Source organism: Lentzea sp. NPDC004789 (assembly GCF_053601075.1).
Map to the genome: position 1 here is coordinate 442,182 of NZ_JBSGBE010000005.1, position 49,150 is coordinate 491,331.

The following is a 49,150-nucleotide window of genomic DNA, read 5'->3' on the forward strand; positions in this document are numbered from 1 at the left end:
ACCGAGGTCACCGTGGTGCGCGACGGTGTGGCGGCACGGGTGCCGTCGGCAGGGCTCGTGCCGGGCGACGTCGTGCTGCTGGAGGCGGGCGACCAGGTCGGCGCCGATCTGCGGCTCGTCGCCGCCGGCGAGCTGCGCGTCGACGAGTCCGCGCTGACCGGCGAGTCCGTGCCGGTGGCCAAGGACCCGGTGTCGCTGCCGTCCGACACGTCGCTCGCCGACCGCGCGAACATGGCCTACTCCGGGACGTTGGTGACCGCGGGAGGCGGCCGCGGCGTCGTGGTCGCCACCGGCTCGGACACCGAGATCGGGCGCGTGCACCGGCTGGTGAGCACCACCGAGGCGGTGCAGACCCCGTTGACCCGCAAGCTCGCCCGCTTCAGCCAGGTGCTGACGGTGGTGATCCTCGGGCTCGCGGTGTTCAGCGTGGTCGTGGGCGTGCTGCGCGGCGAACCGCTGGTCGAGATGGTCACCGCGGCGGTCGCGCTGGCGGTCGGCGCGATCCCCGAGGGCCTTCCGGCGGCGGTCACGGTGACGCTCGCGATCGGCGTCGCGCGCATGGCGCGCCGCAACGCGATCATCCGCCGCCTGCCCGCCGTGGAGACGCTGGGCAGCACCACGGTGATCTGCACCGACAAGACCGGCACGCTCACCGCGAACGCCATGACCGTCACCGCGGTCGTGGCCGGCGGCGTGCGCCATGAGGTGTCCGGAATCGGTTACGCGCCAACCGGAACCTTCACGCCTTCGATCGGTCCGGCGGCGCGTGAATGTCTGCTCGCGGGACTGGCGTGCAACGACGCGCGGATCGTCCGGCACGGCGAACGCTGGCTGCCGGTCGGTGACCCCACCGAGGCCGCGCTGGTCGTGGCCGCCCGCAAGGCCGGGCTGGACGAGGTGCCGGAACGGGTGGACGTGCTGCCGTTCAGCTCGGAACGCCGGTTCATGGCCACCCTGCACGCCGACGGCGTCGTTTACGTGAAGGGCGCGGTCGAACGGGTTCTGGGCCTGTGCGGGCTCGGCCACAGCCAGGAAGCCGAGGATCTCGCGGCCACCGGCCTGCGCGTGCTGGCGCTCGGCCGGGCCTCCGGCGTCGAGCTGACCGAGGAGGCGTTGCGCGGCGAGGTGGAACTGCTGGGCTTCGTCGGGATGCACGACCCGGCGCGCCCGGAGGCGGTCGAGGCCGTGCGGGCGTGCCAGGCCGCGGGCATCGAGGTCAAGATGATCACCGGCGACCACCCGGCCACCGCGCGCACGATCGCCGCGGAGTTCGGCATCGCCGACGTGCACGCCCGCGTCGCGCCCGAGGAGAAACTCCGGCTCGTCAAAGCGATTCAGGCCGACGGCCAGGTCGTCGCCATGACCGGTGACGGCGTGAACGACGCTCCGGCGTTGCGGCGCGCGGACATCGGTGTGGCGATGGGCCGCGGCGGCACCGAGGTCGCCAAGCAGGCGGCGGACATGGTGCTGACCGACGACAACTTCGCCTCGATCCGCGCCGCCGTGGAGGAAGGCCGCGCGGTCTTCGACAACCTGCGCAAGTTCATCATCTGGACGCTGCCCACCAACATGGCCGAGGGCCTGGTGATCCTCACCGCGATCCTGCTCGGCGCGGCGCTGCCGATCCTGCCGGTGCAGATCCTGTGGATCAACATGACCACCGCGGTCGCCCTGGGCCTCACGCTGGCGTTCGAGCCGCGCGAGCCGGACGTGATGAAGCGCCCGCCGCTGCCGCCGTCCCTGCCGCTGCTGACCCGGCGGCTGGTGGGGCGGATCGTGTTCGTGTCGGCGATCCTGCTGGCCTGCTCGTTCGGCGCGTTCCGCTGGCAGCTCGCGGCAGGCGCGTCGCTGGAGGTCGCGCGCACGGTCGCGGTCAACGTGTTCGTCGGCGCGCAGATCGCCTACCTGGTCAACTGCCGGTCGCTGGAGAACCTGAGGCCGCACGTCGGACTCGGCCGCAACCGGTGGCTGCTGGCCGGCGTCGCGCTCACCGCGGGCCTGCAGCTCCTGCTGACGTACGCGCCGTTCATGAACGCGCTGTTCCACACCGCGCCGCTGCCGTGGCAACCGTGGGTGGTCGTCCTGGTGCTGAGCGCGTTGGCGTACGTCCTGGTGGAGCTGGAGAAGTGGCGGCAACGCCACACGAACTGACCACCGGCTCATGCGGTAGGCGACGAAGGTCCCTGGAGGTTCCGCACACCCGCGGGTAACTCTGGACGGCATGAGCGCGAAGCCGATGTCCCGACTTCTCCGGCGGGTGTTCCCGTGTCGCAACAAGCTGGCCGACGTCGGCGACCGGGTGGAGGGAGCGGTGCTGGCGGTGGCGGTCGCGGTGGCGCTGCTCGCCGTGCCCGTCACGGCCACGATCGGCTCGGAGCTCTACACCGCGAAACGCGACCAGGTCGCGGGCCAGCAGGCGAGCCGGCACGAGGTGGACGCCGTGCTCGCCGAGAACGCGCCCACCGGTGAGCAGAACGAGGTGCTGGAGACCGTGCCGGTCAAGGCGAGGTGGAAGCTGCCGGACGGCACCCCGCGGCAGGGCGAGGTGCCGTCGCACCACGACCTGAAGGCGGGCACGACCGTGCGGATCTGGGTCGACGCGACCGGCGCGCCCACCGACCCACCGCTCACCATGGCCGGTGTCGCCGTGCACGCGGTGGTGATCGCGTTCCTGGTGTGGACCGCGATCGTCGAGGCCATGGCGTTGCTGTACCTCGCGGTGAAGTTCACGCACACGCGAATCCGGGCGCGACGCTGGGCAGCCGAGTGGGCCCGCGTCGCGCCCGAGTGGACCGGACGCTGAAACCGGTCACCGCAGCCAGGAGTTGGCCTGCACCACCGGCAGGCTCGCCCACCACCGCGCAACGCCCCACGTGGCACCGGACGCCGTGGCGGCCAGCGCGATCAGCACCAGCGCGTAGACCACGTGGTAGTCGATGACCGGGTTGGTCGACATCGTGGCCGCACCGGCGGAAGTCCGTTGCGCGGGCGGCCATTCCGCGGCCCACATCAGCAGCATCATCAGCGTGCCGGCCACCGCCGAGACGCGCAGGCCGATGCCGAGCGTCACCGCCACGCCGATCGCGAGCAACCCGGCCATGAACAGCACGTCGGCCCACCACGCCCCGGCCCACGCGTGGAACGTCGACTCGAACGGCCCCACGTCGACCCGGCTCAGGAAGCCCTTGGTCGGCGAGCCCCCGGAGAACCACGCGTTCTTGGCCGGTGTGGCGTAACCGAGGCCGAAGGCCTTGTCCAGGAACGCCCACAGGAACAGCAGTCCGGTCGCGATGCGCAGGACCGCCAGGGACGTCGCGGCCGTGCCGGTGCGGGCGCGGATCGGAGTTTCTACAGCGGACATCGTTACCTCCCAATGGTTTCCTGGCTTCGAGTCTGCTCAGGGAAAGGAGGCGTGGCTGCGGTCCGAGGTCCCTTCGGCAGGAGGGCCGGAACGCCCGGTCCGGCTATGTCCCAGGGCGGTGGTCCTGGAGTTCCGCGATGGTCCGGGTGAGCCACTCGGTCAGCAGGGTGCGTTCGGCGCCGGTGAGCGCCGGAAGCCGGGGCAGCGCCGCGCGGAACGCCACCGCGACGCCGATGGGCGTGGGGTCGAGCTCTTCCGGCGCGGAGATGAGGATCTGGCCGAGCACCGCTTCGAACAGCGCGTCGGAGAGTCCAGGATCGCGATGGTCCTCAGGCCGGCCGAGCGACGCGAGCACCGCGCCGCTGCCCGCGGCGTGGATCAGGTCGACCGCCCGCTCCTCCGAGACCTTCAGCAGTCCGGCGGCCGCCACCCGTGCGACACGGGCGCGCAGCACCTCGGCTCCGGCGCTGGTGGCGGGGGAGGGCCGGCGGCGGCCCGGATCGGCGAGGAGCAGGAACACGTCGGGGTGGGCGAGGTTGAAGGCGAGGTGCTCGGACCAGGCGGCGCGCAGGTCCTCGACCGGGTCGCCGTGCTCGTCGGCGGCCTTGGCCGCCTTGGTGGCGACGTAGTCGGCCATCACTTGTTCCGCGACCGCCTCCAGCAGGCCGTCCTTGTCGCCGAACAGCCGGAAGATCGTCGGCGGCGGCACGGCGGCCTCCTGGGCGACCGCGCGGGTCGTCACCGCTCGGGCGCCGCCGGTGCGGAGCAGATGGGTCGCGGCGGCGACGATCGCGGACCGGGTGTCCGTGGGCGAGTCCGGCATGGATCAATGGTATCAGGATCTTGATATCAGTGGTTCGAATCGGTGGTAGCGTTGTGGCGAATCACTGGTTCACGCTGGAGGAAGTCATGATCATCGTTACCGGGGCCACCGGACGGCTGGGCCGCATGATCGTCTCGAAGCTGCTGGAACGCGTGCCTGCCTCGGCGGTCGGCGTGAGCGTGCGCGATCCGGGCAAGGCCGCGGGGCTCGGGGTCCGGGCGCGGGCGGGCGACTTCACCGACCCGGCGAGCCTGGAGCACGCGTTCGAGGGGGCGGACCAGGTGCTCGTCGTCTCGGCGGCGATCCGGGGCCCGCAGGCCGCCGGGGCCAACGCGGCCGCGATCGACGCCGCGGTGCGCGCGGGTGCTGGACGGGTGTTGTACACGAGCCACCAGGCGGCCTCGCCCGGCTCGTTGTTCGATCCGGGACGGCAGCACGCGGCGACCGAGAAGCACCTGGCCGACCAGGGCGTGGCGCACACGGCGCTGCGGCACGGGTTCTACGCGAGCACGTTCGAGCTGTACGTGCCCGACGCGCTGCGGACCGGTGAGTTCCGGCTGCCGGAGGACGGCCCGGTCTCGTGGACCGCGCACGACGACCTCGCCGAGGCGGACGTGCTGGCGTTGACGCGACCCGGCGCGCTCGACGGGGTGACGCCACCGCTGACCGCGCCCGAGATGCTCGACTTCGCCGACGTGGCAAGGGTTCTCGGGGAGATCACGGGGCGTGCGGTCAGGCGGGTGGTGGTGGACGACGAGGAGTGGAAGGCGGCGGCGGTCGCGCGGGGTGTGCCGGAGGCGGCGGCCGAGTTCACGCTCGGGATGTTCCGGGCGGCGCGGGCCGGTGAGTTCGCGGTGACCGATCCGGCGCTGGAGGAGTTGCTCGGGAGGCCGGCGATCTCGGCACGCTCGGTGTTGGAGCGCCTGGTGGGCTGACGTGTGGCGCGCGGCGGCTGGGCGCTCAGCGCGCGGCACGGGCGGCGCGTTCGGACAGTGCGGCGAACGCCTCGCGCAGGGCCGGCGGTCCGACCACCTCGACCTCGGCGTCGAAGCGCGTCAGGTTCGCGGCGAGCGCCGCCCACGACCACGACCCGGTCAGCAACCGGGTCCTGCCGGGGCCGGCCTCCTCGGCCGTGCCGTCGCCGGCGAACGGGGCCACGTCGGCCAGCGGCAGATCGAGGACCACCTCGCCGCGGCAGGGCCAGGCGTCGACGTTGCCGGAGCCCTTGAACCGCGCGGACAGGAAGGCCACGACGTCACCGCCGGGCACCTCGCGGGGCGTGAAACGCGGTCCGCTGGGCACGCGGGGCGTCATCCGGTCGACCCGGTACGTCCGCCAGTCCTCGCGGTCCGGGTTCCAGCCCACGAGGTACCAGCGGCCGGCGCGGACGACCAGGTGGTGCGGCTCGACGCGCAGCCTGGTCTCCGGCCGGCCGGGCGTCCGGTAGTCGAACCGGAGCTCCTCGCACGCGCGAACGGTGCTGCTCAACGAAAGCAGGAGATCGGTGTCCACCTGGGTGCCGGACGGCGCGGCCGGTTCGATCTGCAGGGCGTCGATGCGCTGCCGCAACCGGGACGGCATGACCTGTCGCACGGTGGTCAGCGCGCGTGCGGCGGCCTCCTCGATGCCCGCCCCGGTGCCGACGGCGATCCGCAACGCCACCGCGAGCGCGACCGCCTGCTCCTCGTCGAACAGCAGCGGCGGCAGCTGACTGCCGGCTTCGAGCCGGTAGCCGCCGTCGGGGCCCTTGACCGCGTGGACGAGGTAGCCGAGCTCGCGCAGGCGGTCGACGTCACGGCGCACGGTGCGTTCGCTGACGCCCAGCCGTTCGGCGAGCAGCACGCCCGGCCAGTCGCGGTGGACCTGCAGCAACGACAGCAGCGACAGCAGACGGCCCGAGGTCGTGGTGGAGGCGGCGATCGGCATGTTCTCAGCTTGGCACGAGTAGCGGACGTTCCCTGTCCGCTACCGCTGACAAGGTCCCTCTCATGTCACTCAACGCAGTCACCCACCTGAACTTCCGCGGCCAGGCCAGGGAGGCCCTGGAGTTCTACCGCTCGGTGTTCGGCGGTCAGATCACCGTCATCACCTACGCCGACTTCGGCATGCCCGCCGAGGTGCCGGGCGCGAAGAACGTCGTGTTCGGCGAGGTCGTCGCCGAGAACGGCTTCCGCGTCATGGCCTACGACGTGCCGGGAGCCGGCGAGCCGCTTCCGACGGGTGCGCCCAGCACGCGCCGGGAGAACGGCACCACCATCACCGAGGAGCGGTTCTTCCTGTCCGTGCGCGGTGAGAGCGTCGACGAGGTCACGCCGATCTGGGAGGGCCTCGCCGACGGCGCCGCGGTGATCGAGGCGTTCGGCCCGGCGCAGTGGGCGCCCGCCTTCGGGATGCTGACCGACCGGTTCGGCGTCACCTGGATCGTCGACGTCGCGGCCCAGTACCAGGCCTGAGCACCGCGGGGCGGGGTGCGCCCGCACCCCGCCCTGAAGCACCGAGAGGAACCACCCGTGCACACCTGCCGTCCGCCGGCGGGATGCACCGGGTGCCGCGGCACCTGACCGACGAACGCGAGCACGACGCCGGGCTGTCGTTTGCCCCACCTGGCGTTGGGTTTCGCACCCCATCGGCCCGCGCACACCGAACACCATTGCCTCGTCGGCGCCGCGGTCAGTAGCTTCGTCCTCGTGATTTCGGGGGCGGTTTGAGCGGCAGCTTCGCACCATCACCTCGATCGCGGTCAGGTTCACTCCAGGGGGAGGTGTCCGCTGATTTGGCTCTCGATGACCGGGCGTTCAGGACAACTTCGGAAAACCCGCCCGACGCTCAGATCGTGCGGGTTCCGGTGTTCGTTCTTCATTCGGCCGATTCGCCGCGGCTCAACGGCATCGATCACAACCACGTTCGTACGCTCGCCGAGGGCTTCCGCCGATCTCCGCAAATCGCCGGACAACGGGCGTCATCGATGGAATGCACCGGCTCACCGCCGCCCGTTCGGCCGGCCGCCAAAGCATGGACGTTCAGTTCTTCGACGGCAGTGATGCCGACGCATTCCTGCTCGCTGTCCACGCCAACGTGACGCATGGGCTTCCGCTCACCCTGGCCGAGCGGCGCTCGGCGGGGTCGCCGCCACTGCCGGCCTGGCCGCCAAGACCGTCGCGGCGATCAGGAGCAGGTCGGCCCTGCCGGCGTCTCCGGTGCGGGTTGGGCTGGACGGCAGGGCCAGGCCGATCAACGCCGCTCAGGGGCGGCGGATGGCGAGCAGGGTGATCGCCGACCGGCCGGACTCGTTGTTGCGCCAGATCGCCAGGGAGGCCGGCATCTCCCTCGGTACCGCACGGGCCTGAAGCGCGGGCCGGCTGGGCAGTTCCGGCTCAGGACAGTGCGGCCAGCGGCCCCGCGGTCGCGGCTTGCGTGCGCAGCGGATCGAACCGCAGCAGAGACTCCCGTGTCCGGCCGGTGGTCATCGCTGCCGCGATGGCCTCGGTGAGAGCCGGCGCCCACTTGAAGCCCCGTCCGCCGAGGCCATATGCGACGAACAAGCCGTGGTCAACCTGTCCGATGAACGGCTGTCCATCGGCGGTGATGTCGAACTCGGATTCGGTGACCAGCCGCGGTCGTGTCGTGGCGAGCCGGCTCAGGCGGGTGCCGGCGGCGACTTGCAGCGCGTCCAGAAAGCGCTGCCCGCGGTGGTCCGTGCGCAGCGTGCCCAGGATGCCGCCGGGGAACGGGCGCAGCAGCAGGCCGTTGGCCAGGTCGACGAACGCGGGCATGGCGGCTGTGTGCCCGTCGAACGCCCCCATGCTCACCGGCTGGCGGTGGACCTGGCGGCGGGTCGCCGGGTCGGGCAGCAGCGTCGGTGTGTCCGCACCCGCGGCCAGCAGGACGACCGCGGCCCGCGCTGCCGGCCCGTCGGTGAGCAGCGTCCAGGAGCCGCGGGTGCGGTTCACCGACCGTACCCTGGCCTGGCGGAGCGATCCGCCCGCACGAAGAAATGCCCGGATGATCGAAAGCACCATGACGCGCGGGTCGGCGCATCCGGAAATGGGCTCGTACCAGGCGACGCCCGCACCTGGGCGGTACCCGGCCGGTACCGCGCTGGGATCACACCGGCGGGGTGTCGCCGCCGAGTCGCGACCGGCGACCAGCCGGCTCGCCCGGTTCGCCGAGTCCACGGCCTCCGGCGGGGTGACCACCACGACGCCGCAGCGCACCAGGGCGGTCAGCGCAGGCGTTGCCCGGTCGCTCCACCGGCCGTACCAGGCGAGGCTGTCGGCGGCCAGTTCCGGCTCGTCGCAAACAGTCCGGATGACCGCGGCCGACGCCGCGGTCGTGCCGCCCAGCCACCGAGGGCTGAGCAGGACCACCCGATGTCCCGCCGCCTGGAGCCGCCACGCGGTGAGGGCTCCGACGATGCCCGCACCGACGACCGCTACGTCGCTGCTCAGGACGGACTGACCTGCGGGCGGGCGGACTCGGCGTACGCGACGATCCCCGACCGCGTGCCCCACCAGTCCGCGTTCAGGGCCTCGTCCTCGAACGGAATGGCGAGGTGCTCCTCCAGCAGCACGAGCAGCTCCAGCTTCTGCATGGAATCGATTGCGCCGGTCAGGTCCTCATCGGCGGAGGGCTCGTACCCGAGGACCTCGCGCAGCGATTTGCCGACCTGCTCCGCTACGCCAACTTCCTCTCCTGCCACGGCCGTGTCCTTTCCCCGCGAACGCATTGTTTTGAATGGCACGCTGAGCCAACACCCGCGAGGGCGGCGAAAGCAAGCGCACGGTTTTCCGGCCTGGTGGCAAAAAACGCAGGCGCGCGAATCAGTCGCGAGTCGATACCATCGGCCTCGCTCGCGGAGAGAGGCGACTCTTACGTCATGCTGCCCGTCTGTGTAACCGAAGTGCGCCCGTTCACGACCGATGACGGCTTGCGGGTCCTGGCCGTCCGGATAGCGCCAGACCGATTGTCACCGGAGGCGGCGAACCTCGTAGGTCTCATCAGTGACCGGACCGCGGACAATTCGCTGGCGCTGATCGGAGAACAGCCGGTGTTCGCCACCACGCCGTACGAGGCGGAGATCGTGCTCGCCGAGCTGGCCTCGGGCAGCGGGTACCTGCACGGGATGGGCCGGTTGCCGGAACGTCCCGTGGTGATCGACGTCGGTGCGCACATCGGTCTCTTCTCCCTTGATGTGCTGCGCCGCCACCCGGACGCGAAAGTCATCGCGGTCGAGCCGTTCGCACCCTCCTACGCGGCGCTGGCCAGGAACCTCGCGTTGTATCAGAACCGGGCCGAGCCGTTGGCCGTCCACGCGGCGGTCGGTGATCGGCCCGGCCGCACCGAGATCCTGGGATGCCGGGGCGGCAGCATGCTGGCCTCCACCCGTGACGGTGACGATCTCCGGACCTTGGAGCAGACCCGCGCCACGCTGGCCCGGTCCGTGCCGCGGGTCCTGGGTCGCGGACCGTGGGGGCGGGAGGTGGCCGACGGGGCCGCGCGGGACGCCCTGGACGGGCTGTTCGCCCCGGCGCGGGCGTCGGTGCCCCAGGTCACCGTCTCGGAGCTGGTCGAGGCGCACGCACTGCGCCGGGTGTCACTGTTGAAGGTGGACGTCGAGGGTGACGAAGCGCGGGTGCTGGCCGGTGTCGACTCGGCCCACTGGCCGCTGATCGACGCGGTGGTGGTGGAGACGGACCGGTCGGCGCTCGCCCAGGTCTGTGCGATCCTCAGCCGGCACGGTCTGGTGCCCACCGTCAGCGAGCCGGCGTTCACCTCCACCGCTTTCGCCCGCGACTGCCGGATCGTACGAGCGCGGCGCGGTGCGGTGCCGGCTGCGACACCGCGTCCGGAGCCGGTGCCGGCCGCGGCGCGGTACGGCCCCGCGGTGGCGGAGATCGCGGCTCTGCTCGACCAGCTCCACCAGCTCGGCAGGCGGATCTGGCCAGAGGGCCACCTGCTCGTCGACGCGCGAGCCGACCCGCACGCGGCTCCGTTGTCCGAACCGTGGTTGGAGCGCGGTTTCCGGCTGGGCCTGTCCCACGGCCGGGCGTGGGCGCGCCACCTGTTCGCGGAATACCCGTTGCCGGTCGGCTCCGACACCGATCTGCCGTCGGCGCTGACCCGCGTGGTCGGCGGGGACTGGCGTTCGGCGGCCGGGCTGCTCGGGCGGTATCCGGTCGCCGACGTGGTGGCCGCCCGGATGGCCGCACTGCACTTGATCCACCGCGCGGTCCGGCTGACGTTCGATCCGGGCGGAGGGGTGGACGTGCGAACCCGGGCGGACGACTGATGAGTGGGAATCACTTCGGAGAGGAGCAGCAATGAGCGAGGCCGAAGCGCCGCGACAGCGGCGCTACGAGGTGGTCCGCAACGTCGAGGGGCAGTACTCGATCTTCCCGCACGGCCGGGAGGTGCCCGCCGGCTGGGAGGCGGTGGGAGTGTCCGGCTCGGAGGAGGAATGCGTGAGCCACATCGACGAGGTCTGGACGGACATGACGCCGTTGTCGGTTCGGCGCCGGCTCGAGGAACGGGCCGCCGGTCGTTGAGCAGCCGGTGTGCAACCGCGGTCGCGTCGCGGTTGCACACCGGTCAACCGGGCTCTCCGGTCATGCCCTCCGTGACCACCACCAGCGCGCTTCGGGCATTTCGCACAGCGGTCAACGCCGGATCGGCCGTCGCAGCGGCGAGATCGCGCAGGGCGAGCAGGCCGGCGAGGCCGGCGGCACCGGTCTCACCGGCCGGTATCCCGTGGGTGTGCAGAGCCTCCTGGGCGGTTCGGCACCAGCCGTCGCGGATGGTGACGAAGCCGTCGGCGGTGGCCGAGAGGTCAGGCCACGCCGCGCAGGACAGCCGGCCCGCGTTCAGGCCGACCATGATCGACTCGAAGTCGGACACGATCTGTGCTGGCGTCGTCCGGCCGACCGACGCGAAGGCGCACCCGGCGTCGCTCGGCTCCACTCCGCAGAGGAAAGGCCCGGCCGGTGCGCGGTGCCGGAAGAACCTGCCCGCGGCGGCCGCCAGCCCCCCGACGCCGATCTGGACCGTGACCAGGTCGGGCCAGTGGTCACCGGTGCCGGCGAGCGCCTCCTCGATCTCCCAGAAGATCGTTCCGTAGCCGTCGATGACTGCCCGGGGAACCGCCTCGTCGGCGGTGAACGCGGTGTCGGAGACGAGCACCGCGTCGGGCGTCGCCGAGGCGAAGCCGGCTGCCGCGCGCACCGCCTCGTCGTAGGTCGGCGCGTGTGCATCGACGTCCGCGCCCTCGGCGCGGATCGCGGCGATCCGGGCAGGCGCGGCGTCGGCGGGCAGGAACACCTTGGCGCGGCAGCCGAGCCGGCGGCCCACTCGTGCCACCGCGCGTCCGTGGTTGCCGTCGGTGGCGGCCACCAGCACGGGAACGGCCGGTCGCGCGGCGAGCCGGGAGAGCGCCACCTGAGCCGCCCACGACGCGCCGAGGATCTTGAAGGCGGGCAACCCCAGCCGATTCGTCTCGTCCTTGACCCACAACCGCTCCAAGCCCAGCTGCCGGGCGTATTCGGGCAGCTCGTGCAGCGGCGTGGCGGCATACCCGGGAAGACCGCGGTGCCAGTCGTACGCCTCGCGGGTGGGCTGCTCCGGCGTTCCGCCGGCGAGGTGGTTGACCACGAAGGCGGGTGCCGGGCGGTCCCAGCCGGCCTGCTCGCGGCGCAGCCGGCTCACGGGACGAGAAACTGACGGTCGTCGAGGTCCTGCGCGGTGGTGGTGAGCGCGCCGTCCTCATCCCGGCTGACCGCGACGGCGCCGTCGGGGATGTACTGCACGACGTACGCCTTGCGCGTCGATCCGCTCCGGTTCGGGTACGTCATGTGGGTCGTGACCGAGGAGAAGACGGCCATGCTGCCGGCGGCCAGCGGGACGGAGACGGTCTCGGCCGGGTCCTCGTCGAGGCAGACCCAGCCGTGCTCGCTGGGCCAGTGCCGCAGAGTGCCCCTCCTGTGCAGGCCGGAAGCCACCGCGAGGCAGCCGTTCTCCTCGGTGGCGTCGGTCAACGCGATCCAGCACGTGATGTACTGCTGCGGCTCGATGAACGTCTTGCCGTTGTCCTGGTGCCAGGCGAACGCCTGGGAATGCGCAGGGCTCTTGTAGACGGCCTGCTCCCAGAACAGGCGGACCTGTCGCCCGAGCAGGTCCGTCGCCACGTCGGCGAGGACTCCGGTGGAGCAGACCTGGCGGAGCCACGGCGAGCGCACCACCAGGTTGGACGCGATGGTGAAGCCGGGCTTGTCGCCGCTCGTACGGCGATCCAGCACCGCGTTGATCCGCGTCTGGATCGGATCGATCTCCGCGGTCATTCGCGCCACGGCATCCTGGTCGTAGGCGTCCTCAACAACGAAGAACCCGCGCTCGCAATACGAGTCGACCTGCTCCTGGGTGATCCGCCGGAACGGTCCTTCTGGCCGTTGCCAGCGGAAGTCCGTGTTGAATTCGTGGGGGCCTTTGTCCGCCATGTCACCCAGTCTCTCCGGCAATCGGTGCACGGGCAAGGACGGTGGATGGGCACGGATTGAAAGTTGATCGCCGGCAAAATCGGACGCTGGTCGGAAAAGCTGCGCGCACATAGGCTCCGCTGGCACGATCGGCGATGGCGGGCGGCGACGCGTGGGGGCGGATGACGATGAAGGTGGCGCTGCTCGGAGTGGGTTATTGGGGTGCCAAGCTCCTGCGCAATCTGGTCGGCCTGGTAGGTCCCGACAACGTCATTGCCGTCGATTCCGATCCGAGTCGGCTGGCGTGGGTGCGCCGGCACTACCCGTCGGTGATCTGCCGGTCCGACCTGGACGGTGCCCTGGCGGATTCGGACGTCGAGGCGGTGATCGTCGCGACGCCGGTGAAGACCCACGCCGACTACGTCCGGGCGGCACTTGAGGCGGACCGGCACGTTCTGGTCGAGAAGCCTTTCACCACGTGCACCGCGCAGGCGGTGGAACTGGCCGAGCTGGCAGATCGGCGCGGGCGGGTGCTGATGGTGGGACACACCTTCCTGTTCAGCCCTCGGGTCCGGTGGATCGTCCGCCGGCTCAACACGACGGGGATCGGCAAGCTGCACTACCTGATGTCCTCGCGGCTGAACCTGGGTACGCACCGCGATGACGCCAGCGTGCTCTGGGATCTGGCTCCGCACGACGTCGCGATCGTCCTGCGGTTGCTCGGGGAAAGCCCGGCGACGGTCCGCGCCAACGCGCGCAGTGTCATCAACTCCGGGATCCCGGACGTCGCATTCGTGGATCTGACGTTCCCGTCCGGGGTCATCGCCTCCCTGGCGGTGTCCTGGCTGGCGCCGCGGAAGGTTCGCAATCTCGTCCTCGTCGGCGACGAAAGCATGATCGTGTACGACGACACCGACCAGGATGAGCCGGTGAAGGTGTACGACAAGGGAATGGCGCTGGAACCGTCTCCGGATTTCGGTGCGGACCAGCTCACCTACCGATATGGGGACACGGTGGCGCCGCACATCGCCGTACAAGAACCGATCATGGAACAGATAACGCATTTCATCGAATGCGCCGAGTCAGGAAAGCGGCCGATTTCCGATGGCTGGTTCGGGGTTCGCGTGGTGGCCACGCTCGAGGCCGCGGACCGTTCCTGGCACGACGGCGGCCGGTCGGTCGCGGTGGACTCGGTAACCGCGGGCTGACCGGACGGACATCCGGTGTTCGACTGCGGAAAGTCTGCGGATGAACGTCCTCCGGGCGATCACCACCGCCCGGAGGAATCGTCGGAACAAGCGGGCAGCGCGTGCCGCCGCGGCGACACGCCCAGTTAGCCGATTCTCGGCTCGAAGGGTACGGACAATGACAGACACTCGGACCGAAGACCGGACCGACGCGAATGTTCGGGCATCGGCACCGGAGCCGTTCGCATCTGCTCGACCGCCGTCGGCGTTGACCCGGGATCGGGCTCTGGGCCTGGTGCAGGGACTGCTCGCCGACGGCATCCTGGACCCGACGGACCTGCGAGCGTACGTCCCGGCCGTCGAGGATCCGTTCGAGCCGGAGGCGTTGCGGCAGGAGTACGAGTCCTGGTTCCGAGCCAGCGGAATCGAGACGGTCACCGGCCGCAAGTTCTCGCTCGGCCCCTGCCCGTACACCCGGGAGGAGCTCGTGCAGGCCGCGGCCGACGGGTGGATCCCGGTGGTCTCGCCCCAGGGCCTGTCGTTGGAGGAGACCGCGCGGACCTTCCACTGCGACACCTGGGCCACCTCGGACCCGCTGGTCACCGCACCGGCGGAGGAGGAGGACCTGTGGTTCCTCACGTCCGGCCGGCTCGTTCCGGACGACCCGAACGTGTCCGCACGTGAGCTGCGCCAGAAGTACGACAAGGACGGTTCGCTCGGGCTGAGCCTGCAGCGGTACATCATCCTGGCGGCCCGGCTGCGTCATCTCACCGGCCAGCCGGCCGACTTCCGCTGGTGGGTGTGGATCATGCGCGGCCGGTACGACCGTTCGGGCTTCATGATCGCCGGTTTCGACCCGAACAACCGGTTCAGCGTGCACGCCTGGATGCCGCAGTTCCGGGCCAGTTTCGTCGGCGCCCGGCCGATCAAGATCTGCCCGCGGATCGCCGGACCGTCCGACCGCGCCACCGGGAACTGACGCCCGCGGCCCGAGCGGATCGGAGAACCGAGGCCCTGGGATCCGCTCGGGCCGCCGGCCTACTTGACCGCGACGAGGAGCTGCTCCAGCACATCGCGGGACAACGGCTGGTCGAGCAGCCGGGTCAGGTTCACGTGCAGGAATTCCTGCACGTCCGGGCCGGCGTCCTCCAGAGCGTGTGCCACCGTGCCGGCGGTGAAGTTCAGCCACGAGACGATGGCGGCGGTGAAGATCCCGAGGTCGACGTCCACAGCCGCGGACATCCCCTGCCGGTAGGCGGCGACGATGGCGCCGGCCGCCGCGGTGTCGACGCTGCCGTCGGCGATGAAGCACCACTGGACGAGTACGTAGCCGAGTTCCCAGAGTGGGGGGAGTGCGCCGGCGTGCTCCCAGTCGAAGACCACCGGGCCCGCGTCGCCGGTGTCCCGCACGTTGCCCGGGACCAGGTCGCAGTGGCAGAGGACGGCCGGAGGATGCTCGCCGGTCTGCACGGCGGAGCCCAGATCGAGGAGGACGGGCACGGTCTCGGCCAGGGCCGGCGCCCATTCGTGCCCCGCGTCCCGTGCTCGCGAAAGCAGGTCGGACCAGTCCTCGGCGGCCGGCGGCTCGGTGAACCAGCTGGACACCGGTCCTGGTGGCGGCAGCGCCAGCCCGTGCAGGCGAGCCAGCACGGCTCCCATCGACTCCGCCAGCGCGGGTGGCACGGGCGGCACGGGTGCGGGGCCGAGGTCGTACCACTCGTACACGCGCCAGACACGGCCCTCGACAGTCGCCGCGAACTGCCCGTCGGCGCCGGGTATCGGCCGCGGAAGTGACAGACCGGCGGCCATTGCGGCCTTCTGCAACCGCACGTCGACCGTGACGCTCTCGGGGTCCGCGTCGCCGAAGAGCGACTTGACCGCCCAGCGCCCCGAATCCGTGCGCAGCAGCCAGACCTGGCCCATCACGCCGCGATCGACCGACGTCATCGGACCCGCCGCCGTACCCAGTCCGAAGTGGACGGCCACGGCGTTGGCGAGGTCTGCCTCCGGATCGTTCTGGGATGTCACCGCGTCGCCCACATTCCTCTGTCCGCGAGCCGCTCATCCAGGCGGCCGGTCGTGGGGCGGATCCTATCCGTGGATCTTCGCTCGCGCGGTTCCGCGATCTTCGGGCGTTCGCGTCACGATGCCAGCGCGTGGACGGCGTCCACCGCGGTAGCCGCGCCACGCAGGCTTTCGTCCGTGTTGCGCGCCGCCGCGGCCGCACGGGACATCCGGTCGTCGTCGAGCATCTCGGCGAGGATCGCGGACAGCCGGCTGGGACGCAGATCGGTCAGCGCGCCGTGCACGCCGGCGCCGAGCGCCGCCAGCCGGTCCGCGTTGTACCGGCGCTCGTAGTGCCGACCTGGTACGGCCAGGGCCGGTACTCCGTAGTGGAGCGCGGCCAGGGCGCTGCCCTGGCCGCCGTGGAAGATCAGCCCGGCCGCCCGGGACATCAGTCGTTCGAACGGCAGATACGAGAACAACTCGGCACTGGCTGAGCGGCGCCCGGCCGGCCCGGCGCCGCGGGCGACACACCAGACGACGGCGCCGACGTTCGCGGCGGCACGCTCGAGGGCGCCGATCACCCGCTCGGTGCCCCAGGGCGCGGAGCTCGCGTACGCCAGCACCAGCCGTTGCGGAATGCTCCGCCGCCAAGTGGTGTCGTCCGGCATCGGGTCACGCAGATATCCCGTGTAGACGGTTCGGGGAGTGCCGCGGAGCTCCGGCTCGAAGGCCGGGTAGGACGAGGCCAGCTGCAGATCAGCGTGCCAGGACACCAACTCGACGGCTGAGTCGACGGCGAGGCCGCAGCCGTCCGCCGCCAGTGCCCTGGCGAGGTCGTCCAGCTGATGGTCGCCGCGGGCCTGGGCACGCGGATCGGTGCACCAGGACGCGCAGGAGGCCAAGGGGATGCCGTGCCTTCTCGCGGTGACGGGTGCGGTCAACCGCATGTGCGACACCAGAACGTCCGGCCGCACCGACCGGACGGCCTCGGCCTCCGCTCGCAACACCGCGGTCCAGAATCCGGGTTCGTCGAAGCCCAGCGCCGTGCAGGCGTCGTACAGGCTGTCGATGGGACCCGGTGAACGTCTTGGTTCCGCGCCCGGGCACGGCACGACCTCGAAGCCGCGCCGGGTCAGCAGCGCATCGGTCGGCGGGCAGGCGTGGAAGACGACGCGGTCGCCCCGCCGGCGGCATTCCTCGGCGATCGCCGCCAGCTTCAACGTCGATCCCCAGGTGCCGGAGGTCGACGGATACGGCAGGAACAGAACGGTTTTCATCGTGTTCGCCCGACCATCCTCATTGGTCACGACCCGCTCGATTCTGGGCGCGTTCGCGCAGCCCCGGCAAGAACCGCGCCGCACGTGCAACCGCGGGCTGTCCGCAGTTGGTCGCCCTGCTGAGCACCGCTGTACATCATCCGCGACCAGCTCCTAGCATTCCGGTTGATGGACGCCGGGCCGGATCATGGGGCCCTGGCCACGCCTCCAGCACGCCACAGAGCCCCCGCCGTGAACGCGACGACCGTCGGCCTGGCGCGCGCCAACCCGAGCACCGGGTTGCATCCGTACCCATCGAGAGGACGTACGGCCATGGCTGACGACCGCGTGCCCGAGGTGTCGTTGCGCGACGAGGAGCGAACGGCTCTGCGAGAGCAGGGCTACCTGGTGCTGCGCGGGGTGTTGCCCGATGAAGCGCTGCAGCCGGTGCGCGATGCCCTGTCGGAGGTCGTCGACCGGTTCGCCGTCCAGTGGCGCGACGAGGGTCTGATCAGCGAGCTGCACGAGGACGCGCCGTTCGAAACCCGATGGGCGCTGATCCGGCGGCAGTTGCCCGCACTGCGTCCGGTGACCTGGCGGCGGGTCCTCGTCAGCCGGGCCATGTTCGACCTCTGGCGCCGGCCGGAGCTGACCGGGCGGATCCGCAGCGTGCTCGGCGACGAGCTGTGGGCGCACGACACCTGGAACGGCCGCCCGCGTGAGCCGCACGCTCCCGTGCAGAAGATCAAGTGGCACCAGGACGCCTTCTACCTGCGTGGCTGGGAGCCCGCCGACGGCGACGTCCTGACCTGCTGGACGCCGCTCGTGCCGGTCGACGCCACGGCGGGGTGCCTGCAGATCATCCCGGGGTCGCATCTCCAGGGCACGATCGCGCCCGAGTTCGACGCCTACCACAACAAGAACGTGTCGGTGTCCCGGTTGGGTGACTTCGAGCCGGTGACCGTGCCCGCCAGTCCCGGCGACGTCGTGGTCTTCACGCAGAGCACGGTGCACCAGGCCCTGCACAACGAGTCGGACTACGTCCGCTGGACGGTGGACATCCGCTTCGGCGCCGACGGCCCCGCCATGCGGGAGAAGGCGAAGGGCGGGTTCCTGTGCCGCACGAGCGGGGACAGGTCCCGGCTGACCACGTACGAGCAGTGGGCGGCCAAGTACGACGTCAGGAACGGCGCGTTGAGTTCGCAGCTGAAACTCATCGACGCCGCCGCCGCCCGCAGCGGCGACATGGCGCGGGACATCACCACCTACTGAGGTCCGGACGTTGGAGGTATGGCATTGCGCATCGCTGTCGTCAGTCTGGGATCGCGCGGCGATCTGTATCCGATGCTGGGAATCGGGCGTACGTTGCGCGACCGCGGCCACGACGTCACGGTCTTCGAGCACGCCGAGTACGAGGGCGATGTGACGCGGACCGGTCTGCGCTTCGTGGCCCTGGGACCGGGTAGTGCGTGCCAGGACGTGTTCGAACGCTCGGGCGACACCGCTCGTGCGCTCGCCCAGCTCATCCGCCGGGTAGCGGTCCCCAACGCCGCCGCGTCGGTGCGCGCGATTCTCAGCGACGGACCGTTCGACGCCGTGGTCGCCCATCACTTCCAGGTCGCCGGCCAGTTGGCGGCCGAGCTGCTCGGCGCGGCGTTCATCTCCGTTGCCGGCCGCGACATCGTCGACCTCTACTACCCGCCGGCGGACGCGCCGGAGGCGGAGCGGGCGGCCGCGGTCCGGACGCTGAATCTGGTGGATCGCCTGGGTTCGCCGCCGCTCAACGTGGTCCGCCGGGAGCTGGGACTACCCGAGCGGCAGCACGCCAGCACGCTCGGCAGCCTCTCCGCCAGTGGCGTCCTGATCCTCTGTCCGGCGCTGTTCGGCAGCGGTGGGGAGTCCTGGCCCGCGCACTTCCGGGTGGCCGGTTACCCGGCCTACTCCGGCAGTGACAACTTCGGGGTTCCAGCGCACATTCAGGCCTTTGTGGACCGGACCGAGCTGGGGCCGCTGATCGTCTGCTCTCTGGGCGACAGCTGGGCCAACGACTATCCGCCGACGACGGCGAACCTCGCCGTCCTGGCGGAGCGGGACGGTTTCCGCGTGTTGTACCTCGTCTGCCGCGGGCGGGTGGCCGCGGCGGGGGAGCGCTGCCTGGTCGAGGGGTTCGCGCCGCTGGAGCACATCCTGCCGCGGGCCGATGTCATCGTGCACCACGCCGGCCGGGGCAGCCTGATGACCGGCCTGCGCGCCGGCGTGCCGTCGTTGATGATCCCGCACTGGCTGGACGGGTTCGAGAACGCCCGCATCGCCGCTGACCGCGGTGTGGGCCGCACGGTGGCGCCCGACCTGGGTCTCGAGGAAACCGCGAAGGAGCTGGCCGAGGTGCTCACGAATCCGGCGTACCGGGAACGAGCGCGCCGCGCGGCCGAGTCGATCGCGCGCGATCCAGATCCGGGACTGGTCGCCGAGGAGCTCCTGCTCGCCGAGGCCGGGGCGGGTGCGCGATGAGGGTGGTGGTGGCGGGCAAGGGATGGCTGGCCGTCCGCGGCGCCCGGCTGCTGGCCGCCCTGATCGCGGTGAGCGGGCGGGACGCCGTGGTGGAGGTGGTTCGCAACCGCAGCGAGTCGGGCCGCGACACCTGGCTGCCGTCGCTCGTGGCACTGGCCGAACGCCGAGGCTGGCCCGTGCACGACCGGTTGGAGAAGGCGGAACTGGGCCCCGGCGACATGTTCCTCTCCCTGCAGCACGATCGTGTCGTCGACTGCGCGGCGCTGGGTGGCGCCGCCGCGTACAACCTGCATTTCGCGGCCCTGCCGCGGTATCGGGGTAGCCTCGCCGCCGCCCTGCCGGTGCGGCACGGCGAGACCGCGGTGGGCGTCACGCTGCACGTGTTGGTCCAGAAGGTCGACGCGGGTCCGATCATCGCCAGGCGGACGTTTCCGCTGCCGGTCTTCTCCTCGGCGTACGACCTCTACCGGGCCTACCACGACCACGGCTTCGAGCTGTTCAAGGAACACGCCGCCGCGTTGCTCGACGGCGCCGTCCAAGCCGAGCCTCAGGACGAGGCGTTGGCGACCGTCTTCTCGAGGAAGGCGATCGACTTCTCCGACAGCGAGCTGACCGACCTCGATCGCGACGTGGATGAGGTGCGCGACTGGTGCCGGTCGCTCATCTTCCCGCCGGAGCAGTATCCGACGTACCGCGGCCGGTTGATCGCGTCGTGCTTCTCGCTGCGGTGGGGACGCGACGGCGTCGGCGGCTACTCACCGGGAACGGTGGTCCACGAGGACCCCGACCAGGTGATCCTGTCCTGCCGCAGCGGCGAGCTCGGTCTTGAGTTCGTGCCGCTCAGCTCCTGACCCGCGGCGCCGTCGAAGCACCCCGAGGAGGCGCGGCTGATGCGGATCGTCGTCCTGGGCGGCACCGGCTTCCTCGGGTCGGTGGTCGCGGAGCACTTGGCGCGTGCGCACGACGTGGTCGCGGTCGGGCTGCCGGGTTCGGGTGTCGGCGGTCCACCCGCCGTCCGCCTCGTGGAGAGCGACCTGCTCGTCGACCCGAACGCGGCCGCGATGTTGCTGCGCGGTGCCGATGCCGTCGTGTACGCCCTCGCGCCGGCCGGACCGCGTGGCGGCAGTGGACGACTGGTCACCGCCGCGGAGAGCCTCGCCACCGCGGCGGCAGCCGCCGGCGTGCGCCACTGGGTTCATCTGAGCAACGTCAGCGTGTACGGGTCGGTGGACGGCTGGGTCGACGACAGCACCGCGGTGGCGCCCGACTTCGAGCTGGGCTTCACCACCGTGCGGATGGAGCAGGCGACGCGGCGTCGTCTCGCCGAGGCCGGCGCCGCCGCGACCTTCCTGCGGCTCGGGCCCGTCTTCGCGGACGACGCCACCCTGTCGGGCGTCTCGGTGTCCTATGTGGACCCTGGCGTCAACTGGCAGAGCCATGTGTGCCGGCACGACGTCGCGACCGCCGTCGCGCTGGCGCTGGCCGGTCGGCTCCCGGAGTTCTGCGTCGTCTCGGACGGTGCACCGTTGCGCGCGGTGCAGGCCGCTCGGCTGGCCGCGGTCCGCCGCGGCGTTGCGGCGCGCCCGGTGCCCCGCGCGACCGCGCTCCGATTCGGCGAGAACGCGTTCGGGGTCCTGACTTCGTCGGTGCGGGCGCGTCCGGTGGCGCTTCTGGCCGCGGGCTGGCGCCCCACCGTCGTCCTCAGCGAAGCGCGGCGATGAGTTCCGGTCGCAACCGCTGCACGAGGCGGTGAGCGCGCAGACAGAAGGCCATGTGGCTGGGTGGCGTGGCGGCCTGCGGCGAGTCCGTGCCGACAGCCGACAGGATGCCGGCGCGGAGCTTGCTCAGCCGGCGCTCGATCGCGTCGACGATCGGCACGCGGTCGGCCAGCCCGTAGGCGTCGCAGAGCAGGCGCAGGCGCCTGGGGCGGTCGGCCATCCGCACGTCCGGGTCGAACGGGACGAAGGAGACGGCCGCCCAGGCCAGATCCCAGATCCGCGAACCCGGCGCGGCGCCGTCGAAGTCGATCATCCCCCAGGGCAGCCCGTCCACGAACGTGCAGTTGTACGTGGCGAAGTCGTTGTGACAGATGACCTCGCCGCTCGGCTGCTCCTGGAAGAACGGGTCCCAGCCCTCGACCGTCCCGGCCGGGAACGTGGCGACCGCGTCGTGGTAGCGGCGCAGGAGTTGCGCCGCGGCGACGACCACGTCATCGCCGCCGGACCAGCCGCGGGGCGCGGACGGCACCTGGCCGGGAAGGAGGGTCAGCAGCTCCCGGCCCTCGCCGTCGACGCCGAGAACCCGCGGCGCTCGGTCGAAGCCGACCGCCTCGAGGTGGCGGAGCAGCGCGTGAACCGGCGGGGTCCAGAAGCCGGTCGAACGACGCACGACGTCACCGCGAACCTCCACTGTGGACATCGTGCCGCCGGCCAGCGGCTGCCACGTCGGCATCGCGCCCCCTTCCGAGCGGAAAGACATCGGTGAGAGGGATGCAACAGCGTGGCGCCGCCGTGGGCAAGGCCCGCGGCGGTGGTCGACCAGCCGGTTGTCGATCTACCACTCGGACCGGCCTTGGTTCAGGATGAGGGCGCTCGGGCGTCGGTGACGCCGCGAATCGGCCGGAGGTGCGACGGTGATCGGGGTGCTGACGAAGGACGCGCGCCATGCTCCTGCCGGGGTGTGCTGATGCTTGTCGCGTCGATACCCGACCTCGTCTCCACGAGTGGCTTCGTGATGGAGACCGGACGTGGTGCGGTCAGCGGCGAGGAGATCACCGAGGCCGGGCGCGGGTACGCCGCGGGATTCGCCGCGTATCCGCCCGGAACCGGGGTTCTGGTGAGCGTCGCCGACCCGGCCACCGCGCTCGAGGTGGCGATGGGCGCCTGGTGGATGGGACTGCGCGTGGCGTTCCCGCGCGGTGACAGCCCCTTGGACCGCGCTCAGCAGGCGGGACTGCTGCACGTCGGGGTCGAGGTGGTCGACAGCCTCGGCGGCGAGCCTTCCGGCGTGCCCCAACGGGCCGCCCGGGACCTGGTGGGCGCTCCCGTGCGCGGAGCGCCGCGATGCAGTCCGGCCGACGCGGCGCTGGACGTGCTGACCTCCGGGAGCACCGGAGTGCCCCGATGCGTCGTCAACAGCCACATGGGCCTGGTCGCGAACGGGTGGGCGCTGGCGCACGCCATGGACGTCGGTCCGGGCGACCGGATCTGGACCTCTCTCTCGCACGGGCTGCCGGGCGTCATCGCCACGGTGACACTGGCCGCGGCGGTGGGCGGCGCCACCGCTGTGCTCGGAGCCCGCGCCGGCGCCCTGGACGCGACATCCGCGCTGCTGTCGGCGAATCCGTCCATCGTCTACGCGGTGCCGGAGACCTACGAGATCCTGAGCCGGACGTCGTCGACCGGCCTGCGGCGCCCGCCGGTCCGCTGGTGGCTGTCGAGCTCGTCCGCTCTCCCGGCCGACCGCTTCGATCGGATGCACGCGCGCTGGGGCGCCGTCGTGCGCAGCTTCTACTGCGGCAGCGAGCTCGGCACCGTGACCTTCAACGACGGCGACGACGTGGAGTCGGTGCGCGCCGGTGCCGGCCGGCCACTGCCGGGGGTCCGGCTGTCCGTCGAAAGCACACCCGACGACAACGTCGCCGGAGACGCCGGCCACTCGGTCGGCCGGCTGATCGTCGCGGGCGCGTTGATGGCCATCGGGTACCGCGACGGCGCCGTCGTCCGGCCATTTCCCGCAGACGGCGTGCGCACCAGCGACCGCGGTTACCTCGACGCCGCCGGTCGGCTCTTCCTCACCGGACGGGAGGAGGACCGCATCCACGTCGGCAGCGAGGTCGTCGATCCTCAGATCGTGGAGGCGTGCATCGAGGCCCACCCGGCCGTGGCGGACTGCATCGTCGTGGCGCGGCCGCATCCGATGCTCGGCTCCGTGCTGGAGGCGTGGGTGGTCCGGCAACCCGGCGCCGACGTCTCGGCGCGCGACGTCATCCTCGACTGCCGGTCGAGCGGCATGCGCGGCGGATCGGTGCCGCGGTCGGTCCGGTGGATCGACGCCGTGCCCCGGACACCCGCGGGCAAGCCGGACCGCGCAGGGGCCCGCTCGATGGTCGCGAAAGGACTGACGTGACGCGGGCGGACACGTCCGGGGCGGGTGCGGCGCTGCGACGGCTGGGCATCGGCCGCCACTCCACCGACCGGGCCGTTCCCGAGCTGTGGCGGGCGTCCTGGCGGGCCGGACCGGGGCTGGCGGGAACGGTCCTGGTGCTCGCGATCGTGCTCGGCCTCGCGGGCCCGGTGCAGTTCCTGGCGATGGGATCGGTGGTGCACGGACTGACCACCGACCGTGCTGTGCTGTGGCCGGCGCTGGCCTTCCTGATCGTCGTGGCGGGCCTCCGGACGGTGCTGCCCGCCGTGGCCGAGCCGTTGACCGGTGAGCTGACCCGCCGCATCGACCTGCACTTCCGCCGCCGCATGGTGGCCTGCCTGTCCGCACCGCACGGAGTGACCCACCTGGAGGATCCGGCCACCCGTGACCTGATCTCCGAGGCGGAGGGGATCGCCTCTCCCGGGCAGGGGCCGGGCAACGGCGCTCGCGGCTACCTGAGCCTGATCACCCTCAAGGTCGGCGCGATCGGCTCGGTGCTGCTGCTCGCCCAGTACCGCTGGTGGCTGGGACTCGGCGTGGCGGTCGCGGCGATGGTGATCCGCCGGCAGATCCTGGCGAGCTGGTTCCAGACCGCCGAGGCCCTCAGCGGTGACGTGTCCGGTCTCCGGCGTTCCGAGTACCTGCGGGATGTCGCGTTGCGACCGGAGACCGCGAAGGAGAGCCGCCTGTTCGGCCTCGGCGGCTGGCTGGTCGGCCGGCACGACAGTGCCTGGACGGCCGCGATGGTCCCGGTGTGGAAGCGGCGTGGGCGCCTCGGGTGGCGGATGCTCGCGGTCGACCTCGCCGTGCTGGTCCTGGCCGCGCTGGCGGCCGTCCCGATCGTGCTGGGCCTGACGTCGGGTGAGCTGGGTGCCGCCCAGGCGGTCGTCCTCGGCGGCGCGTTGACGGCCATCGTCGGGCTCGGGGGTTTCCTGCCCAACGCCGACTTCCCGATCCGGTACGGCTGTCTGACCCTGCCGCCGTTGCTGAAACTCGAGTCGCGGGTGGCCGCGGCCGGTCCGGCGGTGGCGGAGTCGCGACGGAAGACCCCGCCGAACGGTGACATCCGGTTCGAGGGGGTCGGCTTCCGCTACCCCGGCACCGACCACACCGTGATCGAGACCTTGGACCTGACCGTCGCCGCCGGCAGCACGCTCGCCCTGGTCGGCGCCAACGGGGCGGGCAAGACCACGATCATCAAGCTGCTGGCCCGGCTCTACGAGCCGACCGCCGGGGCGATCCGGATCGGCGACACCGACCTGCGCGAGATCGACCCGGAGCGGTGGCGCCGGCAGCTCGCCGTCATCTTCCAGGACTTCGCGCGGTACGAGCTCAGCGCCAAGGACAACGTGGGCTTCGGGGCGCTGGATCTCGCCGAGGACGCCGCGGCGCTGGACGAAGCCGCCGAACGGGCCGGAATTCTCGACGCGATCCGGCGGATGCCGGGTGGCTGGGACTCGTACCTGTCGCGCAACTACTCGGGCGGAGCGGACCTGTCCGGCGGTCAATGGCAGCGGATCGCGCTGGCCCGCGCGCTGCTGGCGGTGCGCGGTGGAGCCAGGGTGCTGGTCCTGGACGAGCCCACCGCCAACCTCGACGTGCGCGCCGAGGCCGAGTTCTACGACCGGTTCCTGGACCTGACCGCCGGCACGACGACCATCCTCGTCTCGCACCGCTTCGCCACGGTCCGCCGCGCTGATCGCATCTGCGTCTTGGACGGCGGCAGGGTCGTCGAGGACGGCGACCACGACGAACTGATCGCTCTCGGGGGGTCGTACGCCCGGATGTTCCGGCTGCAGGCGGAGAGGTTCGTCGATGAGTGATCGACTCCGGGTGATCTGGCTGGGTGCCCGGCTGGCGGTGCGGGCCGGCGGCTGGCGGGTCGCGGTGATCGTCCTGTGCAGCGTCTCGCTCGCGCTTCAGCCGTCCGTCAACGCGTTCGCCCTCAAGCTCGTCGCCGACGGCACCCTGGCCGGCGACTGGATCCGAGCCGGGCTCGGCACCGCCGTTCTCGCCGCGATGATCACGGCGATGTTCTCCACGTACGGCATCATGGTGCCCCTGCAGACGACGGTGTCCGAACGCGCGATGCGCCTGTTCGAGCAGGACGTCATGCAGCTGGTGGCGTCGATCCCCACGCTGGAACCGCACGAGCGGCCCGACTTCGCCGACCGGCTGGAAGTGGTGCGGACCAATTCCCGGCTGCTCATAGGTGCGGTGTGGACCGCGGTGTCGAACGCGTCCTTCTTCATCGGCGCGGGCTCCGCGCTGTACCTCCTGGCCGGCGCCGATCCCGTCCTGCTGCTGCTGCCGTTGTTCGGTGTCCCGCTGTTCGTCGCGTCGGTGCGCGCGGAGCGACTCCGCGACGCCGCCGTGGAGCGAACCGCGGAGGACGCCCGCAAGGCCACGCACCTGTTCAAGGTGGCCACGATGCCTCTGTTCGGCAAGGAGGTCCGGATCTTCCGGCTCCGCGACGAGATCGCCTCGCGGTTCGACCAGGTGAGTGAGAAGACCAGACGCGAGCTGTTCGCGGCCGACCTGCGCGCCGGCTTGATCTCGGCCGCTGCCTGGCTGCTGTTCACCGCGGCCTGGGCGGGCGGCATCGCGCTGGTCGTGGTCCGCGCCGCGCGTGGCCAGGCCACCCCCGGCGACGTGGTTCTGGCGATCACCGTCGCCGGTGTCGTGCAGGGTTACGTGTCCGGCGCGGTGGGTCTGGTCCGGGAACTGTCCCAGACCCTCGCCATGGCCGGCCGCTACGCGTGGTTGCTGGAGTTCGCCCGGCGCCACCGGACCGGCGCCGGAGTGCCGCCGGATCGCCTGGCCCGCGGCATCGAGTTCGAACGGGTGTCGTTCACCTACCCGGGCACCGACGAAGAAGTCCTGCACGACCTGAGCGTCAAACTGCCGGCCGGCGCGACGGTGGGCATCGTCGGGGACAACGGCGCCGGCAAGACGACGGCCGTCAAACTGCTGCTGGGCCTGTACCAGCCGACCAGCGGCCGGATCACCGTGGACGGCGTGGACCTGGCCGAGCTGAACGCGCACCGGTGGCACGGCGCCGTGTCCGGCGCGTTCCAGGACTTCGCCAGGCTGGAGTTCACCGTCGGTGAGTCGGTCGGCGTCGGCGACCTGGAACGTCTCGACGAGGACACCGCGGTGCGCGCCGCCCTCACCCGTGCCGGGGCCACGATCGACCTGCCCCTGAGCCAGCAGCTCGGCCGTGCCTGGACCGGCGGTGTGGAGGTGTCGGGCGGCCAGTGGCAACAGCTGGCCGTCGCCCGCGGGATGATGCGCGAGCACCCGCTGCTGCTGGTGCTGGATGAGCCGACCGCGTCGCTGGACCCCGATACCGAGCACGCCCTGTTCGAGCGGTACCGGGAGGCGACCCGGCGCGGGGCCGGGGGCGTCGGCGGAATCACCGTGCTCGTGTCGCACCGGTTCTCCACCGTCCGGATGACCGATCTGATCCTCGTGTTCGATCGGGGCCGGGTCGTCGAGCAGGGCAGCCACGACGAACTGATGGAACTCGGCGGCACCTATGCCGAGCTGTTCGGCCTGCAGGCACGCGCCTACCGGTAGCTGTGCAACTGCGGAAAAGCGCCAGTTGGTGGGCGTTTTGTGAACGCTACCGCGCGTTTTCGGGCTGGGACAGAATCGATCAGCGCGCAGGGCTTCCCGAAAGCGCCCACGCACAGCCGCCATCCGGCGAAGCCGCGTCCGGGCCGCCGCGGGGTTCACGGTGCAGGCCGGCGCGAGCCCGACACCCTGGAGGTGGTACGCCCGATGCGACCCGGTGCCCGCGAGTCACGTGAGAGCGGAGGCGATCCGCTCACCTTCGGCCAGGAGCAGCTCAGGCTGGTCGAGCAGATGAGCAGCCCGGAGACGCTGGTGTTCCCGTTGCGCCTGCCGATGCGGGACGGGCTCAGCCCGTCGCTGGTCGTCGCCGCGCTGACCCGCATCGTGCGGGCCCGCGACGCGCTGCGGATGTCCGTCGTGCCAGGCGTTCCGGAGTCGCAGGTGACCGCCCGGGTGCGTGCGGTGCAACAGCTGCCTGCCGGCGCGGACCTCCGGGCGTACGGCGTGATCGGCCCGTCGACCGCGGCCGGCCGGACGCCGTTCAGCTTCTCCGTCGACGAACAGTCGGACCCGCCCAGGGTGGTCCTGCATCTGCACCACGTGTTCGTCGACGGCTGGTCGGCTTCGCTCATCGCCAAGGACTTCTACGGGCACTACGCGGCACTGGTGCGCGGCGAGCGGGCCCAGCCGGGCGCTCCGGCGGGTTCGTTCGGCGCCTACGCCCGTGAGTTGCGGCAGACGATGTGCGGCGAGCGGCTGGAGCGGCACCTGGCGTTCTGGGCCGGCGAACTGCGTGACGCGCAGCCACTCGAGCTGCCCTATCAGTTCCAGCCCTGGCATCCGGGTGCCCGGATGGGCCGGTTCCCGGCCCTCACCTTCGAGGTCCCCGGATGTTCCACGGCCGACCTGGAAGCGCGCGCCCGCCAGGCCGGTGGGTCCGGATCGGCCGTGATCCTGGCCGCGTTCGCCAGCGCGCTGACCGACGCGACCGGTCAGCGGGATCTGCTGCTGCAGGCGCCCCTCGCCGACCGCGGCACCGCCGCCCGCCGGGCGTTGGTCGGATCGCTGGTCAACCTCTGTGTGCTGCGGCTGCGGATGCCGGTGCGTCCCGACGGGGACGCGACGATCCGGGCGGCCGCATCGGTGCTGTCCAGGGCGATGCGCCAGCAGACCGGGCCGTTCCAGCAAGACGGCCGGCACGCCGGAGACGGTCAGATCCTCAACCGGGCGCCGAAGGTGACAGTCGCCTTCAACCAGGACATCGCAGGACGGCTGGACTCCGACCTGGTGCTGCGCAGCGACCTCGCCGACGGCCGTCGCAGCGGCCCGTGCCTGGTCTGGGAATCCGAGGCGGGCTGCATCAGCGACCTGCATCTGGAGGTGCTGACGAGCCCGCCGGCGCTGCCGCTGAGATTCCGGATCACCTACCGGGCGGACCTGTGGCGGCCGGACGGGGCGGAGGCCCTGGGCCGGGACGTGGCGGCGTGGCTGCTGCGACTGGCGTCCGGCGCCGTGCCCGCCCACCGGACCGCGATGCGGAGTGGAACCCGATGAACGTCGAGATTCCGGGCTGTCCGGCCGATCTGGGCGAGACCGGGGCCGCGGTGCCGGCTGGTGGTGTGCACGAGTGGTTCGAGGCCGCGGTGTCGCGGTGCCCGGATGCGACGGCTCTGGTGTCTGCGGGCGTGTCGTTGTCGTATTCGGAGCTGAACCGGCGCGCTGACCTGGTGGCGGCGCGTCTCCGGGCTTTGGGGGTGGGCCCGGAGACGTTGGTGGGCCTGTCCGCGGAGCGCGGCGTGGAGATGGTGGTCGGCCTGCTCGGGGTGTTGAAGGCGGGCGGTGGGTACGTACCCCTCGATCCGGATTTCCCCTCGGATCGTCTGGCTTTCGTGCTGGCGGACACCGAGGTGCCGGTGGTGCTGACGCAGAGGCACCTGGCGGACCGGTTGCCGGTGGGGACGGGCGTGGCGACGTTGTGCCTGGATCGCGAGGGGCAGTGGCCGGACGGTGGGCCGGTGCCGCCGGGTGGGCCGGGCGCGGGTCCGGACAACGTGGCATATGTGATCTACACGTCCGGGTCGACCGGCCGTCCCAAGGGCGTGGTCATCACGCACGGCGGTCTGCTGAACAGGATCCGGTGGGCGCAGTCCGAGTACGGGCTGGACGCCTCGGACGTGGTGTTGCAGAAGACGCCGTACTCGTTCGACGTGTCCGTCTGGGAGTTCTTCTGGCCGCTGGCGGTCGGCGCCCGGCTGGCGATGATGGCGCCGGGTGAGCACCGCGACCCGGAGCGGGTGGCGGCGGCGATCGACCGGTTCGGTGTGACTACGGCGCATTTCGTGCCGTCGATGCTGGAGCAGTTCATCAGGGTGGTGGACGGCGGCTGTCCGTCGCTGATCCGAGTCCTGGCCAGCGGCGAAGCACTGCCCGCTTCGACGGTGCGCGGGTTCCACGACAGGTTCGACGCCGAACTGCACAACCTCTACGGCCCGACGGAGGCGTCGATCGACGTGACCGCGTGGCATTGCGCACGCGGTGCCGACCCGAGCGCTCCGGTGCCCATCGGGCGGCCGATCACGAACATGCGCGTGTTGATCGTGGACGACCGGCTCGAGCCTGTTCCGCCCGGAGTGGCGGGCGAGATCTGCCTGGGCGGGGTGGGCCTGGCGCGGGGATATCTGCGACGCCCCGGTCTCACCGCGTCGCGGTTCGTGCCCGACCCCTTCGGCGATGAGCCGGGTGGGCGGTTGTACCGGACCGGCGATGTCGGCCGGTTGCGCGGCGATGGTGCGGTGGAGTTCCTCGGCCGGGTGGACGAGCAGGTCAAGGTCCGAGGCCATCGGATCGAGCCGGGCGAGATCGAGTCGGCGCTGGTGGCGTTGCCCGAGATCGCCAAGGCGGTCGTGGTCGCCCGCGACGACGGTGGGGACCGGCATCTGGTGGCCTACCTGGAGGCACCGGGCGGCGGGGCGGCGCCGACCGCGTCGGCGCTGCGGGCGGCGTTGTCGCGGTTGCTGCCCGAGTTCATGGTGCCGTCGGCTTTCGTGTGGTTGCCGGCGCTGCCGCTGACGGCGAACGGAAAGCTGGACCGGCAGGCTCTGCCGGCGCCGCCGGTGGAGCGTCCGGAACTCGCGGTCGAGTTCGTGGCACCGCGTACCGACACCGAGCGGATGGTCGCCGGATTGTGGGCGGATCTGCTGGGTGTGGACCGGGTCGGCGTGCACGACAACTTCTTCGAGCTCGGCGGGCATTCGCTGTCGGCGATGCGGCTGGACGGGCGGCTGCGCCACGGGTTCGGCGTGACGATTCCGTTCCGCACCGTGTTCGAGCAGCCCACCCTGGGCGAGTTCGCCGCTGCGGTGGAGAGCGCCGAGCGGCACGCCGACCACGAGGTGCCGCCTGTCGGGACGCCGGGGCCATATCCGTTGTCGTTCGCGCAGCAACGGCTGTGGTTCCTGCACCAGCTTCAGCCGGATTCGGCCGAGTACAACGTTCCGGTGGCGTTGCGCCTGCGCGGTCCGCTGCACGTCGGGCACCTGGAAGCGGCGCTGGATTCCGTGATCGAACGGCAAGCGGTGCTGCGCACCGTCTTCCCGGTCAGCGGAGGCCGGCCGCAGCAGGTCGTGCTGCGCGAGCTCCGAGGCGTGCTGACGACTGTCGACGTGCCCGCCGATGAGGCCGGGCTCCGTCGGCTCGCGTCCGCTGAGGCGGCTCGGCCCTTCGACCTGGCCGAGGAGCCACCGCTGCGGGCCCGGCTGCTCCGCGCCGGGCCGGACGACCACGTGCTGGTGCTGACGGTTCACCACATCGCAGTGGACGGCGAGTCCGTCGGGTTGCTGTTGTCCGAGCTGGCCAGGGCGTATTCCGCGGCCTGTCTGGGGCGGCCGGCCGAGCGGCCCGAGCTGCCGGTCCAGTACGCCGACTACGCGGTGTGGCAGCGGCAGCGGGTGCATTCCGGTGCGTTGCGCGGTCAGCTCGGCTACTGGCAGGAGCGGCTGGCCGGACTGCCCGCACTCGACCTGCCCGGTGCGCGCTCCCGGCCCCGCCTGCGCTCCGGAGCCGGGGCCGCGGAGACCTTCGTGATCGACCCCGCGGTGGCCGCCGGGCTCCGCGCGCTGGCCCGCAAAGCCGGAGCGACCACGAACGTCGTCGCCTTGGCGGCCTTCGCCGTCCTGCTCCGCCGCGCCTGCGGGCAGACCGACATCGCGGTCGGCTCGCCGGTGGTGAACCGCCAGGGGACGGGCCTGGACGAGGTCGTCGGCTGCTTCGTCAACATGGTGACCCTGCGCATCGACCTGTCCGGCGAACCCACGTTCACCGAGCTGGTGCGGCACGTGCGGGACATCTCCGTCGCGGCGATCGAGAACTCCGACGTCCCCTTCGACCGGGTCATCGACGAGCTGGGTGTGGATCGGGACACCAGCCGCCCGCCGCTGTTCCAGGTGTCGTTCAGCCACCAGCTGGAGCGCGGAGTGCTGAGCGAGAGCTTCTCCGGGCTCGCGGCTACGCCGTTCGGGGTCAGCCGGCAGAGCTCGAAGTTCGACCTCACCCTGGCGATCAACGAGTCGGCGACCGGGCTGAGCGGCAGCTGGGAGTACAGCACCGATCTGTTCGACGCCGCCGCCGTCCGGCATTTCCAGACGCTGTACGAGACCGTCCTGCAGGCGGTGGTGGCCGAGCCCGGGCAGTCGATCGAGACCCTCGCCATCGCGCAGGCGCCTCCGTCCGGGCCCGCGGTGCACGGGCCGGTTGTCCAGATCCAGCCGCGGTGCGCGCACGAGCTGGTGGCCGAGCAGGCGCTCCGGACACCGGACGCGGTGGCCGTCGTCTCGGGCGACCGGTCACTGACGTACGCGGAACTGGACCTCGAGGCCGATCGGGTGGCCCACCGGCTGCGGCGGCTGGGCGTCGGCCCGGAGGTGCTGGTCGGGGTGTGCGTGGAGCGCGATGTCGACCTGGTCGTCGCGGTGCTGGGCGTGTGGAAGGCCGGTGGCGCCTACGTTCCGCTGGATCCGGCGTTTCCGGCGCACCGGCTGGCTCAGGCACTGGCCGACAGCGCGGCGCCGGTCGTGGTCACCCAGCGGGCGCTGCCCGTCGACCTTCCAGCCGGCGACGCACGTGTGATGTACCTGGACGCCGGCCCCGTCGCCCTGCCAGACCGTCCGGGCGATGCTGCGGCAGCACGCCCGGAGAACCTGGCGTACGTGATCTACACATCGGGCTCGACCGGTCGGCCCAAGGGGGTGCAGGTCACCCACGAGTCGGTGGTGAACCTGTTGACGTCGTTCGCCGGTTCGCTGCGGCCGGGGCCGGACGACACGCTGGTGGCGGTGACCACCCTTTCCTTCGACATCTCGGTGCTGGAACTGCTGTTGCCGCTGCTGACCGGTGGCCGGTTGGTTCTCGCTCGGTCCGGCCAGACCACCGACCCGGTCGCGCTGCACGCGTTGGTCTCCTCGTCGGCCGGCACCATCATGCAGGCGACGCCTGCGACCTGGCGGATGCTGACCGGATCGGTCGGCGTGCCGGCGGGGCTGCGCACCCGATTGTGCGGGGGAGAGGCGCTGCCGGTGGACCTGGCGCGGGCGTTGACCGGCCCGGACAGCGACCTCTGGAACGTCTACGGGCCGACCGAGACCACCGTGTGGTCGACGGCGGGCCTGGTGGCCGAGGCAGCGGGGCCCGTCGTGATCGGCGAGCCCATCGCGAACACCGGCCTGTACGTGCTGGACCCGCACCTGAACCCGGTGCCCGCCGCGGTGGTGGGGGAGATCTACATCGGCGGGATCGGGCTGGCCCGCGGCTATCACGGCCTGCCCGGGCTGACCGCGCGGCGCTTCCTGCCCGACCCGTTCGCGATCGGGCCCGGGCGGCGGATGTACCGCACCGGCGATCTGGGCCGGCGGCGCCCGGACGGGAGCGTCGAGTTCCTCGGACGGTTGGACCAGCAGGTCAAGATCCGCGGGCATCGGGTGGAGCCGGCCGAGATCGAGGGGGCGCTGGTGGCGCACCCGGAGGTGACCGAGGCCGTCGTGGTCGCCCGCGACGACCAGCCGGGCGGCCCGCGGCTGGTGGCGTACCTGGTGGGACGGGACTCCGCGACGTTGCCCGGCCCAGGCGCGTTGCGAACCCACCTGCGGCACCGGCTGCCGGAGTACATGGTGCCGTCCGCGTTCGTCGTCCTGCCTGCCCTGCCGCTGACCCCGAACGGCAAGCTCGATCGGCTGGCGCTGCCCGCGCCGGACCAGCGTCCAGAGCTGGCCACCGAGTACGTCGCGCCGAGCGGGCCGACCGAGGAGGTGCTGGCCGCGATCTGGGCCGACGTCCTGGGCCTCGACGACATCGGGATCCACGACAACTTCTTCGAGCTCGGTGGCGACTCGATCCTCAGCATCCAGGTCGTCTCCCAGGCCCGCGACGCCGGCCTGTGGCTGCTGCCGAGGCAGTTGTTCGAGTTCCAGACCGTCGCCGAACTGGCCAGGATCGCGGATGGCGCCGCGCCGCAGAGCGCCGTGCGGGGAACGGCCACCGGCGTGGTCGCGCTGACGCCGGCCCAGCTGGAGTCCCACGATCCCGCCGCCGGTGGACCGGTCCAGGCCGTCGTCGTCGAGCTGTCCCCGGACATCGAGGAGCGGACGGTGCGGGCCGCTCTCGACGAGATCGCCGGGCGGCACGATCTCTTGCGGGCCGGCCCGTCGGCGGACGGCGGACGACTGCTCGTGCCGGCCGCCTGTCCGCTGCCGCTGGCGGTCCGTTCTGCCGGCGATCGCGCGGAATTGCCGTCGACGCTCCGCCACGTCGCCGAGGAGCTGGCGGCGGACATCGTCGCAAACCCGACCGCGGCGAACTGCCCGCTGGTCCGGGCAGTCCTCGTGCGGATGCCGTCGAGCTCCGCCCACCTGGTGCTCGCAGCCGACCGGCGGCTGGTCGACCGGAGGTCCTGGCAGATCATCGCGGAGGATCTCGGTGCCTGGTGGGGGCAACCCGCCGCCGGCGAAGACGCTGCCCTGCCCGTGCCGGCGACCTCCTACCGCTACTGGGCCGACCGTCTCAGGCAGTACGCGGAGTCCGGCCCGGCCCGCATCGACGCCGACTACTGGCTCACGATGGACGACGACCCGTGGCCGGGACTGTCCCCAGACGGCCCGGAACGCGCGGAAGACGCGCCGGCCGTGGCGGCGGCGGAGCTGACGGCGGAGGAGACCGCGGCGCTGATGGGCGCCGTGCCCGACTGGCACGCGGCCACCGCCGCGGAACTGATGCTTGCGGCCCTGACCTTGACGATCGCGGCCGAGACGCGGGTGGACGCCCTCCGCGTCCACCTTCGGGCGGACGGCCGCGAAACGTCGTTCCCCGAGGTTGACGTGGCCCGGACGGTGGGGGCGCTGACCACGGCCTATCCGGTGCAGCTGCGCGCCACCGGGCGGGACTTCACCGCGACGGTGAACGCGGTGCGCAGGGAGCTGAGCCGGGTGCCCAGACGTGGCCTGACGTACGGCGCCCTGCGCCACCTCTCGCCCGATCCGGATGTGCGCGCACGATTGGCGGGCGTCGCCGCGGGCGCCGTCGGCTTCACCTTCCACGACGATCCGGCCGCGGCCGGCTTTCGGCCCGTTCAGCTCGGCGAATCCACCTCGCCCCAGACGCTGGAGGTGGTGTGCGAAGTCGAGTCCGGCCGCCTGCGGATCAGGTGGATCTACCCGGCCGGCCGCTACCGGGAGGCGACGGTTCAGCGACTCTGCGCGGACTTCGCCGGACGGCTCCGTGCCGCGGTGGCCGACGGGATGGCCCGCCGCACGGCCGGTCGACCGGCGCCGGGCCGCTTCCCGCTGGCGGCGCTGACCCGGGATCAGCTCGACCAGGTCGCCTCGGAGCCGGGCGTGTGCGACGTGTATCCCCTCACGCTCACCCAGCAAGGGATGCTCTTCCACTCGCTCTACAGCCCGGCCGAGGGGATGTACCTCAACCAGACCAGCTTCACCGTGCGCGGACGGTTCCAGCCGGAGGTGTTCCGGCGGGCGCTGGCGGTCGTGGCGGGCCGGCACGCCGTCCTGCGCACCGCCATCCGATGGCAGCGCATGTCCGAGCCGCACCAGGTGGTCTACGGCGACGTGGATCCGCCGATGACGGTCGTGGACCGGACCGGGCAGGCGGAGTCGTTCCGAGTGGCGGACTTCCTCGCCGAGGATCGCCGGATCGATTTGGAGTTCGGCACGGCGCCGCTGTACCGGGTGACCGCCGTCCGCCTCGGCGACGACCTGCACCATCTGGTCTGGACCAACCATCACGCCGTGCTGGACGGCTGGAGCAGCAGCCTGGTGTTCACCGAGTGCTTCCAGGCGTACGCGGACCTCGTCGCCGGCCGCAGTCCGGATGCGCCGCCGGCACCGCCGTACCGGGACTACGTGCGCTGGATCCAGCGGCAGACTCCGGGAGCGGCGGGCCGGTTCTGGCGCGCGATGCTCACCGACCTGCCCGCGTCGGCAAGCCTGCTGGCCCAGCCCGCGGCGTCCGCACCGGAACCGGGACAGGAAGAACGAGTCCTCAAGCGGGAGCTGCCCACTCAGCTCAGCACGGACGTGGAGGTGTTCTGCAGGCGTCACCGGGTCACCCTGAGCGCGCTGGCCCACACCGCCTGGGCGATCGCGCTCGGTCGCCTCACCGGAGGCCGCGACCTCGTGTTCGGTGTCGTTCTGTCGGGCCGGTCGGTGCCGTTGGACGGTGTGGACCGAATGGTCGGAGTCTTCTCCACGACACTGCCGATGCGGGTGCGGCTGCCCCGGCACGGCGACGTGGTCGCCCTCCTCAGAGGCGTCCAGTCGACGCTGGTCGGCATCGGCCGATTCGAACATTCGTCGGTCGCCGAGGCGCTGCGTCTGGGCGGGCTGCCGCCAGGCACGGCGCTGTTCGACTCCGCGGTCGGCGTGCAGAACTTCCCGCTGTACAAGAGCGGGCGGTACGGCACCGGCGAGGCTCTGTCGATTCAGCGCGGCCACGGCGCCGGGCGCAACAACTTCCCGCTCACCGTCGAGGTGTACCCGGACACGACGCTGGGACTGCGCCTCAGATCCGATCCCGCTCGGGTGCCGGAGGCGGTGGCTCAGCGGCTGGCTGACGAGATGTGCGCCGCGCTGGCGCGGCTGGTGGCGGGGGACCCGCGGGCGTGGTGACGCGACATGCCACGACTGGAAGATGTGACGACGGGGGGCAGCGTGGACGTGCTGGAAGCGTTCGAATCGAGGGTTCGCTACTACAGCCGGCGGTGGCCGGTGGTCTTCGCCCGGGCCGCGGGTGCCCGAGTCCGCGACGAGACCGGGGCGGAGTACCTGGACTTCTTCGCCGGGGCGGGCAGCCTCAACTACGGGCACAATCCACCCGAGCTGGTGGAGGCCGCGGTCGGCTACCTGCGCTCCGGCGGACTGATCAACGGGCTGGACACGGCCACGGTCGCCAAGCGCGAATTCGTCCGCACGCTGGCGGAGGTGATCCTGGCGCCGCGCGGGCTGAACCACCGGGTGCAGTTCACCGGGCCGACCGGGACCAGCGCGGTGGAGGCGGCACTGCGGCTGGCCCGCAAGGCCACCGGGCGGCGGCGTGTGGTGTCCCTCGCCGGCGCCTACCACGGCATGACGGTCGACTCGTTCGCCGTGTCCGACATCGCACGGCGGGACGGCCTGCCGACGCTCGATCCGCACGAGGTGACCAGGGTTCCGCATGAACTGGACGCAGGCGGCGGCGATCGGGCGCTGGTGGAACTGGCGGCGGCCTTCGAGGGGCCGAACGGGCCGCCGGCGGCGCTCATCCTCGAAATCGTGCAGGGCGAGGGCGGCGTGCGGCCGCTCTCGGCGCGATACCTGGCGGCGGCGCAAGCGCTGTGCCGGCGGACCGGCGCGGTGCTGATCGTGGACGACATCCAGGCGGGGTGCGGGCGCACCGGGTCGTTCTTCTCCTTCGAGCCGGCGGGCCTGCGGCCCGACATCATCTGCCTGTCGAAGTCGATCAGCGGGTTGGGTCTTCCGCTGAGCCTGGTGCTGATCGAGCCGCACCTGGACGTGTGGGCACCGGGGGAGCACTCGGGAACGTTCCGCGGCAATCAGCTCGCCTTCGTGACCGGCCGCCTCGGGATGACCCGGTGGTGGAGCACCGATCAGCTCGGCAACGAGGTGGACCGCAAGTCGGTGCTGCTGATGGCCGCGCTGGCCGCGCTCGACGGCGCCGGGTGTGTGGCCGGCCCGCCGCGCGGTCGCGGCCTGCTGGTCGGCCTTCCCTGCGTGAACCGCGAGGTGGCCGACCTGGTCGCACTCTGCGCGTTCGAACGGGGCCTGCTGGTGGAGACGTGCGGGCGCGACGGTGAGGTGCTCAAGCTCTGTCCACCGTTGACGGTGACCGACGGAGAACTCGATCGTGCCGTCGAACTGCTGGCCGGGGCGCTGCGCCAGGCCGGTCGCTCGTACACCGGGCAGCGGGCGGTCGCCGCGGAGCGCGGCTGATCAGCCGCGTGGTTCGTCATCCGCCGCCCGGCCCCGGGCACCGGACTCGCCGGGCCGTCTCGGCCCGTTCCACCAGAAGGGCTCCCACCATGGCGCTACCGCAGACCGCCCCGGGCACCATTTGCGACCTGCTCGGACATCCGTCGAACGACATCCGGTACGAGGACACGGCGCGCCGCTACGGCCGGGGCTTCGCCGAACTGGGTTACCGCGACCGGTCTCTGGTGCTGGTCGCGCTCCGACGGCCGGCCGACGTCATCGCGGTGACCCTCGGCGCGTGGTGGGCCGGTCACCACGTCGTCCACGTCGCCGAGGCCGACCATCGCCGCCGGGACCGCATCGCGCTCCGCATCGGTGCGGTCCTGCAGGTCTGCGACGCCGAGGACATCGTCGACGAGGAACACGTCCTGCACCGCGACGTGCCGGCCGTGCCGCCGGAGGACCTGGCCCTGCAGCCGTCCTCGTGGCGGGCGCGGTGCCTGCCGTCCGATCCCGCGCTGGCGAGCTGGTCGGGTACGGCGGGAGCCGTGACATCCACGTACTCGCACGCCGACCTCATCGACGCGGCGGCCGACGAGGCCGGCACCAGTTCGGTCCTCGTGCCCGCCGACGCGTCCGGCGAACGCGTGGCGCGCGCCTTGGTGCTGGCTCTGGTCGCCGGGGTGCCCCTCGTGCTCGCCGCGGACCGCACCACCGGACGGACACGCCGATGAGCGTGCCCGGCCTGTGCGGGCCGGGGACTCGACCGCCGGCCGGTACCCGATCGCGGAACGCCTCGCCGACGAGGTGCTCAGCCTGCCGATCGGGCGGGCCCAGCAGGCCGGAACGGTGCGCGGCGCGGGGTGAGGGGACCGGGCGGTCAGGTCCCGATCACGGAGTTGTCCTCCTTGCGGATGACCACCGTCGCGGACCGGGGCCGGCCGGCCGGGTCGAAGTCGGGCCAGTTGCTGACCGCTCGCGGGTTCTGCGGCGTCGGGATGCCCCACGCCGGTGTCAGCTCGCCGGGGTGCTGGATGTTGACGAACATCGTCCGCCGGTCGGGCGTCATGGTGATTCCGGTTATCTCACACCCTCGCGGGCCGACGAGGAACCGGCGGATCTCCCCGGTGTCCGGGTCGCAGGCCAGCATCGCGTTGTTCCCGAAGCGCTCGTGCCCGCCACCGGGAACGTTGAGCACGTAGTTGGACACATCGGTCTGGATCCACAGCCGGCCGTCGGGGTCGAACCACAGCCCGTCGGGCGAGCCGAAGAGGTTCGTCTCGTCCAGTTGCACGCTGCCGTCGTACTCGGGGTCGCCGCCGAGGACGAACACGTCCCAGGCGAATGTCGTCGCGGTGTTGTCGGCGCCGGTCTCGTGCCACCGGATGATGTGTCCGTACGGGTTGGGTGTCCGCGGTGTGACCTCGTGCCCCCATCCGGATCCGTTGGACAGGCAGGCGTAGACGGCCTTGTCCGCCGGGCGTACTGCGATCCACTCCGGTCGGTCCAGGGCGGTGGCGCCGACCGCGTCGGCCGCCTGCCTGGTTCGCAGCAGGACGTCGGCCTGGTCCGACCAGCCTCGGGCCGGGGTCAGCGGGCCCTCGCCGAAGCGCAGCGGCAACCAGCGTCCCGTGCCACCGTCGTCGAACCGCGCCACGTAGAGGGTGCCCTCGTCCAAAGGGCTCCTGCCCCTGGCGCGCATCGACCGCCACGGCGCCGCGCTGACGTACTTGTAGATGTACTCGCCGTCCTGGTCGTCGCCGCTGTAGACCACGATGTGGCCGCGTGACTCGGTCACCGTCGCGCCCTCGTGCTTGAACCGGCCCAGCGCGGTGCGCTTGACCGGGGTGCTGTCGGGGCGGAACGGGTCGATCTCGACGATCCAGCCGAACCTGTTGGGCTCGTTGGGGTTGAGCGCCACGTCGAACCGGGGGTCGGCCTGGTGCAGCCGATAGCCCTGCCCGGTTCGGGAGATGCCGTACCGGGACTGCTCCGGTCGCGGTGTCCAGGCCGGGTCCTCGGTGCCGAAGTAGATGTTGAAGTTCTCCTCGCAGGCCAGATAGGTGCCCCACGGCGTGACACCCTGCGAGCAGTTGTTGAGCGTGCCACGTGGCCGGCCGGCCGCACGCAGCGCCGGGTGGTGGCCCGGGAGCGGGCCCGAGTACGCCATCGGGGTCGTGCCGTTGATGCGGCGGTTGAGCGGCGAGTCGATCAGCCGCCATCGACCGTCGTGCAAGGCGATCTCCAGCACGCTGACGCCCAGGGCGGCGAGGGTCTTGTCCGACTTCTCCCGGGTCATGACCTCGTCGCCGTCGGCGTGCAGGAGAGTCCGGTCGGTGTACTCGTGGTTGATCACCAGCACCCCGCGTCGACTGCCGGCGCCTCGGGGAAAGAAGTGCATGCCGTCGTGATGCATGCCGACCTGCAGAGCCTGGTCGGCCGCGGTGTTGGTGCCGTCGGGGCGCCAGGCCGGACCGGTCGAACGAATCGGCGTTCCCCACGGGACGATCACCTCGGCGCGATATCCGGGCGGCAGCGTGAGCGCGTCGTCGGCGTTGGCCGCCACGGCCGCGAAGCCGAGCAGCCCCGCCGGTGACCGCCCGGCGTCCGCCGCCGCGGCCGGCTCCTCGCCGGCCGTGACGAGGAATCCCGCGGTGGCGGCCATCGCGCCGCCTCGGATCAGCGTCCGGCGCGAGATCCGGGCGGCCAGGACACTGCTGAACGCCCGGTTGGCCGACGGATTGGAACTGCGGTCTTCACTGTCCACTGTGGACTCGCCGGTTCGCTCGTTGTTCATCGGCCAGAGGCTACGGACGATGCGTTCGACGTTGAAGTGGCGCAACATTGGCGCACACCGACGGTCCGCGGCGTCGCCGTGCGACTGGCGATCGTCGCGGTTGTACGCCGGCGCTCAGCGCGCGAGCCGAGCGGCGAGCTCGGCATTGGTGTTCGCGAAATCGGCCCAGTCGGCCGGGGATTCGGCCAGGTACCGGCGCGCGCCCGCGCGCGTGCACGAACGCTGGGTCCACGTCCGGAGGCGCCCCGCGCGGATGTGGAAACCGACCAGGACGCCGTCGGACCAGCCGTACACGTCGAAGTCGCGGGGTTCGGAACTCGTGACGCGCTGGGGGCAGGTGATCCAGTCGAGGGCCACGATCTCGCTCTGGATGCGGCCGGCCAGTTCGAACGCCAGTCGCGCGGCGGCGTCGTCCCGCCGTGCGTCAAGCCGGGCGCGGATGTCCGCGACGGCCGATGGCTCGCGTCGCAGGATGGCGACGAGTGCCTCGACGAGTTGCTTTCGGTGACTCGGGTCGATCGCGAACTTGCCGGCCATCTCCTGCTCGGCGCCGCTGAGGGCGGTGCCGCTGTACGCCAGAGGCAGCACGCGGTGCAGGGCGGCGACGGCCAGGCGCGCCTTGAGACCGCCGAGATACGGGCCGAAGTGGTCGTCGCCGCCGGCCCTCGGCGCGGCGTGGACGACCCTGAGCCGCGGCGCGGAGAGTTGGGCGTCCAGGTGCAGGTAGACGACGACCTCCTGCCCCTGGGTCCGGTTGCCGGCGGGCAGCTGCTCTTCGAGCAGGTTTCGCTCCAGCCAGGCCGCCTCGTGTTCGGAGTCGCACCGGACCGCCTCGATTCGAGCGATCCGGTCCACCATGGGGGCGAGATGCGCCCGGTCGCGCAGGTCCGACCAGTACGAGGCGACGCGGCGCCTGAGGTTCGTCGCGCGGCCGACGTACAACACGCTCTGGTCGCGGCCGCGGAAGCGGTACACGCCGGGGGAGTTCGGCAGGGCGGCGACGGCCGCCCGTGCCGCCGTGGTCATCGGTGCGCTCGCCGAGTCGGCTTCGATAGCGGCAACACGGGACAAGTATGGCCGTGCCGGGTTCCCGGGGTCAGCAGCGCACCCGTGCATTGGTGATGGTTGCGGCTTCGGCGGTTCATCGACCAACGTGCCGGAGACTTGATCGTCCTGCGCAGCGGAAGGTTGGCGGATGAAGTTCACCGACGGCTACTGGCGCACGCGCGCCGGCGTGCGCGCCATCCATCCGGAGCACGTGCGGGATGTGGTCGTCGACCCCGGATCGATGACGGTGCACGCTCCTGCTCGCCGCGTCGCCCACCGCGGCGCCACGCTCAACAATCCGCTGGTCACCATCACCTGCTCGGCGCCGGCACCGGACGTGATCGCGGTGCGGATCAGCCACTTCGCCGGTCAGCGACCCCGGCTGCCGAGCTTTCCGCTCCACCGCGACGCCGCCGCCGAGGCGCGGATCGTCTCCGGTGACCGGGAGGCGAGCCTCAGCTCGGGTGCCCTCACCGTGCGGTTCGACCGAGGCGAACACTTCGGGATGGAGTTCCTGGCCGCCGGCGAGGTGCTGACCCGCAGCGGGCGTCGCGGGATCGGGATCATCGAGACCGATGCGAACGAGCACTACGTGCACGAAGGTCTCACCCTCGGAGTGGGGGAGACCGTGTACGGCCTCGGCGAGCGGTTCGGGCCGTTGATCCGAAACGGGCAGAGCCTGGACATCTGGAACGCCGACGGCGGTACGGGCAGCGAGCTCGCGTACAAGAACGTGCCCTTCTACCTGACGAACCGCGGTTACGGAGTTTTCGTCAACCACCCGGGCAACGTCTCCTTCGAGGTCGGTTCGGAGGTCCTGTCGCAGGTGCGTTTCAGCGTGCCCGGGCGGTCATTGGAATACCTGGTCGTCCACGGGCCGACGATCGACGACGTGTTGCGCAAGTACACCGCCCTGACGGGTCGCCCCGCGCTGCCACCGGCGTGGTCCTTCGGTCTGTGGCTGTCCACCTCGTTCATCACGACGTACGACCAGCAGACCGTGACCGGGCTGGTGGACGAGATGGCGGAACGGGATCTCCCGTTCTCGGTGTTCCACTTCGACTGCTTCTGGATGCGCGAGTTCCACTGGTGCGACTTCCGCTGGGACCCGGTCGCCTTCCCGCGACCGCGCGCGATGCTGGACGAGATGCGTCGCCGCGGGCTGCGGACGTGCGTGTGGATCAGCCCGCACATCGCGGAACGGTCGGAGCTCTTCGCCGAGGGTGCCGCAGCCGGCTACCTCGTGCGCCGGCCCGACGGCGACGTCTGGCAGACCGATGACTGGCAGGCGGGAATGGCTCTCGTCGACTTCACCAATCCGGACGCCCGCGCCTGGTACGCGGACAAGCTGCGTGCTCTGCTGGACATGGGCGTCGACGCCTTCAAGACCGATTTCGGCGAGCAGATTCCCACCGACGTGGTCTGGCACGATGGTGCCGACCCCGAGCGGATGCACAACTTCTACAGCTACCTCTACCACCGGACGGTCTTCGATCTTCTGCGCCGGCACCGCGGCGAGGGTGAGGCGGTGCTGTTCGCGCGCTCCGCCACCGCGGGCGGCCAGCAGTTCCCGGTGCACTGGGGCGGCGACTGCGAGTCGACGTTCGAGTCGATGGCCGAGAGCCTGCGCGGTGGGCTGTCACTGGCGATGTCCGGCTTCGGTTTCTGGAGCTCGGACATCGGTGGATTCGAAGGCAGTCCGGACCCCGCGCTGTTCAAGCGGTGGCTGCCGTTCGGCCTGCTCTGCTCCCACAGCCGGCTGCACGGCAGCTGGACCTACCGGGTGCCGTGGCTCTTCGACGAGGAGTCCGTCGACGTGCTGCGCCTGTTCACCCGGCTCAAGGCGCGTCTGATGCCGTATCTCTACGGCCTCGCGGTCCGGGCACATCGCGAGGGAGTCCCCGTGATGCGGCCGATGGTCGCGGCGTTCCCCGACGATCCGACCTGTGCACACCTGGATCGCCAGTATCTGCTGGGCGACCGTCTGCTGGTGGCTCCGGTCTTCACCGCACACGGCGAGACCTCCTACTACGTGCCCGACGGCAGCTGGACGGACTTCCTCACCGGAGCCCGGATCACCGGTCCTGGATGGATCCGGGAAACCTGTGGTTTCGACCGCGTGCCGCTGCTCGTCGCGCCGAACTCGGTGATTCCGGTGGGATCCCGGGACGACCGCCCGGACTACCGGTACGCGGACGGCGTCACCCTGCGCGTCTACGAACCGGCCGATGGATGCCGTCTACAGGTCCAGGTGCCGGCCCAGGACGGGACGGACGACGTGTCCTTCGACGTCGTCCGGGACGGGGCCGAGGTCCGAGTGACGAGGCAGGGGCCGGCCGCGCCCTGGAACGTGCTGTTCATCGGGCACCAGCACGCCGGCGGGGTGCGGGGCGGCTCCCTCGAGATCAGCCCGCTCGGTGCACTGGTCACCCTCGACGGGGGAACCGACGAGTGCCGGCTGACGCTGCGATCGTGAATCGGGCGAGGGCTCGGTCCCTCATCGCGTGGACAGGAGTGCGGCGAGCCGGGAGAGCGGGATGGGGCGCGCGAAGTCGTCCGGCACGACACCGCCGCGTCCCATGTCCTCGAGGCGCCGGATGATGGCGGGCACGACCGCGAGTGAGGCTCCGGCGTCGAGATAGCTGGCGGCCATGTTCCACGGTGCGGCGCCGGCGTTGTAGGCGCGCATGGCACTGCACAACGCCTCCTCCTGGTCGCCGGCCGGAGCCCGAGGTGGGACGTCCCGCCCGGAACCGGTGGCGAGCAGGCGGAGTTCACGCCATGCGGCCGGGTCGTTGGGGTGTCTCGGGACCCCGGCGAAGACGTGAAAGTGGTGCGGGCAGACGAGAGCGGAGGTCGGCACCAACTCGGCCAGGATGAATTCCCGAAGTTCCCGCGGGCCGAGCGCATCGTCGCGGGCACCCACGAAGGCGACCAGGCGACTGCCTTCCGGAAGCGACTCGACACGGACGTGCGATGCGGCGACGCGCGGATGGCGATCGAGAGCTGTGCGTGTCTCGACCAGGCTCACCGGACATCTGTCGATGACCGGGGCCGGCACGCGACGGGACCCGCCCAGCCGCTTCAGGCATCTGATCATCTGGGCGAAGTCGACGTCCGGCTCCTGCACGGCCAGCCGGATCAGCTCCTCCGGGCCGCGCATCAGCGTTTCCATCTCATCGGTGCGCAACACCGCACCGTTGAACCCCGCTTCGACGAACAACTGGGTGTGGTCGAGCGTCGCCGCGAGGTACGCGTCCATGCCGACCGCGTCCTTCGACGAGTGCGTCTGCTCCAGCCAGAGTTCGGTGGCCGGCTCGGCGGTCGGCCCGGTCGCGGAAAGTCGGCGGAGACCGTCGCGCATGGTGAAGTTCACGGTCGTGCCGGCGGCGAACGTGGTGCCGCGCCGGGCGGCCTCCTGCGCCTCGGCGGCGCGCAGGTCGAAGAAGTCGACCACACCGTGCCGCTGGGCGGCGAGCGTTTCCCCGCCAACGCGTCGAACCACCTCGGAGAACCGGGGCCGGTCGGACAGATCCAGGGTGGTGAACAGGATCCGGTGAAAGCAGCCGACCACGTCGGCGGACTGGACCGTGCGACCGGAGTGGTGCGACCTGATCAGGACCACGTGGTGACCGGAGAGCATCGCGACCACCACGTGCACAGCGGCCAGGTAGAGGATGGCGGGCGTGGTCCGGAACCGCGTCCCGGCGGCGGCGAGGAGGGCGGGTGCGGTCCGGGAGGTCAGGCGGGAGCTGTACACCGGAATGTCGGTGTGACCGGCGTGGTCGAACATCCGGCTGGGCGCGGCCCGCAACTTCTGCGACCAGTGACGCAGCGCCGCGTCCCTGGCGGCCTGCGCGCCGGGCTGTCGTTCGAGCGCCACGATGTCGAGCGGCTGCAACCCGGCCGGCTTCGCCGGGCCCGATGGCGAACGCTCGGCGGTGGCGTTGAGGATCTCGATGAACTCCTTGCTCAGCACCTGCATGCCGCGTCCGTCGATGACCACGTGCGAGAAGGCCATGACGACCTCGACCACGAGATCGTCCTCGATGACGAGCCAGAAGCGGGCGGGAAAGTCCGTCAGGTGGTCGAAGAGCCTGAGCAGCCAGACCTCGCTCATGAAGGACTCGCGCCGGGCTCGTCCCGGTAGATCCTCGATGCGGACTCGTTGCTCGTCCGCCGGGTGCACGACCTGTTCGGTGGTGCCGTCGGCGGCGAAGTCCAGGGTCGTCCGCAGCGCGTCGTGCCGGGCCACGATCGCGTGCAGGGCGGTCACCACGTCGGCCCGGAACATCGGCCGGGGGAGGTCGACGACCTGACGTGCGATCGAGGTGACGTCTTTCCACCACTCGTGCGACTGGCTGGCGTTGAGCGGCCCTCGCCGCTCCGGCGCACCTGCCACCGGCATCCCTCCACAGTGGACTTAGCAGAGCGTTGCACTGCTCCGCTGAACCGTCAGGCCAGGGCCACGAACTTCGCTTTCGGCGAGTTCCCGCTGACCTCTGAGTCGCCGCGAGACCGAAGTGACTTCACGGTGCCGGTACGGGCGCGAACGTCGTGGTGGGCACGATGGTGGCGCCGGCGCCGGCGTTCGTGATCGACAGCGTGAGTTCGAGGACGTGCAGCGCGTGGTCCACCGGCAGGTGGGAACGGTCTTCACCGGCGGCGGCCGCCGCCAGGTCGGCGATGCCGCGCGCGAAGTCGTAGCCGCGGTAGTCCTCGTGGCATCGAGGTTCGACGCCGTCGGACAGCAGCGGCAGCACGACAGGCTCGTCGTGCGGCCGGGTGACGGTGACCCGCGACCCGAAGTGTCCGCTGTCCTCAAGCAGGAGAGTGCCCGCGTCGCCGTCGATGCGGCACGACTGATCCCTGGCGAACGCCATGCTGGAGGTCAGCCGCGCCACCACGCCACTGCCGAAGGTCAGGCACGCCACGGAGAAGTCGGGCGGCAACGGCGCCGTTGAGTCCGTCCGCAGACCGGCGGTGTTGGTCAGGAACTCGCCCACCGGCTTGACGCCGGCGTTGAAGGCGTTCGCGTGCACGACCGGACCGAACACCGCGGTGAGCCAGGAGAGGTGGTACGCGGCGTGCACGATGGTCCATCCGGTCGAGAACTCGTCCTCGTACGGGAACGGGGCGCCGGAGTTGCTCACCCACTTGTGGGGCGAGTCGTGCAGGATCGTTCCCGCGTCGAGTTCGGCGTAGACGAGCCGCGGCGTGCCGATGACTCCGTCGCGGACCGCGCGCCAAGCCGTCTGGATGGAGGGGCCGAGCAGGTTGCAGGGTGCCGAACTCAGCACGAGACCTTTGCTGGCCGCGAGCTCCTTCAGGCTGATCGCCTCGTGGAGGTCGAGCGCCAGCGGCTTTTCGGAGTACACGTGCTTTCCGGCCATGAGCGCCGCACGGGTCACCTCGACGTGGCTCGCGGGGCTGGTGATGTTGGCGACCACCTCGACGCCGGGGTCGTCGAGCAGAGCCTGCAACGACGAATACCCGGCGAGACCGTGGTACCTGGTGAACTGCTGCTGGCGCTCGAAATTCCGGTCGTACACGCCGGCTATTTCGAGCGAGGGGTGGTTCGGCATGGTCATCACGTAATAGTCGGCGGCATAGCCACATCCGACGATCGCTACTCGCATGGCTGTCTCGTCCCTGTGTGATCGACAGGCAGCAGAAGGAGGAAAATCTGGCGTGGACCGTTTCGAGGATGGTCCGCCGCTGGGCTGAGATTCTGAGCGCCGGCCGGAACCATCTCAACGGGCATCGAGCTCAGTCAAGGCGAAGCCGGGGCTCGCAACGACCGTCCCATGTTCAACCGCACAACTTCCGCACTTGAACGCGGGCGGAAGAGCAGACGTCGGTCAGGCGGTACCGGCCAGCTCGTCCAGCGACTTCGCGAGCTGGGCCACGGTGGCCGCCTCGAACAGCAGTTCCAGCGGAAGGTCGATCTGGTAGTGCTCCTGCAGCCGCCACAGCAGCTGCATCACCAGGAGCGAATGGCCGCCGAGTTCGAAGAAGTTGTCGTGCACGCCGACTCGGTCGACCTCCAGCAGTTCCACCCACAGGCCCGCCAGCAATTGTTCTGTCGCGGAAGCCGGGGGCTCGAACCCCACCTCCAGCTCGGGACGTTCCACTGGCGCCGGCAGTCCGCGTCGGTCCAGCTTTCTGTTCACCGTGAGCGGCAAGGCCGGCAGCCACACGAATGCCGATGGCACCATGTATTCCGGTAAGACCTTCAGCAATGCAGTTCGCAATTGTGACGTGTTCGGCGGTACTCCGGTTCCTGAGGCGACCAGGTACGCCACGAGTCGCCGTCCGGCCGCGGCATCGTCCCGGGCGATCACCACCGCCTCTCCCACTTCAGGCAAACCGGTCAGTACAGACTCGATCTCGCCGGGTTCGATCCGATGGCCGCGAATCTTCACCTGTTCGTCGGCGCGGCCCAAGAATTCGAGCACGCCATCGGCGCGGAACCGGCCCACATCTCCGGTCCGGTACAACCGGCCACCCGGCTCGCCGAAGGGATCCGGCACGAAACGCGCACCCGTCAAGCCCGGCCGACCGAGATACCCCCGGCCGACACCGACTCCGCCCAAGAACACCTCACCCGGCACCCCGGCCGGAACCGGTTGCAACCAACCGTCCAAGACGTAGACCCGCATGTTCGCAACCGGTCGGCCGATGTTCGGCTGCGGTGAGTCGCTGATCCGGGCCACCGTCGTGTCGATCGTGCATTCGGTGGGTCCGTACGAGTTCCATGCGGTGACGCCGGGCAGCTCGTGCAGCGTCTTCCACAGTGCGGAGTCGATCGCCTCGCCGCTGACGAGGAAGGTCGACGGCACTCGCGGCAGCTCGGTGAGCCCCTGCCGGAGCAGTGGTTCCAGCTGCGTCGGCGTGCACTCGAGGACGTCGACCGGGTTCTTCTCCAACCAGGCCAGGAAGCTTCTGGCGGCCATTCGGACGTTTTCCGGCACCACCACGATTTCCCAGCCGTGACACAGGGACAGCAATGTGTCGAGCGACTGGTCGAAGGCGATCGACGCGTTGAGTGCGACACGGCCAACGTCGTGCTTCGGCGTCCAGCGCAATTCGTGCGCGAAGTTGGCGAGCCCGCCGTGCTGGATCATCACGCCTTTCGGCCGGCCGGTCGAACCCGACGTGTAAATCACGTACGCCAGATTCTCCGAATCGACCCCTGACGCACCCGCCGCCACCGGAGCGGAAGCTTCGATCACCGGCCAGTCACGATCCAGACACACCACCTCCCGGCCCGCCTCGGCGCCCAAACGTCCCGCCAGACGCTGCTGCGTCAACACCACCGAAACGCCGGTGTCCGCCAACACGAAACCCAGCCGGTCCGCCGGATACTCCGGATCCAGAGGCACATACGCACCCCCTGCCTTCAGCACCCCGAGCAGCCCCACCACCATCTCCACGCCACGTTCCACGCACAAACCGACCAGAACCTCGGGCCCCACGCCCAAGCTCCGCAAGTGACCCGCGAC

The 49,150-nt window shown here is 71.2% G+C and carries 36 protein-coding genes (1 of these 36 running past the window's edge); 21 read left to right on the top strand and 15 right to left on the bottom strand.

Annotated elements, in window-relative coordinates; translation table 11 throughout:
- Positions 1-2,151: the 3' portion of a cation-translocating P-type ATPase gene (locus ACWEIJ_RS14995; protein ID WP_449837723.1), read on the top strand. It extends 369 nt beyond the left edge of the window; 2,151 of the gene's 2,520 nt are visible here — the last part of the coding sequence; the start codon falls outside the window, past its left edge; it ends in the stop codon at positions 2,149-2,151.
- A 70-nt stretch (positions 2,152-2,221) separates the two neighbouring features.
- Positions 2,222-2,803, top strand: a complete 582-nt coding sequence (locus ACWEIJ_RS15000; RefSeq protein ID WP_449837724.1) for an Rv1733c family protein — start codon at positions 2,222-2,224, stop codon at positions 2,801-2,803.
- 6 nt (positions 2,804-2,809) lie between these two features.
- Here ACWEIJ_RS15000 and ACWEIJ_RS15005 read toward each other — a convergent pair whose 3' ends face one another.
- Both ACWEIJ_RS15005 and ACWEIJ_RS15010 read right to left on the bottom strand, forming a co-directional pair.
- Positions 2,810-3,361 (bottom strand): hypothetical protein, encoded by a 552-nt coding sequence (locus tag ACWEIJ_RS15005; protein ID WP_449837725.1) that lies wholly within the window; start codon positions 3,359-3,361, stop codon positions 2,810-2,812.
- Between the two features lie 103 nt (positions 3,362-3,464).
- A complete protein-coding gene (locus ACWEIJ_RS15010; protein WP_449837726.1) occupies positions 3,465-4,184 on the bottom strand; it encodes a TetR/AcrR family transcriptional regulator in 720 nt (239 codons plus the stop codon).
- 86 nt (positions 4,185-4,270) lie between these two features.
- Between ACWEIJ_RS15010 and ACWEIJ_RS15015 the strand changes: the two genes are divergently transcribed.
- Complete coding sequence (locus tag ACWEIJ_RS15015; protein ID WP_449837727.1) at positions 4,271-5,119, top strand: NAD(P)H-binding protein; 849 nt, start codon at positions 4,271-4,273, stop codon at positions 5,117-5,119.
- Between the two features lie 25 nt (positions 5,120-5,144).
- On the opposite strand, the gene ACWEIJ_RS15020 is transcribed toward ACWEIJ_RS15015, so the two are convergent.
- Positions 5,145-6,110, bottom strand: coding sequence for a helix-turn-helix transcriptional regulator (locus ACWEIJ_RS15020; protein WP_449837728.1), 966 nt, complete (start codon positions 6,108-6,110; stop codon positions 5,145-5,147).
- Positions 6,111-6,172: 62 nt separating this feature from the next.
- On the opposite strand from ACWEIJ_RS15020, the gene ACWEIJ_RS15025 reads away from it, so the two are divergent.
- Both ACWEIJ_RS15025 and ACWEIJ_RS15030 read left to right on the top strand, forming a co-directional pair.
- Positions 6,173-6,637, top strand: a complete 465-nt coding sequence (locus ACWEIJ_RS15025; RefSeq protein WP_449837729.1) for a VOC family protein — start codon at positions 6,173-6,175, stop codon at positions 6,635-6,637.
- Positions 6,638-6,945: 308 nt separating this feature from the next.
- On the top strand, positions 6,946-7,263 hold the full coding sequence (locus ACWEIJ_RS15030) for a hypothetical protein (protein ID WP_449837730.1): 318 nt from the start codon (positions 6,946-6,948) through the stop codon (positions 7,261-7,263).
- 295 nt (positions 7,264-7,558) lie between these two features.
- Here the strand turns inward: ACWEIJ_RS15030 and ACWEIJ_RS15035 are convergent, their stop codons facing one another.
- Both ACWEIJ_RS15035 and ACWEIJ_RS15040 read right to left on the bottom strand, forming a co-directional pair.
- A complete protein-coding gene (locus ACWEIJ_RS15035; protein WP_449837731.1) occupies positions 7,559-8,695 on the bottom strand; it encodes an NAD(P)/FAD-dependent oxidoreductase in 1,137 nt (378 codons plus the stop codon).
- Positions 8,629-8,883 carry a hypothetical protein gene (locus tag ACWEIJ_RS15040; RefSeq protein WP_449837732.1) on the bottom strand — a complete coding sequence of 85 codons (255 nt, stop codon included), beginning with the start codon at positions 8,881-8,883 and terminating at the stop codon, positions 8,629-8,631. Before ACWEIJ_RS15040 ends, ACWEIJ_RS15035 begins: the two co-directional genes overlap by 67 nt.
- 348 nt (positions 8,884-9,231) lie before the next feature.
- Here ACWEIJ_RS15040 and ACWEIJ_RS15045 point away from each other — a divergent pair, with 348 nt between their 5' ends.
- Entirely contained in the window at positions 9,232-10,473 is a 1,242-nt protein-coding gene (locus tag ACWEIJ_RS15045; RefSeq protein ID WP_449837733.1) for an FkbM family methyltransferase, read from the top strand.
- A 31-nt stretch (positions 10,474-10,504) separates the two neighbouring features.
- Positions 10,505-10,729, top strand: coding sequence for an MbtH family protein (locus ACWEIJ_RS15050; protein ID WP_449837734.1), 225 nt, complete (start codon positions 10,505-10,507; stop codon positions 10,727-10,729).
- A gap of 43 nt (positions 10,730-10,772) precedes the next feature.
- Here ACWEIJ_RS15050 and ACWEIJ_RS15055 read toward each other — a convergent pair whose 3' ends face one another.
- Both ACWEIJ_RS15055 and ACWEIJ_RS15060 read right to left on the bottom strand, forming a co-directional pair.
- Positions 10,773-11,882, bottom strand: a complete 1,110-nt coding sequence (locus ACWEIJ_RS15055) for a pyridoxal-phosphate dependent enzyme (protein ID WP_449837735.1) — start codon at positions 11,880-11,882, stop codon at positions 10,773-10,775.
- Positions 11,879-12,670 carry a phytanoyl-CoA dioxygenase family protein gene (locus tag ACWEIJ_RS15060; protein WP_449837736.1) on the bottom strand — a complete coding sequence of 264 codons (792 nt, stop codon included), beginning with the start codon at positions 12,668-12,670 and terminating at the stop codon, positions 11,879-11,881. Before ACWEIJ_RS15060 ends, ACWEIJ_RS15055 begins: the two co-directional genes overlap by 4 nt.
- A gap of 134 nt (positions 12,671-12,804) precedes the next feature.
- On the opposite strand from ACWEIJ_RS15060, the gene ACWEIJ_RS15065 reads away from it, so the two are divergent.
- Entirely contained in the window at positions 12,805-13,857 is a 1,053-nt protein-coding gene (locus tag ACWEIJ_RS15065; protein ID WP_449837737.1) for a Gfo/Idh/MocA family protein, read from the top strand.
- A gap of 247 nt (positions 13,858-14,104) precedes the next feature.
- Positions 14,105-14,815 carry a hypothetical protein gene (locus ACWEIJ_RS15070; protein ID WP_449837738.1) on the top strand — a complete coding sequence of 237 codons (711 nt, stop codon included), beginning with the start codon at positions 14,105-14,107 and terminating at the stop codon, positions 14,813-14,815.
- A 59-nt stretch (positions 14,816-14,874) separates the two neighbouring features.
- Here ACWEIJ_RS15070 and ACWEIJ_RS15075 read toward each other — a convergent pair whose 3' ends face one another.
- Both ACWEIJ_RS15075 and ACWEIJ_RS15080 read right to left on the bottom strand, forming a co-directional pair.
- On the bottom strand, positions 14,875-15,864 hold the full coding sequence (locus ACWEIJ_RS15075) for a phosphotransferase (protein ID WP_449837739.1): 990 nt from the start codon (positions 15,862-15,864) through the stop codon (positions 14,875-14,877).
- 113 nt (positions 15,865-15,977) lie between these two features.
- A complete protein-coding gene (locus ACWEIJ_RS15080; protein WP_449837740.1) occupies positions 15,978-17,120 on the bottom strand; it encodes a glycosyltransferase in 1,143 nt (380 codons plus the stop codon).
- Positions 17,121-17,432: 312 nt separating this feature from the next.
- Between ACWEIJ_RS15080 and ACWEIJ_RS15085 the strand changes: the two genes are divergently transcribed.
- Genes ACWEIJ_RS15085 through ACWEIJ_RS15100 form a run of 4 tightly spaced genes read left to right on the top strand, consistent with a single transcriptional unit; the run spans position 17,433 to position 21,331 of the window.
- The gene (locus tag ACWEIJ_RS15085; protein ID WP_449837741.1) at positions 17,433-18,371 is read left to right on the top strand and encodes a phytanoyl-CoA dioxygenase family protein; all 939 of its coding nucleotides are present in this window, start codon (positions 17,433-17,435) and stop codon (positions 18,369-18,371) included.
- An 18-nt stretch (positions 18,372-18,389) separates the two neighbouring features.
- Positions 18,390-19,610 (top strand): glycosyltransferase, encoded by a 1,221-nt coding sequence (locus ACWEIJ_RS15090; protein WP_449837742.1) that lies wholly within the window; start codon positions 18,390-18,392, stop codon positions 19,608-19,610.
- Complete coding sequence (locus ACWEIJ_RS15095; RefSeq protein WP_449837743.1) at positions 19,607-20,461, top strand: formyltransferase family protein; 855 nt, start codon at positions 19,607-19,609, stop codon at positions 20,459-20,461. Before ACWEIJ_RS15090 ends, ACWEIJ_RS15095 begins: the two co-directional genes overlap by 4 nt.
- Positions 20,462-20,500: 39 nt before the next feature.
- Positions 20,501-21,331 (top strand): NAD-dependent epimerase/dehydratase family protein, encoded by an 831-nt coding sequence (locus ACWEIJ_RS15100; protein ID WP_449837744.1) that lies wholly within the window; start codon positions 20,501-20,503, stop codon positions 21,329-21,331.
- Here ACWEIJ_RS15100 and ACWEIJ_RS15105 read toward each other — a convergent pair.
- Positions 21,312-22,061: a phosphotransferase gene (locus ACWEIJ_RS15105; protein ID WP_449837745.1), complete on the bottom strand. Its 750-nt coding sequence runs from the start codon at positions 22,059-22,061 to the stop codon at positions 21,312-21,314. The two genes, ACWEIJ_RS15100 and ACWEIJ_RS15105, sit on opposite strands and share 20 nt — an antisense overlap.
- 234 nt (positions 22,062-22,295) lie before the next feature.
- Here ACWEIJ_RS15105 and ACWEIJ_RS15110 point away from each other — a divergent pair, with 234 nt between their 5' ends.
- From ACWEIJ_RS15110 to ACWEIJ_RS15140, 7 genes are all read left to right on the top strand, one after another.
- A complete protein-coding gene (locus tag ACWEIJ_RS15110; RefSeq protein ID WP_449837746.1) occupies positions 22,296-23,738 on the top strand; it encodes an AMP-binding protein in 1,443 nt (480 codons plus the stop codon).
- Entirely contained in the window at positions 23,735-25,579 is a 1,845-nt protein-coding gene (locus ACWEIJ_RS15115) for an ABC transporter ATP-binding protein (protein ID WP_449837747.1), read from the top strand. The genes ACWEIJ_RS15110 and ACWEIJ_RS15115 overlap by 4 nt, the downstream gene beginning before the upstream one ends.
- Positions 25,572-27,335: an ABC transporter ATP-binding protein gene (locus ACWEIJ_RS15120; RefSeq protein WP_449837748.1), complete on the top strand. Its 1,764-nt coding sequence runs from the start codon at positions 25,572-25,574 to the stop codon at positions 27,333-27,335. Before ACWEIJ_RS15115 ends, ACWEIJ_RS15120 begins: the two co-directional genes overlap by 8 nt.
- A gap of 204 nt (positions 27,336-27,539) precedes the next feature.
- Positions 27,540-28,886 (top strand): condensation domain-containing protein, encoded by a 1,347-nt coding sequence (locus ACWEIJ_RS15125; protein WP_449837749.1) that lies wholly within the window; start codon positions 27,540-27,542, stop codon positions 28,884-28,886.
- The gene (locus ACWEIJ_RS15130; RefSeq protein ID WP_449837750.1) at positions 28,817-36,502 is read left to right on the top strand and encodes an amino acid adenylation domain-containing protein; all 7,686 of its coding nucleotides are present in this window, start codon (positions 28,817-28,819) and stop codon (positions 36,500-36,502) included. Before ACWEIJ_RS15125 ends, ACWEIJ_RS15130 begins: the two co-directional genes overlap by 70 nt.
- Positions 36,503-36,508: 6 nt before the next feature.
- Entirely contained in the window at positions 36,509-37,822 is a 1,314-nt protein-coding gene (locus tag ACWEIJ_RS15135) for a diaminobutyrate--2-oxoglutarate transaminase (RefSeq protein WP_449837751.1), read from the top strand.
- 89 nt (positions 37,823-37,911) lie between these two features.
- Positions 37,912-38,535 (top strand): hypothetical protein, encoded by a 624-nt coding sequence (locus ACWEIJ_RS15140; RefSeq protein ID WP_449837752.1) that lies wholly within the window; start codon positions 37,912-37,914, stop codon positions 38,533-38,535.
- Between the two features lie 146 nt (positions 38,536-38,681).
- Here ACWEIJ_RS15140 and ACWEIJ_RS15145 read toward each other — a convergent pair whose 3' ends face one another.
- Entirely contained in the window at positions 38,682-40,598 is a 1,917-nt protein-coding gene (locus ACWEIJ_RS15145; RefSeq protein ID WP_449837753.1) for a PhoX family protein, read from the bottom strand.
- Between the two features lie 114 nt (positions 40,599-40,712).
- The gene (locus tag ACWEIJ_RS15150) at positions 40,713-41,624 is read right to left on the bottom strand and encodes a GIY-YIG nuclease family protein (protein ID WP_449837754.1); all 912 of its coding nucleotides are present in this window, start codon (positions 41,622-41,624) and stop codon (positions 40,713-40,715) included.
- Positions 41,625-41,793: 169 nt separating this feature from the next.
- Here ACWEIJ_RS15150 and yicI point away from each other — a divergent pair, with 169 nt between their 5' ends.
- Complete coding sequence (yicI, locus tag ACWEIJ_RS15155) at positions 41,794-44,121, top strand: alpha-xylosidase (RefSeq protein ID WP_449837755.1); 2,328 nt, start codon at positions 41,794-41,796, stop codon at positions 44,119-44,121.
- Positions 44,122-44,142: 21 nt separating this feature from the next.
- Here the strand turns inward: yicI and ACWEIJ_RS15160 are convergent, their stop codons facing one another.
- From ACWEIJ_RS15160 to ACWEIJ_RS15170, 3 genes are all read right to left on the bottom strand, one after another.
- The gene (locus tag ACWEIJ_RS15160) at positions 44,143-46,053 is read right to left on the bottom strand and encodes a condensation domain-containing protein (RefSeq protein WP_449837756.1); all 1,911 of its coding nucleotides are present in this window, start codon (positions 46,051-46,053) and stop codon (positions 44,143-44,145) included.
- 121 nt (positions 46,054-46,174) lie between these two features.
- Positions 46,175-47,284 (bottom strand): Gfo/Idh/MocA family protein, encoded by a 1,110-nt coding sequence (locus tag ACWEIJ_RS15165; protein ID WP_449837757.1) that lies wholly within the window; start codon positions 47,282-47,284, stop codon positions 46,175-46,177.
- A gap of 222 nt (positions 47,285-47,506) precedes the next feature.
- The coding region (locus ACWEIJ_RS15170) for a non-ribosomal peptide synthetase (RefSeq protein WP_449837758.1) at positions 47,507-49,150 on the bottom strand (1,644 nt) is incomplete at its 5' end.

Coding starts and splice junctions, on each gene's coding strand:
- ACWEIJ_RS15000 (WP_449837724.1), top strand. CDS start 2,222: ATGAGCGCGAAGCCGATGTCCCGACTTCTCCGGCGGGTGTTCCCGTGT.
- ACWEIJ_RS15005 (WP_449837725.1), bottom strand. CDS start 3,361: ATGTCCGCTGTAGAAACTCCGATCCGCGCCCGCACCGGCACGGCCGCG.
- ACWEIJ_RS15010 (WP_449837726.1), bottom strand. CDS start 4,184: ATGCCGGACTCGCCCACGGACACCCGGTCCGCGATCGTCGCCGCCGCG.
- ACWEIJ_RS15015 (WP_449837727.1), top strand. CDS start 4,271: ATGATCATCGTTACCGGGGCCACCGGACGGCTGGGCCGCATGATCGTC.
- ACWEIJ_RS15020 (WP_449837728.1), bottom strand. CDS start 6,110: ATGCCGATCGCCGCCTCCACCACGACCTCGGGCCGTCTGCTGTCGCTG.
- ACWEIJ_RS15025 (WP_449837729.1), top strand. CDS start 6,173: ATGTCACTCAACGCAGTCACCCACCTGAACTTCCGCGGCCAGGCCAGG.
- ACWEIJ_RS15050 (WP_449837734.1), top strand. CDS start 10,505: ATGAGCGAGGCCGAAGCGCCGCGACAGCGGCGCTACGAGGTGGTCCGC.
- ACWEIJ_RS15060 (WP_449837736.1), bottom strand. CDS start 12,670: ATGGCGGACAAAGGCCCCCACGAATTCAACACGGACTTCCGCTGGCAA.
- ACWEIJ_RS15065 (WP_449837737.1), top strand. CDS start 12,805: ATGGCGGGCGGCGACGCGTGGGGGCGGATGACGATGAAGGTGGCGCTG.
- ACWEIJ_RS15080 (WP_449837740.1), bottom strand. CDS start 17,120: ATGAAAACCGTTCTGTTCCTGCCGTATCCGTCGACCTCCGGCACCTGG.
- ACWEIJ_RS15085 (WP_449837741.1), top strand. CDS start 17,433: ATGGCTGACGACCGCGTGCCCGAGGTGTCGTTGCGCGACGAGGAGCGA.
- ACWEIJ_RS15090 (WP_449837742.1), top strand. CDS start 18,390: ATGGCATTGCGCATCGCTGTCGTCAGTCTGGGATCGCGCGGCGATCTG.
- ACWEIJ_RS15095 (WP_449837743.1), top strand. CDS start 19,607: ATGAGGGTGGTGGTGGCGGGCAAGGGATGGCTGGCCGTCCGCGGCGCC.
- ACWEIJ_RS15100 (WP_449837744.1), top strand. CDS start 20,501: ATGCGGATCGTCGTCCTGGGCGGCACCGGCTTCCTCGGGTCGGTGGTC.
- ACWEIJ_RS15105 (WP_449837745.1), bottom strand. CDS start 22,061: ATGCCGACGTGGCAGCCGCTGGCCGGCGGCACGATGTCCACAGTGGAG.
- ACWEIJ_RS15110 (WP_449837746.1), top strand. CDS start 22,296: ATGCTTGTCGCGTCGATACCCGACCTCGTCTCCACGAGTGGCTTCGTG.
- ACWEIJ_RS15120 (WP_449837748.1), top strand. CDS start 25,572: ATGAGTGATCGACTCCGGGTGATCTGGCTGGGTGCCCGGCTGGCGGTG.
- ACWEIJ_RS15125 (WP_449837749.1), top strand. CDS start 27,540: ATGCGACCCGGTGCCCGCGAGTCACGTGAGAGCGGAGGCGATCCGCTC.
- ACWEIJ_RS15135 (WP_449837751.1), top strand. CDS start 36,509: ATGCCACGACTGGAAGATGTGACGACGGGGGGCAGCGTGGACGTGCTG.
- ACWEIJ_RS15140 (WP_449837752.1), top strand. CDS start 37,912: ATGGCGCTACCGCAGACCGCCCCGGGCACCATTTGCGACCTGCTCGGA.
- ACWEIJ_RS15145 (WP_449837753.1), bottom strand. CDS start 40,598: ATGAACAACGAGCGAACCGGCGAGTCCACAGTGGACAGTGAAGACCGC.
- ACWEIJ_RS15150 (WP_449837754.1), bottom strand. CDS start 41,624: ATGACCACGGCGGCACGGGCGGCCGTCGCCGCCCTGCCGAACTCCCCC.
- yicI (WP_449837755.1), top strand. CDS start 41,794: ATGAAGTTCACCGACGGCTACTGGCGCACGCGCGCCGGCGTGCGCGCC.
- ACWEIJ_RS15160 (WP_449837756.1), bottom strand. CDS start 46,053: ATGCCGGTGGCAGGTGCGCCGGAGCGGCGAGGGCCGCTCAACGCCAGC.
- ACWEIJ_RS15165 (WP_449837757.1), bottom strand. CDS start 47,284: ATGCGAGTAGCGATCGTCGGATGTGGCTATGCCGCCGACTATTACGTG.